Origin of the sequence: endosymbiont of Lamellibrachia barhami (assembly GCF_011947365.2) — a bacterium.
Lineage (GTDB): Bacteria > Pseudomonadota > Gammaproteobacteria > Chromatiales > Chromatiaceae > QGON01.
The window spans coordinates 2,117,596-2,162,106 of sequence record NZ_JAAVSH020000001.1; the positions used below are offsets into that span (position 1 = coordinate 2,117,596).

37 protein-coding genes and 2 pseudogenes are annotated in these 44,511 nt (G+C 55.6%); 17 read left to right on the top strand and 22 right to left on the bottom strand.

Going from position 1 to position 44,511, the window contains the following annotated elements:
* Nucleotides 1-1,059: transglutaminase domain-containing protein (locus G9Q73_RS09490; protein WP_177419572.1), on the bottom strand; the 1,059-nt coding region annotated here is incomplete at its 3' end.
* 546 nt (nucleotides 1,060-1,605) lie between these two features.
* Here G9Q73_RS09490 and G9Q73_RS09495 point away from each other — a divergent pair.
* Both G9Q73_RS09495 and G9Q73_RS09500 read left to right on the top strand, forming a co-directional pair.
* Nucleotides 1,606-2,553: a DUF481 domain-containing protein gene (locus tag G9Q73_RS09495; protein ID WP_177419573.1), complete on the top strand. Its 948-nt coding sequence runs from the start codon at nucleotides 1,606-1,608 to the stop codon at nucleotides 2,551-2,553.
* A gap of 159 nt (nucleotides 2,554-2,712) precedes the next feature.
* Nucleotides 2,713-2,889: a hypothetical protein gene (locus G9Q73_RS09500; protein WP_177419574.1), complete on the top strand. Its 177-nt coding sequence runs from the start codon at nucleotides 2,713-2,715 to the stop codon at nucleotides 2,887-2,889.
* Here the strand turns inward: G9Q73_RS09500 and G9Q73_RS09505 are convergent.
* The 4 genes and pseudogenes from G9Q73_RS09505 to G9Q73_RS09520 all read right to left on the bottom strand — a co-directional run.
* Nucleotides 2,878-3,657: an alpha/beta fold hydrolase gene (locus tag G9Q73_RS09505; protein WP_177419575.1), complete on the bottom strand. Its 780-nt coding sequence runs from the start codon at nucleotides 3,655-3,657 to the stop codon at nucleotides 2,878-2,880. The two genes, G9Q73_RS09500 and G9Q73_RS09505, sit on opposite strands and share 12 nt — an antisense overlap.
* Nucleotides 3,658-3,714: 57 nt before the next feature.
* The gene (locus tag G9Q73_RS09510; RefSeq protein ID WP_177419576.1) at nucleotides 3,715-4,239 is read right to left on the bottom strand and encodes an RES family NAD+ phosphorylase; all 525 of its coding nucleotides are present in this window, start codon (nucleotides 4,237-4,239) and stop codon (nucleotides 3,715-3,717) included.
* Nucleotides 4,239-4,598 carry a helix-turn-helix domain-containing protein gene (locus G9Q73_RS09515; protein ID WP_177419577.1) on the bottom strand — a complete coding sequence of 120 codons (360 nt, stop codon included), beginning with the start codon at nucleotides 4,596-4,598 and terminating at the stop codon, nucleotides 4,239-4,241. Before G9Q73_RS09515 ends, G9Q73_RS09510 begins: the two co-directional genes overlap by 1 nt.
* A gap of 83 nt (nucleotides 4,599-4,681) precedes the next feature.
* A pseudogene (locus G9Q73_RS09520) lies at nucleotides 4,682-5,110 on the bottom strand (oxidoreductase dimerization domain-containing protein); the annotation flags it as partial.
* Between the two features lie 194 nt (nucleotides 5,111-5,304).
* On the opposite strand from G9Q73_RS09520, the gene G9Q73_RS09525 reads away from it, so the two are divergent.
* The 3 genes from G9Q73_RS09525 to G9Q73_RS09535 all read left to right on the top strand — a co-directional run bounded on the left by G9Q73_RS09525 (nucleotide 5,305) and on the right by G9Q73_RS09535 (nucleotide 6,903).
* Complete coding sequence (locus tag G9Q73_RS09525) at nucleotides 5,305-5,799, top strand: hypothetical protein (protein WP_177419578.1); 495 nt, start codon at nucleotides 5,305-5,307, stop codon at nucleotides 5,797-5,799.
* Between the two features lie 244 nt (nucleotides 5,800-6,043).
* Entirely contained in the window at nucleotides 6,044-6,613 is a 570-nt protein-coding gene (locus G9Q73_RS09530) for a sigma-70 family RNA polymerase sigma factor (protein WP_177419579.1), read from the top strand.
* Between the two features lie 17 nt (nucleotides 6,614-6,630).
* On the top strand, nucleotides 6,631-6,903 hold the full coding sequence (locus tag G9Q73_RS09535; protein WP_177419580.1) for a zf-HC2 domain-containing protein: 273 nt from the start codon (nucleotides 6,631-6,633) through the stop codon (nucleotides 6,901-6,903).
* 27 nt (nucleotides 6,904-6,930) lie between these two features.
* Here the strand turns inward: G9Q73_RS09535 and G9Q73_RS09540 are convergent, their stop codons facing one another.
* Nucleotides 6,931-7,620 (bottom strand): TVP38/TMEM64 family protein, encoded by a 690-nt coding sequence (locus G9Q73_RS09540; protein WP_177419581.1) that lies wholly within the window; start codon nucleotides 7,618-7,620, stop codon nucleotides 6,931-6,933.
* A 71-nt stretch (nucleotides 7,621-7,691) separates the two neighbouring features.
* Complete coding sequence (locus G9Q73_RS09545) at nucleotides 7,692-8,327, bottom strand: DUF3047 domain-containing protein (RefSeq protein WP_177419582.1); 636 nt, start codon at nucleotides 8,325-8,327, stop codon at nucleotides 7,692-7,694.
* Nucleotides 8,328-8,623: 296 nt separating this feature from the next.
* Between G9Q73_RS09545 and G9Q73_RS09550 the strand changes: the two genes are divergently transcribed.
* Entirely contained in the window at nucleotides 8,624-10,339 is a 1,716-nt protein-coding gene (locus tag G9Q73_RS09550) for a dihydrolipoyl dehydrogenase family protein (RefSeq protein ID WP_369408869.1), read from the top strand.
* A 282-nt stretch (nucleotides 10,340-10,621) separates the two neighbouring features.
* Nucleotides 10,622-11,767, top strand: a complete 1,146-nt coding sequence (locus G9Q73_RS09555; protein WP_177419583.1) for a coiled-coil domain-containing protein — start codon at nucleotides 10,622-10,624, stop codon at nucleotides 11,765-11,767.
* 96 nt (nucleotides 11,768-11,863) lie between these two features.
* Here the strand turns inward: G9Q73_RS09555 and G9Q73_RS09560 are convergent, their stop codons facing one another.
* The 4 genes from G9Q73_RS09560 to G9Q73_RS09575 all read right to left on the bottom strand — a co-directional run bounded on the left by G9Q73_RS09560 (nucleotide 11,864) and on the right by G9Q73_RS09575 (nucleotide 15,546).
* Entirely contained in the window at nucleotides 11,864-12,694 is an 831-nt protein-coding gene (locus G9Q73_RS09560; RefSeq protein ID WP_177419584.1) for a multiheme c-type cytochrome, read from the bottom strand.
* A complete protein-coding gene (locus tag G9Q73_RS09565) occupies nucleotides 12,691-13,434 on the bottom strand; it encodes a DUF6969 family protein (protein ID WP_177419585.1) in 744 nt (247 codons plus the stop codon). The genes G9Q73_RS09560 and G9Q73_RS09565 overlap by 4 nt, the downstream gene beginning before the upstream one ends.
* 13 nt (nucleotides 13,435-13,447) lie before the next feature.
* Entirely contained in the window at nucleotides 13,448-14,626 is a 1,179-nt protein-coding gene (locus G9Q73_RS09570; RefSeq protein ID WP_177419586.1) for a YeeE/YedE family protein, read from the bottom strand.
* Between the two features lie 122 nt (nucleotides 14,627-14,748).
* The gene (locus tag G9Q73_RS09575) at nucleotides 14,749-15,546 is read right to left on the bottom strand and encodes a c-type cytochrome (protein WP_177419587.1); all 798 of its coding nucleotides are present in this window, start codon (nucleotides 15,544-15,546) and stop codon (nucleotides 14,749-14,751) included.
* Between the two features lie 638 nt (nucleotides 15,547-16,184).
* Between G9Q73_RS09575 and G9Q73_RS09580 the strand changes: the two genes are divergently transcribed.
* Nucleotides 16,185-16,418, top strand: a complete 234-nt coding sequence (locus tag G9Q73_RS09580; protein WP_177419588.1) for a hypothetical protein — start codon at nucleotides 16,185-16,187, stop codon at nucleotides 16,416-16,418.
* Nucleotides 16,419-16,915: 497 nt separating this feature from the next.
* Here the strand turns inward: G9Q73_RS09580 and G9Q73_RS09585 are convergent, their stop codons facing one another.
* Both G9Q73_RS09585 and G9Q73_RS09590 read right to left on the bottom strand, forming a co-directional pair.
* Nucleotides 16,916-18,328, bottom strand: a complete 1,413-nt coding sequence (locus G9Q73_RS09585; protein ID WP_177419589.1) for a sigma-54-dependent transcriptional regulator — start codon at nucleotides 18,326-18,328, stop codon at nucleotides 16,916-16,918.
* Nucleotides 18,329-18,339: 11 nt separating this feature from the next.
* On the bottom strand, nucleotides 18,340-20,964 hold the full coding sequence (locus G9Q73_RS09590; protein ID WP_177419590.1) for a CHASE domain-containing protein: 2,625 nt from the start codon (nucleotides 20,962-20,964) through the stop codon (nucleotides 18,340-18,342).
* A 140-nt stretch (nucleotides 20,965-21,104) separates the two neighbouring features.
* Between G9Q73_RS09590 and rnd the strand changes: the two genes are divergently transcribed.
* From rnd to G9Q73_RS09610, 4 genes are all read left to right on the top strand, one after another.
* Nucleotides 21,105-22,412, top strand: a complete 1,308-nt coding sequence (gene rnd, locus G9Q73_RS09595; protein ID WP_246345163.1) for a ribonuclease D — start codon at nucleotides 21,105-21,107, stop codon at nucleotides 22,410-22,412.
* A gap of 273 nt (nucleotides 22,413-22,685) precedes the next feature.
* Nucleotides 22,686-23,072 carry a bacteriohemerythrin gene (locus G9Q73_RS09600; protein ID WP_177419591.1) on the top strand — a complete coding sequence of 129 codons (387 nt, stop codon included), beginning with the start codon at nucleotides 22,686-22,688 and terminating at the stop codon, nucleotides 23,070-23,072.
* Between the two features lie 32 nt (nucleotides 23,073-23,104).
* Nucleotides 23,105-25,792, top strand: a complete 2,688-nt coding sequence (locus G9Q73_RS09605) for an ATP-binding protein (protein WP_177419592.1) — start codon at nucleotides 23,105-23,107, stop codon at nucleotides 25,790-25,792.
* Nucleotides 25,793-25,846: 54 nt separating this feature from the next.
* On the top strand, nucleotides 25,847-26,875 hold the full coding sequence (locus G9Q73_RS09610) for an HD-GYP domain-containing protein (protein ID WP_177419593.1): 1,029 nt from the start codon (nucleotides 25,847-25,849) through the stop codon (nucleotides 26,873-26,875).
* Between the two features lie 144 nt (nucleotides 26,876-27,019).
* Here the strand turns inward: G9Q73_RS09610 and G9Q73_RS09615 are convergent, their stop codons facing one another.
* From G9Q73_RS09615 to G9Q73_RS09655, 9 genes are all read right to left on the bottom strand, one after another.
* The gene (locus G9Q73_RS09615; protein ID WP_177419594.1) at nucleotides 27,020-28,216 is read right to left on the bottom strand and encodes a hypothetical protein; all 1,197 of its coding nucleotides are present in this window, start codon (nucleotides 28,214-28,216) and stop codon (nucleotides 27,020-27,022) included.
* A gap of 236 nt (nucleotides 28,217-28,452) precedes the next feature.
* Nucleotides 28,453-30,171 (bottom strand): tetratricopeptide repeat protein, encoded by a 1,719-nt coding sequence (locus G9Q73_RS09620; RefSeq protein WP_177419595.1) that lies wholly within the window; start codon nucleotides 30,169-30,171, stop codon nucleotides 28,453-28,455.
* Nucleotides 30,172-30,662: 491 nt separating this feature from the next.
* Complete coding sequence (locus G9Q73_RS09625; protein WP_177419596.1) at nucleotides 30,663-31,064, bottom strand: hypothetical protein; 402 nt, start codon at nucleotides 31,062-31,064, stop codon at nucleotides 30,663-30,665.
* 16 nt (nucleotides 31,065-31,080) lie between these two features.
* Nucleotides 31,081-32,628: a hypothetical protein gene (locus tag G9Q73_RS09630; RefSeq protein WP_177419597.1), complete on the bottom strand. Its 1,548-nt coding sequence runs from the start codon at nucleotides 32,626-32,628 to the stop codon at nucleotides 31,081-31,083.
* Complete coding sequence (locus tag G9Q73_RS09635; protein WP_177419598.1) at nucleotides 32,625-33,674, bottom strand: hypothetical protein; 1,050 nt, start codon at nucleotides 33,672-33,674, stop codon at nucleotides 32,625-32,627. The genes G9Q73_RS09630 and G9Q73_RS09635 overlap by 4 nt, the downstream gene beginning before the upstream one ends.
* A 119-nt stretch (nucleotides 33,675-33,793) precedes the next feature.
* Nucleotides 33,794-36,979: a DEAD/DEAH box helicase gene (locus G9Q73_RS09640; protein WP_177419599.1), complete on the bottom strand. Its 3,186-nt coding sequence runs from the start codon at nucleotides 36,977-36,979 to the stop codon at nucleotides 33,794-33,796.
* A gap of 64 nt (nucleotides 36,980-37,043) precedes the next feature.
* Nucleotides 37,044-38,972, bottom strand: coding sequence for a RecQ family ATP-dependent DNA helicase (locus G9Q73_RS09645; RefSeq protein ID WP_177419600.1), 1,929 nt, complete (start codon nucleotides 38,970-38,972; stop codon nucleotides 37,044-37,046).
* A 175-nt stretch (nucleotides 38,973-39,147) separates the two neighbouring features.
* Nucleotides 39,148-40,551: an ATP-binding protein gene (locus G9Q73_RS09650; protein ID WP_369408870.1), complete on the bottom strand. Its 1,404-nt coding sequence runs from the start codon at nucleotides 40,549-40,551 to the stop codon at nucleotides 39,148-39,150.
* A gap of 13 nt (nucleotides 40,552-40,564) precedes the next feature.
* Nucleotides 40,565-41,290 (bottom strand): response regulator, encoded by a 726-nt coding sequence (locus G9Q73_RS09655; RefSeq protein WP_177419601.1) that lies wholly within the window; start codon nucleotides 41,288-41,290, stop codon nucleotides 40,565-40,567.
* 335 nt (nucleotides 41,291-41,625) lie between these two features.
* Between G9Q73_RS09655 and G9Q73_RS09660 the strand changes: the two genes are divergently transcribed.
* The 5 genes and pseudogenes from G9Q73_RS09660 to G9Q73_RS09680 form a co-directional block, all read left to right on the top strand.
* Nucleotides 41,626-42,132 carry a Spy/CpxP family protein refolding chaperone gene (locus G9Q73_RS09660; protein WP_177419602.1) on the top strand — a complete coding sequence of 169 codons (507 nt, stop codon included), beginning with the start codon at nucleotides 41,626-41,628 and terminating at the stop codon, nucleotides 42,130-42,132.
* Between the two features lie 225 nt (nucleotides 42,133-42,357).
* Entirely contained in the window at nucleotides 42,358-42,651 is a 294-nt protein-coding gene (locus G9Q73_RS09665) for a hypothetical protein (protein ID WP_177419603.1), read from the top strand.
* Between the two features lie 110 nt (nucleotides 42,652-42,761).
* Nucleotides 42,762-44,018 carry a copper resistance system multicopper oxidase gene (locus G9Q73_RS09670; protein ID WP_304956588.1) on the top strand — a complete coding sequence of 419 codons (1,257 nt, stop codon included), beginning with the start codon at nucleotides 42,762-42,764 and terminating at the stop codon, nucleotides 44,016-44,018.
* A gap of 13 nt (nucleotides 44,019-44,031) precedes the next feature.
* A complete protein-coding gene (locus G9Q73_RS20190; RefSeq protein WP_177417911.1) occupies nucleotides 44,032-44,367 on the top strand; it encodes a hypothetical protein in 336 nt (111 codons plus the stop codon).
* A pseudogene (locus G9Q73_RS09680) lies at nucleotides 44,331-44,511 on the top strand (flagellar basal body P-ring protein FlgI); the annotation flags it as partial. The gene G9Q73_RS20190 and the pseudogene G9Q73_RS09680, both read left to right, overlap by 37 nt.

Sequence of the window (44,511 nt, forward strand, 5' to 3'; positions counted from 1 at the left end):
CAGGAGGTCTCGTGATAAGGTCTCCGTTTCCATACTTGGATTCTGTACATCAATTTCCAGTGTCAAACGGGTAAGGGTGGAATTTGCCAACACCGGTGGAAGACTGCTGAAAAATTCTTGGTAATTTTGCCCTCGAATTATAGGATTGCTGTCTAATGTGGCGTTGTTATCCGGTGTGGCGCCGTTGTCATCCACCATCAGAAAGGGTGAATAAGTATATGTCTTAAATCCACCAATCATCGCAGGTGGCTGATAGCTGCTTACAAAATGCGCCAGTGACAGCGCCTTTCCGTAAACTTCAGGTGTTGAAAAAGTGTGTTCCAAGGGAGTCTTATACGTAAAGTTAGAGAGAATATTGTAGAATTCTGCCTTGAGTCGGAGAGTCACTTTATGCCGTTCTGCTTCAGGAACCTCGAAGTAGGATGAATCGGCTATACCACGCACAACTCCATCGGAAAAACTGGGATCAAGTAGTGTTCCATCCTCAAGTTCAACCCACCAGTGATCGGTAGCTTCAGCCATGAATTCAGGATCGTTTACAGGATCGGCCTTAGCGTATTTATCCGGAATATACCCCACGGCCTGAGCCATCAGTTCCGGATCAAACATCGAGGCGATCAATACCTTGGCATCCGCCTCGCCAAGCGTCCCTCGCACATACCGCGCCCCAATCCCCTGTCCCCGTAGCAGGGCGATCAGCAGGCTGGCCTGGTCCAGGCTGTTGCCGGCATCGGACCAGAGGGCACCACGCGCCCCGCGCAGGGAGCCGGTATAGGCCTCAAAGCCGATCTCGTCCCGCACGAAGGCGAAGGCGGCCTCTATGCCGGGGCCGAGTTCGGCGATCTTTTGCTGGATGAAGCGGTCTTCATGATTGGCATCCACCGTGGAGACGAGCCATTCCGGCACCCCCTGAGCCTGAACCGTGCTGATACCCAGCAGGAAGAACGGATCTATATCGGGGAGGGAGTATCGGAACGGTGGTGCACCCTGGAACACCAGGAAGACAGAAAGGAGACGCGCAAGAAACCGAAACCATAGAGTCTGAGTCCAGTGTGACACGGTGCCCTCCCCAAACAATCGCCTGGCAAATGGGGGCTTGCGGATTTCGCCACATCCGAAGGATGTCTCCTTCAGGCTCCCCATCGGCAACCCGCAAAAAAATAAAAGCCGGACTGCCTGAACGTGACCCTGACGGAGGTCACTCCCGGCAGCCCGGCTTGTCTCAGACTCCCCCCACCGCTATCCGAAACTGTCAGCGTTCAACGCCTGAACCTCAGTATGCGGGCGGGAACATCGAGTCCCGTTTGCTTTCCGTCCCCCGTAACAAAGGGGGTTGGCTTTTATCGGTATTTTTACCTTCTATAGATAATCTAGACAGCTTTCCCGTGAACACAAGACCTGAAAAGATATAAGGCTGATCTGCGTCAACCAATCTATTGTTTTATAATGATTTGGTCATTAAACCCCATTTTGTGAGACCCAAAGTTCCTGGCGTTTTCCCTCAGATGCCCTGTTCATTTTACAATTTCATTGCAGGATATTGGTGTAATACATGCTAATCTTCCGCCCAATTTCTTACCCCCCGTGCAAAGGAACCTGACCATCATGCGTCTGACAACCTCACTCTTTACCCTGATCGCTCTTTCGCTCTGCGCCTCCTTTGCGTCCGCCGCCATAATCCATCTTAAAAACGGCGATACCCTGACCGCACCGATCATTGCCGAGACGAATGAGAGCGTGACCCTGCTGCACGACTCCCTCGGCTCAGTCACCATCAGCCGTTCACAGATCTCCGAGATTCTCGCAGAGAAGAAAGCAGCTGAACCACAAGCTGACACGCTGGAGAGCGAAGAATCGGCGAAATCCGAAGATCAGGGGCTGCTCGCCAGCGGTTTCATGAAGGACTGGAGTCGAGAACTCGACCTCGGCCTCAGCGGTGCCGAGGGCAACAGCCAGAAATTCAACCTGCACGCCGGTTTCGGCGCAGACTATTCAGATGATGAGGATATCTGGAAGTTTCGCACCGCTTTCGACTCTGCGCAAAGTGACAACGAGACCTCTCAAAATCAGTTTTTCGCAGATCTGCAAAAAGATTGGCTGCGCCCTGGCTCCCTCTGGTTTACCTATGCGCAGGGCCGCTATGACTGGGATGAGTTCAAGGACTGGGATCACCGGATTTCGGGCTCCGGCGGTGTGGGTTATCAGTTCATCAAAAACGATGACTGGCTGGTAAAAGGCAAGGCCGGTCTCGGCGGCAATCAGACCTTCGGCGGCAACGACGAAAAGTTCTCTCCGGAGGCGATCCTGGGCCTGGATGCGGATTGGAAGATCTCCGACAAAGAGTCCCTGTCGATGGGCACCACCTTCTATCCCAACCTGAGAGACAGTGGCGAGTTCCGTAACATCTCGACCCTCGACTGGAAGATCTCCATGGATAAGGAGGGTGCGCTGGGCATCAAGATCGGTCTCTCCAACGAATACGACTCCGAAGCGATTGGAGACACAAAAGAGAACGACTTCAAATACAACGCATCGCTGGTCTGGGGGCTTTGAACTGGATCACAAAACAGGGCGGGGCTTATAGCTTTGCTTCCCTTGAACTCCTATGATTTCCGGATGTCGTATCAGGACAGGTGGATGGCGGGTTGTAACAAGAACCGTTCAGCTAAAACCCTAATCTGACCACACGATAAACCAACGGAGTGAAGCGAGATGCATCAGGATCAAGAACAGCGGATGCAGCAGGAGAGAAACAGGACATCCAGGATGGCTGAATACCGGAGGCGTCACGCCACTGCCTTTTTTCAGACCCTTTCCCAGATCGCCTACGGTAACCAGCCGTCAGAGCAGGATGAGTTCAAAGCCATTCCGCATCGATCAGCGGTTTGAAAGAAACAGCGTTACCTGGCGGGAAAAGGCATCGGGCTGTTCCGCATAGAGCCAGTGCCCGGCGCCGGCCAGTTGTCGCATCCGTGCATAGGGAAAAAGTGTTTTGATAACAGCACGAGAGTCCGGCGACACATAGTCTGAACTACCGCCGTGGATAAACAGCGCCGCCCCTGGAAACGGGGCGGCGGTCACATCGGGAAATCCCAACAACTCCGGCATCGCGTCCTGCAACCCGGAGAGGTTCAAACGCCACTGCCAGTGATTCCCGATCTTCACAAGATTCTGCAGCAGATATTGGCGCACCTCCAGCGACGGCACCGATCCCGATAAAAGGGCATCCGCCGCTCGCCTGCCTGCGAGTCCCTCCAGGTCCAATCCGCTCATGGCCTGCAGGATCGGCTGAAAGTGGTCTGGGTAGGTCACCGGTGCAATATCCGCCACCACCAGTTTCCCCACCCGTTCCGACCTGTTCAATGCCATCCACATGGCAACCTTGCCACCCATGCTGTGACCCAGCAGATGGGCAGTATCGAGATGCAGACGATCCATCAGCGCCAACAGGTCACCGGCCATAGACGGATAGTCCATCTCAATTGTGTGTGGAGAGCGGCCGTGATTTCTACTGTCTGGAACGATCAGATGAAACTGCTTCTCCAGCCGTTTGACTATACTCATCCAGTTGACCGAAGAACCGAACAGGCCGTGCAACAGGATCAGCGTCGGCAGGGCCGGGGCACCCGCTTCGCGATAGTGGAGCTCAACAGGCATAAATGATCAACGCTTCAAGCTCAGTAGTCCAGGCTTGGCCAATAATCAGCACAGCTTTTATTTGCGCCATGAATCCTCGTTTTTTGGCAGCCGGTGAAAATCATCGATTACGACTACCTTGTGAGGCACCACACTGCCCCACACCCAAAAAACAAGATTCTTCCCATTCTCAGGGGCATTTTTTGCAAAGGACGGGACAATAATGCCAGCAACCCCGTCTTCAATGATTCGTTGTGACAGCGCCCAACTGGGCGGTATCCGGCCAACTCCAGCCAGCATTTCCCAAGGTGATGAGAGATGGTCCAAATCAATCCCCAGCTTGCCTCTCTCTTTTGGATTTGTGAGATCCGTGATGTCCGAGCAATCCACTTCATAGGTACACAGCGTGGTAGGTTGAGGACGGTGAGGAAATCCCTGGTGGTATTCGGCCAGCGCCGCAATTTCAGTCAGGGAAGTATAGAGCGCCTGTACGCCTTTTGGATTGAACCGGCCGCCGTGACGTTTGGCGCCATCACCTGAGAGTGGGTCGAATGACCAATAAGGATTATGTGCGCGATAGACCCATCCCTGGAAATGGATCATTAAGCAAATCCACCTTCCGCAGTGCGGTTTATGTACTGCATGACCAGATCAGCATGCCCTTGCTTGACCAGTGCTTCAGCCGTGAGATCCCCAAAGCTCGGAATACCTTCAGAGCGGTACCAGGCAAAAGCCTGGAAAGGGGTGCCACACCATGGGGTTACCCGGTTGATGATCATGACCAGATCCCGCAGGCGTTTCTGCGATGATTTTGAATGCACCCGATCCTTCTTGCTGACCGCATCGACGGACAGACCCGCAAGTTGCGCCACCTCTTTAATGGTGGTGTGGAATTCGTCAGCCACTGTCCTGGGATTCACAAAACCCTGGGGATCAATCAATTTTTGCGCCAGCACACTCATTTTTGCCGCCAGTATTGCCCATTAATATAGGCAAATTATAGGACATATTGGTTATTTGTACAGAGGGGCAGACAAAACAACACTTACTTTTTCCGCGACTTCGGCGGCAGCAGATCGGTAATCGTCCCCTCGGCCATCTCGGCGGCAAAGCAGATGGTCTCGTTGAGGGTCGGATGGGGATGGATGGTCAAGCCGATATCCTCTGCATCCGCGCCCATCTCCAGCGCCAACACGGTCTCGCCGATCAGTTCCCCGGCGTTGGGACCGGTGATACCGGCGCCAAGAATGCGTTTGGTCTTTGGGTCGAAAAGCAGTTTTGTCAGCCCGTCATCCCGTCCGATGCCCAGGGCACGGCCACTTGCGGCCCAGGGAAAAACCCCCTTTTCATACTCGATACCCTCAGCCTTGGCCGCTGTCTCGGTCAGCCCCATCCAGGCAACTTCCGGATCAGTGTAGGCCACAGAGGGGATGGTCATGGGATCGAAAGAGGCGGGTAGACCGGCGATCACCTCTCATCTGCGAAATTTTCAAGTCCGCAATCACAGAAATACGAGCGCTACCCTCCCGCGCTGGCTGAAAACGCCCATCAGCCCCACAATGGGTGGCAACCACAGGATGCCTTTGAGAGTTCCCGTTTCTGTGCAGCCTGCCACCAGTTCGATACAGACGGTTACGCACTAGCGCGGCAAGCCTGCTTGAAACACCTTTGAGGGAATTGGCAGGCAAGCCTCAGGCGAAAGAGGGGAAAAGTTGTCAGTCCTGTCACATGCCGGACCGCCGTCATCTGTGGCGAGGCATACATGACAAGGCAACTGTGCTGTCGGGTGTTAAGATCTCGCTGGACGGGGTAGAGACAAACAACGATAGGGTCAGCGGCATCCTGTCCCTGACCAGCACGGAGGTGGGACACCGCTTCCCCACCTATGTCACCCCTCGCGTGGTGATGGAGGCGATCCAACTGGACAGTCTCAATCAACAGATTCCCGTGACCCGGCAGGAGCAGATTGTCGCCAGGCAGGTGAGCCTCGACCTGAGCCAGGAGCTATTCGATACCCGCCTCGCACCCGGCGAGACCGCCCGCCTGGATTATCAGGCTCCCCTCCATCCTGATACCCAATCAATCCTGCTTCCGGATCCAGATCGAGCCAGATACTTTCTACCGGGACTTCTATCGGGCCACCCTGAACAACGGGTCGAGTGATAAAGGTGCTGAAACCCTCCGCCTCGCACTACAGAATGCCGAGGCATCGGTCTATACTCTGTTTCGCAGGGAGATACCGCTGGAGTTGAATAGTGGGCCATAATCGTTGACTGGAAGTCTATTGGTCTGACTATGGATTTCGCCCAATCCAATGCATATCTTTCCTCTTATCCTGACTTGAAGATTCATTTGAGAACAGCTAGGTTATTGAGCGTTTATTCAATAAACCATTCAAGGGAAGCGCATGTCCATATCGGAACCCGAACGCTGGCTTGAGGAGCATGGCTCCGCACTCTATTCGTTCGCATTCCTGCATGTACGCGACGGACATCGGGCTGAGGATTTGGTGCAGGAGACCCTGCTGGCCGCCCTCAAAGCCCGCGAACGTTTTCAGGGCAACGCCTCTCTCCGAACCTGGCTCACCGGCATCCTCAAGCACAAGATCATGGACGAGTTCCGGCGACAGTCCCGCGAGGCGCCCACTCCGAATTCTCCCGAGGATGCGTGGGATGCGGCTGAAGCGCGACGGGTGGCGGAAAATTTCACCGATAGTGGCCGCTGGAGTCAGCCACTCACAAATTGGGGAGACTCAGAGCAGGATTTTTTCCGTGATCAGTTCTGGTCACTGATCGAGCAGTGTTTGACCACACTCTCCCCTCGTGCGGCACGACTCTTTGTTTTGCGCGAGTTATGGGAGATGGAGACCGGAGAGGTTTGTAAGGAACTGGCCATCACACCGACCAACCTCTGGACAACACTGCATCGCGCCCGATTGGGTATGCGGCAGTGCCTGGAAAAAAATCTGTATGCCTGATGTGAGGTCTCAGCACAATGCTTACCTGTAAAGACGCGAGCCGCCTGATCTCCGAGGGACAGGATCGAAAACTCAGTCAGAGGGAAAAGATAGGCCTGCGCCTTCATCTGTGGATGTGCGACAGCTGCCGTCTCTTCGAAAAACAGCTGGGCCATCTGCGCCAAGTCGTGCGCCGGGGATGGGCACATGGCGACATACCCACGGACAAGCAGTTGCCCGAAGAGGCCCAGGAACGAATCCGCAAAGTCCTTAAAGAACACTCAGACGACGGCAGCAACTCATCTACTTGAGACAGGCTGTCGTAACCATCTGCAGAATCAATGGTGATGGGTATCTGTATGCTGGAAGTATTTACGCAGAGAAAAGAGATCGCTCTTCTCAATCAGCCTCGGCACAAGAAAAAACAGGAAGACAACTGTGACACCCGCAATCAGGCTGATAACACCCCCTTCCACTACCACGGCGCCAAAGGTAACGTAAAGATAGGTCAGAGGCAGCATGCCAAGATAGGTGGCAATACTGAATTTTGCCAATGACATCTTGGTCAATCCGGCGCCATAACTGACGATATCGAAGGAGATCATAGGCATCAGCCGGGAGAAAAAAACAATTTTCGTCAGCAACCTGTCGGAACAGAGTGTACAGAAATTGATGTGGCCACTTATCAGGTTCTCTATCAAATCACGTCCCAAAAAACGGGCAATAAGAAAACTGATCATCGCCCCCAACAATGCGCCGATCGACGCGTACAGGGTTCCGGCGATTGGGCCGAAAACCGTACCGGCCGCGATATCCAACGGCAAACTGGGAATCGGACTTATCACCACAGCGGACGCCATCACACCAATGAACAATAGTGGCGCCATAGGTCCTGCGTCATTCAGCCACTGACTGATCCTGTCAGGCTGCAGAAAATCGCTGATCTCATAATAGGACTCAACCCAATAGAGCAACACAAAAACAACCAGAACGAGGCCAATCTTCAGTATGAATTCAGGCCTTTTCATTAGTCCGGTTCTGCATAGTAATTCCAAGATTCAAAAACGGAGCTACAGCTGCCTTCCAACTCACAGATGCCTCATTCCGACGAAAAGTAGACATCACCGTACCAGGCTGTCGCTTTTTCACCAGTATTATCCGTATCCGTCATGAGTGCTATCAGGTCGATCTGATGAACATCCTGACCGAACAGTTGTTTAAAATCCTCCTTCAGATTGCGTCGCTCTGACTTCCACAGCAACACATCCGATTCGCCTGAGTGTACAGCAACCATCATTGATTGATCGGTATAGGCGCTGGGCCAGACGCTGCCCTCTGCCTGACTGCTCGACCAGACGTAGTTGATGGAGCGTGTCCGCCAGGGAGTCCAACCACCCTCCTTCACCACATAGATCCTTGCTGGATAGTCATCGCCTTGCCGACTACGTTCATCTGGACTATCCAACACGCCAGCGACTCGCCAACGCCAATAGAGATACGGTGTCTTGTCCAGATTGATAGAGATCTTCTTCACCAGCACGGATGCGGACCCCTTACTTACCGCCTTTACCACCTGCTTGCCGTCCTCTTCGATCAACTGATAACTCGTATGACCTTTAAAACTGTGTCTCTCCCATCCGGCCAGGCCATCAGTAGAGATATGTTCAACAATAGGCGACGCTGCATGAAGGATGGCAGAGCCGCTCAGCAGGCAGACCAGCAAGAAGGTTTTCATATTGATGTCCGCTAATCCTCTCTATCCTGAAACAAGTATTCCAGCAAACTCATCGTAAAATAAATATTAGAGCGCATGCCCGTTACCTAATCCAATGAGATACTCACAGAACAGCACACGACTTGGTCGCACGAGAGTGCTATTTCCTTACTCGACCGATACTACATCCTACACTCACGGCCAAGAAAAACCTTTCTCTACTAACGATGCATGATCTGTCTAGGGTCTGTAAGCTTTTTTCCTAATCGACGACTAAGAGGAGCCGCAACTTACCAGGCACTTACGGAGAGATAATAGTGAAAATCACACCCCGAACATTGTTCGCTTTTGCGATCCTCACCCTCATAGGCGTCTTTTTCGCCATAGGAGCTCTGACTGGCATCTTTTCACCCGTTCTTCTTATCTCCCTATCCTTGCTTGGCACTTCCCTGCTGGCCGCCAATAAGGTCGTGGCGTGGATAAAGGCCAGAAAAGTTTACGCAAAATGGCAGAAGCCTTCCACATTCGATCGTAACCTGGTGGTGATTGGGGCGGGATCAGCAGGATTGGTAACTGCCTATATCGCGGCGACGCTGAAGGCAAAGGTCACGCTGATCGAAAAGCACAAGATGGGTGGCGACTGTCTGAACACTGGATGCGTTCCCTCCAAAGCGTTGATCCGCTCGGCCAAGCTACTCTCCCACATGTCTCGTTCCAAAGAGTTCGGCATCCGTAAGGCTCATGCTGACTTTGACTTTGCCGAGGTAATGGAGCGGGTGCAGCGTGTAGTAAAGACGGTTGAGCCCCACGACTCAGTGGATCGTTATACCGAACTCGGCGTGGATGTGATTCAGGGCGAAGCGAATATTACCTCACCCTGGAGCGTAGAAATCAAAACGACGGAGGGCATACAAACCCTTACAACCCGCAACATCGTCATCGCCACCGGAGCCAAGCCCTTTGTGCCGTCGATCCCAGGGCTTGATGAGGTCGGCTACCTCACCTCCGACAATATCTGGGATCTGCGAGAACGACCACGACGTCTGCTTGTCCTGGGTGGAGGCCCTATTGGATCGGAGATGGCACAGACCTTCTCCCGCCTGGGTTCACAGGTCACCCAGGTGGAAAGACGGCCCCGACTTCTGATCCGCGAAGACCCGGAGGTGTCGGAAATGGTCATCCAACGCTTCCGCTCCGAGGGTATCAATGTGCTGCTGGAACACAAGGCAAATCAGTTCCTGATGGAAAACGGCGAGAAAGTCCTGATCGCAGAAGATCTGCAAAACGGAGGGGTAGAGATACGCATCCCCTTCGATGCGCTGTTAGTGGCGGTAGGCCGTGCAGCCAACCTAAAGGGCTTTGGCTTGGAAGAGTTGGAAATCCCCGCCGGTCGCACCATTGAGACCAATAAGTTCCTGCAGACGATCTACCCGAACATCTACGCCGCAGGCGACGTAGCCGGTCCCTTCCAATTCACCCACACCGCTGCTCACCAGGCGTGGTACGTGGCAGTCAATGCCCTGTTCGATCCCTTCAAAAAGTTTCAGGCAGACTACTCGGTCATCCCCTGGGCCACCTTCGTCGATCCGGAGGTTGCACGGGTGGGTTTAAATGAGCTCGAAGCCAAGGAACGCGACATTCCCCATGAAGTGACATTGTATGGCATCGACGACCTCGACCGTGCCATTGCCGACGGAGAGGCCCACGGCATGATCAAGGTGCTCACTGTGCCGAAGAAGGACAAGATCCTCGGCGTCACCATCGTGGGTGAGCACGCCGGAGACCTGCTTGCAGAGTATGTGGTGGCCATGCGCCATGGTATTGGCCTCAACAAGATCCTGGACACCATCCACATCTACCCGACCCTGGCTGAAGCCAACAAATATGTGGCCGGGAACTGGAAACGTGCCCACGCACCTGCAGGTCTATTACGCTGGAGCAAGCGATTTCATTCATGGCGGCGTGGAAAAAATGCAGAAGGAGCGGCAGTAAACGAGACATTTACTCCGGCTGGAGAGAAACACAGTCGTTAGATTGTGTAGTTGTTCAGACTTAATCTGGCAGAGAGTGTCAGATGCTGAATTACCGCTAACGACGCGGAGCGGACTCTCTCAATTTACCTGAAAACGTGGTGCGTCCCCTGCGGACGATGGTGAGCTTGATACCAATGGAACGGTGGACCAATAGCTCTGAATTTCAGGGAAAAAGACGTTTATTCTTCCTGCCCCCCCATGATCCCATTAAATATCCTCACCAATCCCTTTATTTCTAGTTAGTTAGCAGTCATTATTAAGAAGTCATCTAATATTCAGCTTATGTCCCTGAAAAAAACATCAAAAAAGGATCTACAGACAAGGCTTGACCAGCTCAAGGAGAAGGTCGAGACGATAACCAGTCGTCTCGACCGGCAGTCCTATGCACACAGCAAACTCAAGGGCAAGGTCAAGTACCTTTGGCACGACGCCCACGATCTGTTGGGGGTACGGGCCAGCCTGCAGTCTCAATTCCAGGGGCTTGCCGATGCGAATGAAGGATTGCCGTACACGTGTCGGCTATTGCAAGAGTCGGATGATCGGCTCGAACAACAGCAAACCGACCTTGCCCAAACCCTCTCATCGGTTCAACAACAACTGGATGCGCTACAGTGTGATAACGACCTGGGGGGTGAATTGGCATCCCAGGGGCAACACCAGCAGGAGCTGGTACAGATCACCGAAGGCCTGGCTGCCAAACTACAGGATCTGGAGGAGAGCACCTCACTGGTGGAGCGTGCCGGTGATGAGCTGGAAGCGCGCATCAACACCCTGGAGGGCAGTGCCTCCGAGATCCTCAAGCGACAGCAGGAACTGGACGAACTCACCCATGGGCTGAATGATCATGTGGAGGTTTTGCCCGCTCTACAGGCGCGCCTGGATAAACTGACTTCTGACCTCAATACTCTGTGGGACAATGCAGATGGCATGGGTGTCAGCCTGAAACAACAGACCCACATCACCACACTGCTGGGTCAGTCTCGCGATGATTTGGCCGACCGTACCGGGGCATTGGAAAACGAGCTCCGCACGTTAGCAGAACAGCAGTCACAGCACCTCAGTTCGCTATCAGACAAGATGGCCGGGCTTCAGAAGGCACTGGATCACCTCTCCAACCAACCCCAAGACTTACCGGCCAGCGGTAATGACACCCGGCTGCACGACTTGGAAGAGACCACTTCACGGGTGGAACGTGCCGGGGATGAGATCCAGGCACGTACCGTGACCCTGGAAAGCGGCGCCGCTGAGTTATCCAGCCAGCTGCAGGCCATGGAACGGCAGTTATCAGAACGGGTGGAAGAAACCGGCAGCCCTAAGGTGGAACTGGACGATCTGTGCCGCTCCCTTGAGCAGCAGCTCAACGGATTAAAGTCTGAACAGTCGGCCAACCATTCCCGCCTCGAAGAATTTGTTACGTATTGCTATTAGGGCTGTCCAGTTGGATCGCCTCCATCACCACGCGAGGGGGTGACATAGGTGAAGCGGTGTCCCACCTCGTGCTGGTCAGGGACGGGATGCCATGACCTATCGTTTGACTGTCTCTACCCCGTCCAGCGAGATCTTAACACCCGACAGCACAGTTGCCTTGTCATGTATGCCTCGCCACAGATGACGGCGGTCCGGCATGTGACAGGACTGACAACTTTTCCCCTCTTTCGCCTGAGGGCTTGCCTGCCACTCCTCAAAGGTGTTTTCAAGCAGTTTGCCGTTTAGTGCGTAACCGTCTGTATCGAACTGGTGGCAGGCTGCACAGAAACGGGAACTCTCAAAGGCATCCTGTGGTTGCCACCCATTGTGGGGCTGATGGGCGTTTTCAGCCAGCGGCGGGGAGGGTGGAAGTGCCTTGTTTCTGTGTGGGCCATGGACTTGAAAATTTCGAAGATGGCAGCCGGCGCAGATCAATCCCTGATTGTAGAGCGGGTCAGTGGGAATAGTCTCTTCCTGGGGGTTGCCGGGGCCGGTTTCTCCACCGGAGAGCCACGCAACCACTTCATCGGCCTGCTCCGCCAAGGGCGCATGACAATGCAGACAGGCTTGATGTTCTGCCCTGTTGACGGGGTTCATCTCCATGAGTTGACCCAGCAAGCCGGGGCTCATGGCGTGGGCGTGCAGGCTTCCCTGCCAATCCTGGAGCTGCTGTGGATGGCAGATCCCACAGGCCCTGGGGTCGAGCGAGGCCTCCAACGCCGGGAAGGAGGCCGGCGCTTCGCCCTGATGTTGCAGCGGACGTTGCCAGTGGCGGGAGAGGAAGGCGCTGATGGATGTGTTGGGGTCGTTGTCAGCCATCGCCGTCGAGATCAGCAGCGTAAACACCGACCCGCAGGCAAACAGAAATTTGATCGGGTGATGGTTCACGCTGAAGCCTGCTCCAGCGACGCCATCCACTCATCCACCGAAATGGGCAGATACCCCGTTAGCTCCAGGTTGCGGTCTTCAAACACATCCATCCCGGGATGGGCCTGCTGCCAGGTGGAAATCACAACGTCGCGGTGGGTGAGCAGGGCACGGATATGCGGTTGGAACAGCCTGACCATGGCGCTGATCCAACGGTTCACCGGCCAGGAGGGCCAAGCGTGCCCGATGGCGAAGCGGGGCAACATTTCGATCATGGTTTCAGCAGGATACCAGGTTTCCCCCGTCACCCAGCGATTGGCGGCAAACAGCCCGATAGGCCGACCCCAGGCATCCATGGAGATGCCCACCAGATGGCCGATTGCATCGTCCCCCTGTGGCCAGGGTTCGCTGGTCAGGGGGTAGTCTAGCGGTCTGGCGCTTTCAGGCATGCCCCCAGCCCGCAAAAAGGTATGGAAATGACCATGCTCATCCGCATCGTTGCGATGGGTGTGATAGTAGTACTGGCTGTGGGTCTCGTCGTCAAAGACATCATCTTTTGGATAGTGTTCCAGTTCGATAAAATCACCTTGGTCTTTCAACACCTCACCTACCAGGTTGAGACCGATTCGCTCCAATGCCCGCATACTGGTACGCACCTCAGTGCCTGCTGTCAGCATCACCGCGATTTCTCTGGATGGGAGTTGAGCGGGATCAGGCGGAGTGAGGGTGGGCAATGGGATATCGAAATTTTTTTTGTTCACTCGTTTCTACTCATCAGTTTGAAAGTCCAAAACGGGGTCGCCAGCGTACACCCAGTGCGCTGCCCAGCAGAGCGCAGGCGATCCAGAGCCAGCCGTGCAGGCTAAGGGAAGCGATGCCCGAAAAAAAAGCGCCAATATTGCAACCATAGGCGATGCGGGCGCCATAACCCATCAAAAGACCACCAATGATGGCGGCAGCAAGTGAACGCAGGGGGATGTGGAACCTGGGTGCGAATCGGCCACCCAGTCCGGCGGCGGCCAATGCCCCGAGCAGGATGCCGATATTCATCACGGAGGTGACATCCTGCAGGATGCCGGCCTGTAGCGCCGACTGCTGGAAAGTGCCGCTCCAGAATGGCGCACTGGACGGATCCCAGCCGAGAAGTAGTGCTGCCTTGGCGCCCCACAGGGTAAAGGCCCAGGTGATGGTCCAGGGATGACCCGCAGTCAGCAGGGTTGCGAAATTGAACAGCGCGAGCAGCAGAGCACCGATGACCAAAGGCCAGGGGCCTGATAACAGACGCCGCCAGCCTCTCTGTGGTGGGGTGGCAGCAGGTTTTTTCCGGCTGCGCCAGCGACGCAGTAGCAGGGCAAGCAGAGTGATAAAAACCAACTGGATTGAGACAGCGGTTGTGTATCCCAAGGGTTCGGCGAGCGACTGGGTCTGTAGTGATGGAAGTTGTTGCCACCAGCCCATGTGAAGACTTGCCCAGAAGGATCCTGCACAAAAGGCGAAGAGGGTGATCAGCATTCGCGGTGCACCACCGCCGGCCTTGTAGAGGGTGCCGGAGCCACAGCCGTCGCCAAGCTGCATGCCGATACCAAACAGAAAGGCACCTGCGGCGACCTGTAGACCTGCTGGAGCCACTGCACCTGCTACGCCATGCCCAAAAACAGCGCCACTGCTTAGAATCGGTGCGAACAGCAGTGTGGCAACTGCGAGCATGAGCAGTTGGGCATTTAAAGCGGCGGTATCACGGTAAAGCATAAAACGCCGGTAGGCACTGGTAAAACCGAAGGCCGCATGTTGCAGGGTGATGCCGAGGGCGACGCCAATCAGGAGCAGCAGTGCAAGGCGTGGCTCGTTGGTGAGTAAGAGTGGAATCACGACAACCAGCGACAGTAACAGCACCGGCCACTGGATGATGCCTTGCGGTGCATCGTGAAAGCTGGTTTCAGTTGTGAGCGGCATCTCTGATGATTCCGGTAAGTGCTGCTGGGGTTCGGTCATCACTGGGCCGGATTAAGGGTTTGAGCATTCTCAAAACCACTGCGTGAATGGACGGCGGGCTGGAACGCCCGCCGCATGACACGTTAGTGCATCTTAGCAGAGCAAGGATTTCTCGGCGCGCATGGGTTCTTGGCTGCGCAGGGATTTTTCGCTGCGCAGGGATTCTTGGCGGCACAGGGATTTTTTGCCCCACAGGGATTCTTGGCGGCACAGGGATTTTTTGCCCCACAGGGGTTCTTGGCGGCACAAGGATTCATTGCGCCCATCTTGTGGGTCTTGGCGAAGCCCTTCTGTTGTGCCAAAACATAGCCGGTGAGGGCGGCCAGCTCTCTTGAGTCCCAAGCCAACGCTTTGGCATTCATGGGCCCCATCATACAGAGCTGCACCATCTCATCGGCATATACTGCTTTCAGTTTCTGCTGGTCATCGGCCATGCGTACATAGTGAGGGTAAGGTTCAGCGAAGGTGGCCTGATAAGAGGCGTTATTGTCATGGCAGGTATTACACGACATGCCATTGGTGCTCAGGCGGGTGTCCTTGAACAGCTTGCTGCCCTCGGTGGCAAGGGCAGCACTGTTGCCTCGGTAAGGCCTGTAGTCGGCGGGTCGGGTCACTTTTCCGGCCCCGCATGGATTTTTAGCTGCACAGGGATTTTTTGCGCCGCAGGGATTTTTCGCCGCACAGGGATTCTTGGCCGCACAGGGGTTTTTTGCCGCACAGGGGTTGCAGGGATTGTGCATCTTCATCGCCTGCTTGGCGGCGCAGGGGTTTCTGGCCCCACAGGGATTGGCGGCATAAAGGGGTGCGCTGCTCAGGGCAAATGTGGCCAGGCAACCTGAGAGAATGGCATTTAGCGTCTTTTTTCGTGTGGTGAGTTTCATCGTGTTTCTCCTGGGTAAAAAGCGGTAACGAGTATCTTTTGTATTTTGTTTTCCGTCCGTTAGTCGCTCTGATACGGAGATCCTTACAGTTTGGTTTCGGAAATGGTCTGTTTTTTTGTGTGGATGCCATGGTGAATCAGTAATGTCCCCGCCGACAAGGTGAGTGCGATCAAGATAAGGGTTGTGATGCCGGGTTACGGTTTTACATCTCCATGTTATGCTCGCGGCTTTATCATTCCAGGAGTGCTTCGGCGAGGGGGTGTAACGAAATAAAATGTTACACCCAAGGCATGCGTGTTAGATAGATCTATAACCAACTGATTAATAATGATAAATGTATATTGTACAGCCTTGATCTGCTTATAAATGCTCGTTTTGTTACACCCCGAAAAGATATTTCTGCTCTCTTTCCTATCATTCTATCTGCTTGATTTTAGGTCAGTAATCTTAAATTGCATGTAGTGGTACGTTTTTTGCTTGAGGTTAAGTCAGCGCATTGAAAAAACGGTCAGCAGGGATCAATAGTGAGTTTAAGACCGTAATGGATATGCCATTTACTCCAGGATTGTTTGTTGGTGAGGAAATTAAAATTCTGGGTGCTACAAATACAAATCGTAAGTATAGAAGGGGATAAGTCAATGAAATATCAAAAGCTAGTAAATGAGCTTGACAGCCTTTTGGATTCTGCCACCAAGCAGTGTCATAAGCGCCAAGATGAGTTTAAATTCTTTCTCGGGCAGCTTAAGGCGGAGAAGAAAAAACTGCGCAAGAAACTGGAAAGAAAAAATAACAAAGCTATGCGTAGGAAGCTAAAGAAAGACCTGAGCCTGATAGAAAACGCATACGCTAATCTGGGTGCTTTAACTTATTAAACCTATACAAAATACGTTAATCGTTTCTGAATGAAAGAAGTTTAATTCGACAATAAGGTGCTTCAAATGCAATCTGAAGACAATACGAAAAGCTTAGAATTTCCAGCTGACGTTTTTATCATGCCTGTGCTGTTTATTTTCGCAGTGATTTCCTTGGTAGCGTTATTAAGCATGATCTAATTGGTTTATCTCTTGTTGGAGCGTATATCTGAAGTTGGAGATATCAACAGAGGGCTGGATTCGGGAGTCAATGAAGCGTGGCTATATCAGTCACTCGGAGAATTGACTTCTGTCTGATGCCGGTTAAAGCAAGCGCTAAAACTCTGAGTTGGATGGCACTGAAATATGATGGTTTTCAGTGCCATCAATTCATCCGGTCAGGGCAGCGGAGTAGACTTACAGCCCGACCGGGCAATGTTTTGCCTGGGCGAAGGTACACAAACGCCGAGTACTTTCCCCGTGTCGAAACCAATATTCCAACGATGCCTGTGACAAGCTCAATCATCCCGCATCCTCGCTAACCGCCGGTTGAGGGCTGGTCGCGAGATGCCCAGCAAGGCGGCGGCAGTGCCTTGGTTGCCGGCGGCCCGATGTAATGCCTCCTCAATGTGCAGTTGTTCCGCCTCCTTCAAGGTCTGGAATCTGCCCTGCGAGTCAGTTTTCTCCGCTGCCTTCTTCTTTGATGGCACCGCAGTGACTTGTTGTGTCTTGATTGTCTTGCGGAAACTTTTTACCGCCAGTACCCGCCCGGATTTGTGGCGTGCCACGGCATCGAAGACCATTGATCGCAGTTCTCGCACGTTGCCGGGAAAATGATAGTTGGTGAGTAAAGTCAGTAACTCCGGCGGTGCCTCCGGGAGCTTCTTCCCCAATGAGTCGGCTGCTTCAGCGGCGAAGACGGCCAGCAGAACCGGAATGTCTTCCTTGCGTTCCCGTAATGGGGGAATATCCACCTGATGTACGGACAGACGATAGTAGAGGTCGGAGCGGAAGGACTCCTCGGCCATGCGGGCATTCAGATCGCGGTGAGTGGCGCAAAGGATCCGGGCACTGCTCATCTTCGCCATGTCCGAACCCAATGGATAATAGTGGCGCTCCTGCAGTAGCCGCAGCAGCTTTACTTGGGAAGCGAGCGTCAGATCGCCGATCTCATCCAGAAACAAGGTGCCGCCTTCGGCTTGGGCAATCATTCCCTCGCGTGTTGTATCAGCACCTGAGAAAGCGCCTTTGCGGTGCCCGAATAGAGTGTCGGAGAACAGGGCGTCGTCCAGCCCCGCCACATTTACCGGAACGAACGCTCCCGTCCGACCGCTCAGACGATGTATTGCCTCAGCTAACAGTTCCTTGCCTGAACCGGTCTCACCGTTGATGAGAACGGGTTCTCCAGAGCTGGCAATTGCCTCCAGGTATTGGAACAGGGAGCGCATCTTGCGGCTGACGGTGACGATATTGGAAAATAACTCTCCGTGCTCCAACTCGTCTGTCATCAGACTACGCTTGAGGACGCTCACCTGTCTGCGCAGAGTGCGCATCTCAAGTGCCCGTTTGATGCTTGAGACGAAGCGGCTCTCCTCCACTGGCTTGACCAGATAGTCGAAGGCTCCCTCCTTCATGCAGGCCACCGCCGTTTCCACCTCCTGGGCCGCTGTCATAACGATTACCGGGAGTTCGGGATGCTCCCTGACGATCTCCGGCAGCAGTTGGGTTCCAGATAGGTAGGGCATGAACAGGTCCAGCACCACTGCGGCTACCTCCTGACCTGCCAGCAACGGCATCAGCTCCCGGCTGTCTTTTACGGTCAGCACCTCCTTGATCCCAGCGCTGCCGAGAATCATCTGGGTGCTGAACAGTACGGTAGCCTCATCGTCTACCAGTACCACTGGGAAAGAGGTGTTCGATTCATGCACCATATACTGCGCTCTTATGCCTTGTGAATGGTCGGGACCCGGATGGTCACCGTGGTGCCGCTGCCCAGTACCGACTTGAAGCCTATTCTGCCACCGTGTTTCTCCAAGATGGAGCGGGATATCGACAAGCCCAAACCGGTGCCGCCTGCGTCAGTTCTGGTAGTGAAAAAGGGCTCTGTCAGCTGGCCTAGATCCCGTTCTGAAATGCCTTGGCCTTGATCCTGTATAGCAACCCATAACTCGCTATTATCTGCATCGAAGCCAGCGCTGATATGCACCCCTTTGGTCCGATCCGGCAGAGCCTGCAGTGCGTTCAGCAAGACGTTGATAAACACCTGCTCGAGTTGCTGGGAGTTGCCCGGTACGGCGGGCAGGTCATCCGGTACTTCCAGGGTACAGTCATCGGTGAATTTTTGGATCTGATTGTGCAGGATCATAACTGCTGCTTCCAGCACCTGTTGGATGTCCACTTTCTCGGTCAACTCGCCGGTATCCTGTCGAGACATGTGTTTGAGATTTTGTACGATACGGCGGATGCGGTCCGAGTTCATGGTGATTTCCGACAGCAAGTGCGGAAAGCTGTCACGGACCTCAGAGAAGGGCAGTCCGCTGAGAGCAAAATCGCCGTTTTCCTCGAAGTAGCCATTCAAAATCGGGGTGATGTCATGCCATGCTCGCGAGACCAAAGTAGCGTTGAACTGTATCGCGTTGTTGGGGTTGTTGATCTCATGGGCCACCCCGGCAGCCAGCACACCGATGGAAGCGAGGCGTGCGTTACGTAGCGCCTGGGCTTCCAGGTTACGTTTTTCCGTGACGTCGCCAGCGATTACCATGGCAGCAGTCACCTGCCCTTCATCGCTGCAGATGGGTACGATGCGACCTTCCCAGTATGTTCCGTCGTCTGCCGAATACTGGAATTGCCGGGTGGTGCTTTTGTGGAATGCCGTTTTCAATGCCTTGCGGAACCACTTGCGAAATTCCCGGGGCATCAGGGCCATGGAATTGCGTCCAACGGCCCGCTCTGCCGGCAGTGCAGGAACGGAGCGGTTCATGAGCAGAATCTTGCCTTGGACATCCACTGTCATGATAATGTCCGGCGACTGCTGGAACAGGTCCCGCAGCTTGGCCTCGGACTCACGCAACGCTCTGTCTGCCAGCTTGCGCTCGGTGATGTCCTCCATAAAGCCTACCAAGCGGTATATCCTGCCGTCCGGGTCGCGCACTGCGAATCCCCGGGTCCGCACCCAACGCAGCACCCCGTCCGTACGTCGTATCCGGTGAATTACCTCGGCGTCATTCCCTTCCCGTCCGATGCTCTGCAATGCTTCGGCCAGCATCGGGCGGTCCTCGGGGTAAGCTGCGTCCAGCAGGGGTGGAAGTTTACCGCCATCGACAATCCCCAGAATCTTCTCATAGGCGGGGCTGAGATAGAGTATCTCTATGCCGTTCACCGCAGTGGCCCAGAATGCCTCGTCCACGGTCTCTGTCATTTGTCGGAACAACTCTTCACGCTCCATGAGTCGCTGCTCCATGGCCGAGCGTTGCCGAATGTTCTCCCGAATTCTGGCCAGGTAGAAAGACATGAGTAGAGTGAACAGCAAGCCGGCGATCAGCACCATCCATGGTCCTTCCTGAAAGGCCTCGGCACTGCGGAACAGATTTGTGCGCCCACAGACGATCGCCAATTGCCGGTCAGCCACCTGAACCCGTTCAGCGACCTTGGGCTCCTCCTGATTGTTCCACCAGCCTTCATAATCGTCCGCCCCAACGTCTTTGGGAGAGAGGCGGCTGGTATAAAAATGCAGGAAGCGCTCGTCAATAGGCGCCGACTCATCAAGCATCAAGATCTCCACTCCGCGCGGTTCAAGCAGCGAGATAGCGGCATTGGCCAATTTGCCAAACTGGAAGAATCCCACGACGAATCCTGACAACCCCGCTCTGCGCTGATCGGCCGTCTGTAGGGGGACATTCGTGCTGAAAACTGGGTTGGCTACCATGAATCCGTACTCGATGCCGCCTTGTGGCGTCGGATAGGCGATGCGCCCGCTCGTTGCCACCTGTCCTTGTTCACGGGCACGTGACAGAGCCTCTGCGAACTTGGGGACCGAGCCCAGATCGAAACCGGCTCGAATCCCGTTACCCTGTTCCGGGGCCATATGGAGCACCGGGTAATACTCAGCGCTTTCGCCACGAGGGACCAGCTTGAAGTCGCTGGTGCGGGCGCGCTCGAACAGCTGGTATTCGTTCCGCCTAAGGGCAGTGGATGCCTCGAAGGCTTTCCTTTCCGGTCCTCTAACCAGTGGTACCCATAATAGTGCCTGGATACCCTGGTAACGGTCCAGGAGCGATTCGGCGAACATCCGGAATCCATCACTATCCACCCGGTCCGACGCCAGGATGTGATCCCGGAGAGTCGTAACCGCGAGCATACTGTTATCTATTCCGTGGCTTAAGGCTCGGGTGCGGTTGTGAGCAACCCATTCGAAGTCCAGCATTTTGTGTGCTTCCAGCTGTCTCTGCATCAGTAGCAGAGCGGCAAAGGAAAGACTCAGACCGATGATGGCGACTAGCCAGATCGCACTGTTCTCGGGACCGAACAGAAGACGGGAGGAATCCAGTGGCGGCTTTCGCGTGATCATAGGGCGTTTGTGTAGTTCAGATCCTATTTAAGGACTATGGGTGGGCCTGACCTCGAGGGGAATACGGTAACATTATCGTTACATATTTGGCGAAATTCGTGGTTTTATTTATTGAGTTGAAAAATCAGGAACGTGCGGATTTGTCCACACATTCCGAAGAACTGCTATTTCAACTACCCCGCCGCGATGACTTCGCCAACAAGGTGAGTGCGATCAAGATAAGGGTTGTGATGCCGGGTTACGGTTTTACATCTCCATGTTATGCTCGCGGCTTTATCATTCCAGGAGTGCTGCTGATTATGCAGGAGTTCCACGTCGATTCCGTTACCGGACTGAACGCGCTTTGTGACCAACTGCGGGGCAGTGAGTGGCTGGCAGTGGACACAGAATTCATGCGGGAGAAGAGCTATTTCCCCCAACTCTGCCTCTTGCAGGTGAGCAACGGGCATCTGGCCGCATCTGTAGACCCGCTGGCCATTGACGATCTCGCTCCGTTGCTGGATATCCTCTACGATCCGGCAACAGTGAAGATCTTTCACGCCGGGCACCAGGATCTGGAGATCTTCTATCTGCTGCGGCAGAGCTTGCCGGGGCCTTTGTTCGATACCCAATTGGCGGCAACCCTGCTGGGTCTGGGCGATCAGGTGGGTTACGGCACCCTGGTGCAGCAGGTGCTGGATCATAGCCTGGAGAAGGGCCATACACGGGCCGACTGGTCACGCCGCCCCCTGGAGCAGGAGCAGTTGCGTTATGCGCTCGATGACGTGATCTACCTGGGTGAGGTCTATCTGAAGCTGGTCGCCAGTCTACAGGAGAAAGGGCGGACCCAATGGCTGGATGATGACTTCGCCCGCCTGGCCGATCCCAAGACCTATGCGGTGGATCCAGATGAGTCCTGGCAGCGGGTCAAAGGGCGGCAACGTCTCAAGGGCATTCAGCTTGCCGTATTGAAGGCATTATCAGCTTGGCGTGAAGAGCGGGCGATTACGGCGGATCGGCCCCGTCGCTGGATTATCAAAGACGAGGTGCTGCTGGAATTGGCTCGGCGCATGCCTGATGAGATCCGTCAACTCGAACGGATTCGCGGACTTGAAAGCGGAACAGTTAAGCGTTTTGGCGAGACGCTTCTGGATAGAATTGCAGCTGCCCGTAAACTGCCTAAGGCGCAGTGGCCTGAGGAAAAACGGCGTTCTCCCCGGCTCTCCATCAATCAGGAAGCGGTGGCCGATCTTCTCATGTGCAGCCTGCGTCTGTTGGCGGCGGAGGAGGGCATCATGCCATCGGTCCTGGCGTCTCAAGGTGACATCGAAAGGCTGATTCTTGGAGAGCGGGAATTGGCGGTCCTTGATGGCTGGCGCAAATTGATTGCTGGAGACGCGTTACTGGAGGTATTGGCAGGCAGGCGCGCCCCGCGAGTAGAGGAAGGGAAGATATACCTCCGGCCTTAGTTGGGTCGCGCTCATTGTGGTGAGCCACAGGTTTCTGATTCCATACTTTTCAGTTCAGGAAACACGCGGGCGGGTAGACTGTATCTGCCCGCCGCTCCAGGTGGGCAGCCGTTCTCAAATGTCTCCAGCACAATTTAATGGATGCCTTGATAGTATCTCGGTGCCAGTGGTGGCTATGGTTATGATAAAGCACTGGAGGCGCTAAGGCGTTTGGCCGCCGAGCCGATATCAAGTGGTAATGATTTTGAAAACAGATTAAACGGGTAGATGAGTATGGAATGGCAAAAAAAATTCGAGGTGGGACACAATAAAATCGATATGGAACATCGCGTGTTTTTTGAACTCGTAAAATCAATAGCAGCCGCTGAAGCACAGGGGGCGTCCAGGGACAAGATCAGGCGACTGATTGCAGAAACAACCAAGTATGCGGAATTCCATTTCCTCAGCGAAGAAAACATTATGATAGATGTTGGGTATCCGGAATTCGAGGAACACCGCGAATTGCATAAGTCTCTTCTGAGGAAAATGCAGAAATACGTTGTCAGTTTTGAGTCAGGCGACAGTGACATACATGATCTCGTCGATTTTTTAGTCGATTGGTTTGTCAAGCATACAACCACTAAGGACTTGTTGCTTTCAAAGTATATAAAGCAAGCATAGGAATTCGGCGATGAATGGAAAATGAATTGCCAATGATTGGTTCTTCAATCGAAAACGTGGCAGATATCTTTCTTCTGTTGGACTCTGATACAGGCAGAATTCTGTCCATAAATCAGGCTGCAGTGGATGCCACGGGTTATAGCCGAAACGAACTTGTCGGCAGTTTGGTCTGGGACCTCGGTCAGGTAATCGAAGAATCCTGTTGGGTGGATTTCGTCAAACAGCTTTCCAACGGAAAATCCCTGGTATTCGAAAGTAGCATTAATATCTCCGGCGGCGATGCTTTCCTGGCTGAGATCAGGGCAAGCCATCTCGCGTTTGAAGGCAACACCTATGTAATGGCTGTTATCAGTAACATCACTGATCGGCGTAGAAACGAGGCGTTTTTGCGAAAGAGCGAAGAGCGCTTCCAGTCCAGCCTCGCTTTTGCAAATATCGGGACTTGGGATTGGGAGATCTCAACCGGTAGCTTCTATTGGTCGGATAAGATTGCGCCGTTACTCGGTTACGAAAAAGGCTCTCTTGAAGCTTCCTACGAGAACTTTTTAGCGGCAGTCCACCTCGGCGACCGTAAAAGAGTTCAGCGGGCAATCACCGACTGCATAGAAAGGGGGGTGGCCTATAGCATAGAACATCGTGTCGTCTGGCCTGATGAAACGGTCCACTGGCTGCACGAGCGCGGCGATGTGAAACGGGATACTGAAGGTAATGCGGTGCGCATGCTGTGCGTTGTGCAGGATATATCTGATCAAAAACAAGCTTTGATAGAGCAAAATTATTCGAAAACCATGTTGGAAGATCAGACCAGAAACCTTGCTCACATTGCAGAGGAACTGGAACGATCCCAGGCCAAGGCTGAAGAAGCAAATCGTGCTAAGTCTGTATTTCTGGCGGTCATGAGCCACGAAATTCGCACACCAATGAACGCCATCATCGGTATGACACATCTTGCGCTGCAAACGAAACTCTATGCCAAGCAGCACAATTACATCGAAAAGGTCCAAATCTCCGCCGAAAGTCTGCTCGGCGTAATCAACGATATCCTCGATTTCTCCAAGATTGAGGCCAATAAGCTGGACATGGAGAAAACCGACTTCCGCCTTGAGGATGTGCTGATGAATCTCTCCAACCTGGTGGGACCAAAAGCCCGGGAGAAGGGAGTGGAACTGATGTTCCAGTCGGGATCCGATGTGCCTACAGCGCTTGTCGGAGATCCACTGCGCCTTGGGCAGATTCTGGCCAACTTGGGTAATAACGCGATGAAGTTCACCGAATCGGGGGGTGAACTCCTGGTTAGCGTGGAGCTGAATGAAGAAAACGATGACACGGTCTTGCTGCACTTTTCGGTGCGTGACACCGGCATCGGCATGACAGAGGAACAACAGGCCGGGTTGTTTCAGCCCTTCAGCCAGGCTGACAGCTCCACCACCCGCAAGTATGGCGGGACCGGCCTTGGATTGGCAATCACCAAGAAACTGACCGAGATGATGGATGGCCGGATCTGGGTGGAGAGCGAATACGGCGTTGGAAGCACCTTCCACGTCATCGTCCGTTTTGAGAAACAACAGGACCAACCCTTTCAGCGCCGGCCAATCATCACAGAACTTCAGGCAGGGGTCGGGGATGCTATTGCCAGCCTGCGCGGCGCCAGGGTGCTGTTGGTGGAGGACAACGAGATCAATCGGGAACTGGCAGTGGAACTGCTGGTCAACAATTGTCTCAGTGTGGAGGTGGCATGCAACGGAGTCGAGGCGTTGGAGATGTTGGAGAAGGCGTCTTTCGACGGCGTGCTGATGGACTGCCAGATGCCGGTGATGGACGGTTACACTACCTGTCGCAGGATTCGCGAGCATGACAGTTTCAAAGATCTGCCCGTTATCGCGATGACCGCCAATGCAATGGTTGGGGACCAGGAAAAGGCACTGGATGCGGGCATGAACGACCATATCGCCAAACCGATTGATGTCAACAAAATGCTCAACACCTTGGCGGAGTGGGTCAGGCCTAGTGAGCCAGGTGTTATCGTAAAAAAGGGGGGGACTGGAGAAATCCCGATTGCAGATGACAGGCTCCCCGGCCTGCCTGGACTCGACACTAGGGCCGGTCTTGGAGTCGTTCAGGGAAAAGTCCATCTGTACCGCAAGCTTCTGCTCATGTTTTGGCACAATCATCGGGACTTCGAGCAACATTTTTTTACTGCCCAGGCTGATCAAGACACGGAAACGGTCACACGCCTTGCCCATACACTCAAGGGCGTCGCTGGAAACATCGGGGCCTTGGGCGTTCAGGACGCAGCCCATTCACTGGAGATGGCCTGTAAGGAGGGTGAGGAAAATGTCGCTGGATATCTGGAGAAGGTTATCGCTGAGTTGCGGCCGGTGCTTGCCGGACTCGAAGCCTTCGCGGCTCCATCCCAAAGCGGCAACTCAACTGGGCCAGCTATCACTGACGGGGAGGCCTCTGGAGATGAAGGAATTTCAGGAGAGCGTTGGGAACTTGATCTGCCGGCAGTGGAACGGTTGCTGCGTGAGCTGCACGCCCTTATCGCTAAAGATGATGTTGCCGCGGGCGATACAATAGGAGAGCTTGCCCCCTTGTTGAAAAACACGCCATATATGGATCGTCTGGAAAAGACCGCCAGAGCGGTCGAGGGATATGATTTTGATGAAGCGTTGGAGGCAATAGAGGTATTGGCGGATATGCTCAAGATTAAATGGTGATTTTACGGCCCCGGAAATGGATAAGATCAGTAATTATTTCTCTAGGAAGGGTTCATGACTGAGCATGCAGATAAACAATTGATCCTGGTCGTGGACGATATACCGGACAACATCGACGTGTTAGTCGGCGTGTTGCGAGCAAAATACGACATAAAGGCGGCGCTCAATGGTGAAAAGGCGTTGAAGATAGCCAGTTCTGATCCCAAACCAGATATAATTCTGCTCGACATTATGATGTCCGGCATGGATGGCTACGAGGTCTGCCGTTTACTAAAGGCGGATCCGGCAACTTCCAACATCCCGGTAATCTTTGTGACGGCCAAAGATGACGTGGCCGATGAAAAACGCGGGTTTGAACTGGGAGCAGTGGATTATATTACCAAGCCTATAAGTCCTCACATTGTAGAGGCCCGGGTACGTACACACTTGGCGCTATATGATCAAAATCGCGAACTTGCGCGCCAGATCAACGAACGTACCGAGGAGTTGATCTACACTCGTTTGGAGATTATCCGGCGTTTGGGACGTGCCGGTGAATACAAGGACAATGAAACTGGACTGCACGTCATCCGCATGGGTCACTATTCAAGGCTGATCGCCAAGGCTTACGGTGGCAACGACGCTTGGATCGAACTGCTGTTCAATGCAGCCCCCATGCACGACATCGGTAAGATTGGCATTCCTGATCATATCCTTCTCAAGCCAGGCAAGCTGGATGCCGACGAGTGGGAGCTGATGAAGCGGCATACTGAGTTCGGTGCCGAGATCATCGGCGATGACCCCAATCCCCTGCTGCATATCTCACGCACCATCGTCTTGTCACATCATGAGAAATGGGACGGCTCAGGATATCCGTATGGTTTGGCGGGCGAAGAGATTCCACTGGAAGGCCGCATTGTGGCCATTGCAGACGTGTTTGATGCCCTGACCTCAGAACGGTCCTATAAAAAGGCTTGGCGCGTGGAAGATGCGGTAAAACTGATTGACGACAACCTCGGCAGCCACTTCGATCCCGCGCTGGTGCCTCTGTTCCACGAGGTGATGCCTGAGATACTGGATATCAAAGAACGATATGCTGAATAAACCACAGAGCAATAAAGCCCGTGCGCCCAGTTTGCAAAAACAGTGAAATCGATGGGGTCAGACTCGATGGGTTTTAAGAGGATTGGCTGAGGTGCTTTAGCCGGAGAAACGCCATTAGCGCTGGGCCGGCTCTGCCCTGGTGCTTCAGCGGGTTGTTCTGGCGCGCATGTAATGGATAAACAGTTCCGGATTCAACTGCTTCAGCTCACCGCGTCGCTGTATTTCGGTTGCGTCCGGGGTGGTTTGCGACTGTTGACCCTCTTGCAGCATGTGATAGACCCGCGCATAGGACGGTGGACAGCGTTCGTCGCCTTCGGGGGACGGGAGTTGTCGCGTCAGGCCGGGGCGGATCAGTAACAACCAGGCAGGGAAATTCTCTGCGGTCAGCTCCGGGTCCAGGGCCAGAAAAAGCCGCCACATCTGTTGCAGGTCCGTATCCGCTTCGGTAGCGATCGCTACCGCCTCATGGGGGGAAGACCAGCATAGCCGGATCCAGCTTTGCAGGGACTCCAGCAGGTTGTGCAGGCGTCCACAGGCATGGGCGTGACGGCGCAGCAGCAGGAATTGTTGTGGCCAGTCGGGATCCTCCTGAGTCGTGCGGCGCACCGTTTCCCAGTCAAAGGCCTGGCTTGCCGTGTAGCTGGCATGCAGCTCTGGCTGGGTGGGGTCGAAGGCCTGGTCCTGGAGGGCGTCGGTGAGTCGCCGCCAATGAGGCACCAGCAGGTTGCGGCTTTCACGTCCCAGTTCCCTCTCGGCCAGAGGCAGAAGTTCATCCTTCAGATAGTGGAGTTCCCACTCGCAGTCTGCGACCGGTTCGGCCAGCCGATCACCTGCCTCAACCATTCTTTCCAGCGCTCCCAGCCGGGGATGGCCAGGGTCCACCTCGTACAACTGATCGAGCAGGCGATGGGCTTCGTGGTTGTTGCGATCGATAAGCGCCAGGACTATGCCATTGGCCAGGTTGGTGGCCGTGGCGTCCATGAACAGATCGAACTGTGGCTGATCTTTGGCCTTGCGGAAAACAGTATGGAAGCGCTGCTCCCGGATGTTGTTGTCACTGAAGCTGAGGGGGGATTCACCGGCATCTCCCCATGTGTGGTAGCGCAGGGTTTCCGGTTGCAGGGCCAGGGCAGCTGCATACTCCTGGGCCTCGGCCAGAAGGCCGTCCAACATTTCCGGGTCGCCGAACAACACCTGTTCCAGTCGTGGGATCCCACCGGTGCGCCAAACCTCATAATCGCTGTAATCCAGACGCCCCTCCGACAGTAAAAGTTCGAGGGGGCTGTATTCACCTTGCTCCAGGAGCAGCTGATCAACGGCCTGTTGGATAGGGTGGCTCATGGTGTTATCTCGAACTTGGGGGACTATTCAGCACTTTGTTTGGGAGGCGGCGGAGTTAAAGATTCATGTTATCCGAGAGCCGGTGTAGGCCGGTTCAAGCGTAGCGGAACCGGCAGCCTTACCGTTCTACCAACTCAAACGCCCGATCCGCTACGCTTGATCGTGCCTACGCCTTGAGCAAAAGTGTTGTGAAGTCATGGATCGCAGAAATTAAAGAGGGATGTTCGGTACCTTGCTCAAGCCGCCAATTCCATATCGATTTCAGCATCGAAAATCGCATCCAGCGCCTCCTGATCCGGCGTGCATAGACCGCTTTCACCCATCAGACAAAAGCCCTCTTCAATGCAATCAAGAACTCGCCGGCTATCTGAATCCAAACGTGGCAGATTGGCTTGCAAGTTGGAATGCAGCCGTCTTGCTTCCGCCTCTTCTGCGGCCACAGCGGCGGCATGCAGGCGGAAGAGCTGCAATGAAATCACATTATCCGGCATCGCAGCCAAGCGCTTACGTGCGCTGTGATGGTCGTTCAACCTCAGCTCAAGCATGATCAGGCTACGCTCGAAGCATTTTTGCAGCAAGGGAGCCTGTGCTATAGCGCTGCCCCGCTCCAGCAGGTTATGGGCCTCGTCCACCCTGCCCAGATCGATCAGCAATATGGCCCGGACATGCAGGTCATAAAGATCATGCTGAGTGAGTTGCGTCATATGCGGCTCGGGAAGCAAATGCAAGGCATCGGTCACGCGGCCCTGTTTGCGTAATACATTGGCCAAGCCATTCCGGGTGACACGATTGTTGGGCCAGCGTGCGATATTGTCGCGGTATTGAGCCTCGGCGGCGACCAGCTCCCCTCGTGCCTTGAGCACATCTGCCAGACCGCTGGCGGCGACTTCATTGTTGGGCCAGCGTACGATATTGTCGCGGTATTGAGCCTCGGCAGCGACCAGCTTGCCTCGTGCCTTGAGCACATCTGCCAGACCGTTGGCGGCGACTTCATCGTTGGGACAGCGTACGATATTGTCGCGGTATTGAGCCTCGGCAGCGACCAGCTCGCCTCGTGCCTTGAGCACATCCGCCAGACCGTTGGCGGCGACTTCGTTGTTGGGCCAGCGTGCGATATTGTCGCGGTATTGAGCCTCGGCGGCGACCAGCTCCCCTCGTGCCTTGAGCACATCCGCCAGACCGTTGGCGGCGACTTCGTTGTTGGGCCAGCGTACGATATTGTCGCGATAGTGAGCCTCGGCAGCGACCAGCTCGCCTCGTGCCTTGAGCACATCTGCCAGGCCGCTGGCGGCGACTTCATCGTTGGGCCAGCGTACGATATTGTCGCGGTATTGAGCCTCGGCGGCGACCAGCTCGCCTCGTGCCTTGAGCACATCCGCCAGACCGCTGGCGGCGACTTCATCATTGGGATTGGCCGTCATTGCCTCCCGCAGCAGTTGTTCGGCCCAATCAAGATAGCCATGCCCCTGAACGATACCGGCGGCCTTGCTCAGGGTTTTAGCTAGATGCACCAATTTATCCGGCAATGGTTGTTGGCGCTGTTGTTCGATCAGATCGGCAAGAAATCGGCGCGCCTTGGCTTCATCACCACGCGCCAGACGCTGCTCGATAGCGGCCAATGCATGACTGAGAGCCTCAAGCGTCGCGCCACGATCTACACTGATTCGTGGTGCAAAATCCGCATCACCCCGCTCCCAGTCGGCAGGGTCGGGTTCAAGCGTCTTGGGTTTTACTGTGGCCTCTGGCGACCATAGTCGTTGCTCAAGGTCGAGCAGACGGCGCAGGGTCTCTTGCGGCGGAAGCCCCAGTTCCGGCAGATCAAAAGAGAGTTTTTGCTCTATGTAGCGTTTGCCTCCCTCTGCGTCTGCGGCGGAGACAAACCCCAGCAAAGTGCGTCGTTGTTCCTGCTTCAGTGCTTGCCAGACTTGATTCAGCTCGGGTGGCAGGTCAGGCATTGCCGCCAGGGGCTTTGGCTCCAGACCGGGCCATAGGTTCGAGGCCGTCTCTTTTAATAGTTGTGGCCAGGATTCCCAATAGGGTCGAATAAGCTGAATCAGACCGCGTGAACCGTCACGGCCCGTCGGTGCAATACACGGCTGCCGGTTCCGCGGACACGACGAGTTGGGGCCAGCGCGATATTGTCGCAGAGCTGAGCCCTCGGCGGGCATCAGCTCGCCCGTGCCCTTTGAGCATTTACCCGCCAGACCGCTGGCGGCGACTGCTGGTTAGCCAGCGTGCAGTGGGGATATTGTCGCAGAGCGATTCCCGCGGCGACCAGCCCCTTTGCAAAGTTTTGAGCATCCGCTGTGACCTGGCGGCGCGACTTCGTTGTTGGGCCAGCAAGATATTGTTGGTGGTATTGAGCCTTGGCGGCGACCAGTTCCCCGTGCCTTGAGCATCTGCCAGACCGCTGGCGGCGACTTCGCCAGTTAGCCAGCGTGCGATATTACGTGGTATTATTTCGCGGCGACCAGTCGCCCGTGCCTGAGCACATCCTCGCCAGACCGCTGGCGGCGACTTCTGCGAAAGCGGGCCAGTGTGCGATATTGCTCTGGTATTGAGCCCCGGCATAATCAGCCCTCGTGCCTGGAGCACATCTGGCCAGACCGTTGGCGGCGCGACCGTCATTAGACCAGCGCGATATTGTCGCGGTGACATACCCGGCGGCGACCGCCGCCCGTGCCTGAGGCCCGCCAGGCCGCTGGCGGCGCAGACTTACGCTGGGCCAGCGTACGATATTGTCGCGGTATTGAGCCTCTGCGGCGACCAGCTCCCCTCGTGCCTTGAGCACCCGCCAGACCGTTGGCGGCGACGCATTGTTGGGCCAGCGTACATTATTGTCGTGCATTGTTCCCGCGGCGCACTCACCAGCTCCCTCGTGCCTGGAGCACATCCGCCAGACCGTTGGCGGCGACTTCATTGTTGGGCCAGCGTACGATATTGTCGCGGTATTGAGCCTCGGCAGCGACCAGCTCGCCTCGTGCCTTGAGCACATCCGCCAGACCGCTGGCGGCTACTTTGTCATTGGGATTGGCGACCGTCGCCTCCCGGAGCAACTGTTCGGCCCAATCAAGATAACCGTACTCCTGAACGATACCGGCGGCCTTGCTTAGGGTTTTAGCCAAGTGTAGCGATATATCTGGTTGTGGTTGTAGGCGCTGTTGTTCGATTAGATCGGTAAGAAACCGGCGCGCCTTGGCTTCGTCACCACGCGCCAGGCGTTGCTCGATAGCGACCAATGCATGACTGAGAGCCTCAAGCGCCGCGCCACGATCTACACTGATTCGTGGTGCAAAATCCGCATCACCCCGCTCCCAGTCGGCAGGGTCGGGTTCAAGCGCCTTGGGTTTTTCGGTGGCCTCTGGCGCCCACAGTCGTTGCTCAAGGTCGAACAGACGGCGCATGGTCTCTTGAGGTGAAAGCCCAAGTTTCGGTAGATCGAAAGAGAGTTTTTGCTCTATGTAGCGTTTGCCTCCCGGTGCGTCAGTGGTGGCGACAAACCCCAGCAATATGCGTTGTTGTTCCTGCTTCAGTGCTTGCCAGACCTGATTCAGTTCGGGTGGCAAGGCAGGCATTGCAGCCAGGGGTTTTGGCTCCAGACCGGGCCATAGGTTCGAGGCCGTCTCTTTTAATAGTTGTGGCCAGGATTCCCAATAGGGTCGAATAAGCTGAATCAGACCGCGTGAACCGACGCTGGTGGGAAAGGCCTGTTCCAGGCGGTAGAGCGCGTGTCTGAGTAGTGCGAACCCCTGCGGTTGCTCGGCCACGGTGTGGTGCAAGGCCAGCAGGCCACGGTTTAGAGGATCAAAGCCGTTATCACTACTGGGCTGGGAGAGCCACAAGAGACCACGCCAGGCATCCATCAATTCGGTGCGACGTTCACTATTCCATTTGGCCGTGTGATCATTGAGACGGTCGAGCCAGTAGTCGTGCAGTCGATCGTCGGTCTGTTGGTTGCATAGTGCTCGGCGCAGTTGCAGCGCGGCGCGTCCGCCTTGATCGGCCAGTCCCGTCGCTTTGTGTCCCTGCTCAAAAAAGCTATTCAGCGCATCGAACAGAGACTCTTCCCGGGGCAGGGCGGCGGCGAGCAGAAACAGATTGAACAGGAAGCGCGAGTTCTGCCAGTAGCTGATATCTTCGGATGCGGCTGGTTTTGCCAGTTGCTGTTGCATGGCCTGGCTCTGTTCATCGACCAGAGGTGCCGTCATATGGGCCAGTCGACGCGCCAGATTGGCATTGAACGGGGGGATCTCCAGCGCCTGGATTATCTGCTCGGCTGGCTCGCTATCAGGATCTATCGCCGGCAGACCTTCTCCCCGCAACATGCTGCGCAGGCGATCTGCGTCATGCTGTTGCAGCATGGCCTCCAGATCGAGGCGCACACGCTGATAGGCCAGTTCTACCGGGTTCATCTATTCAGTCCATGGCGGGTGAGCCAATTGCCCACTGCTTTTTGTTCATAGTGTTCGTGCAGATGCGCGGCATGTTTTTCGCGGCGTAACGCAAGCCATTCTGTCTGCCTTTTAGTATGGGTGGTGATGAGGGGTTGTGCAATGCGCCCCAGGCGTCCCATACAGGTTTCAACGCTGATGTCTCCCTTGAGTGGGGCATGCACCACCTCTTTGACTGCAGGCAGCGTGGCTTCCAATGGCATGGTTATACCCAGGTTCTCGCCCGGAGGAGAGGGGAAGTGGTGGCCGTTGAGTCCCACTTCGGCGACGGTTGGCCGATAGAGTGGTCCGGCCAGTTCGGGAGAGTAGTGCCAGCCGATCAGCCATTGTCCCTGCCTGAGATGGCCAAGCCCAAGTACTTGGGCGGCTTCGGTCCAGTCGTCGTCCAGCAGGTAGTCATCAAGTTCAAATGCAAAGGCCGCCCACCAATGCGGTTCGGTTGGCCCAAGTTGATCCGACAGCAGACCGGCAAATTCGCGAATAGCATCTTCACCCCGTGCCTGCAGTGTGCCGGCGATGGTCTCTACGTGGGCAATAGTGAGATCTTCAGGTTCTGGGGGATATTCGCCGGTTAATCGATGGAGTGCATCCTGGGTATCAAAATCGTGCAGAATCCTGGGCAGGACCGCATTCAATGACACCATATGCACCAATGGCTGATTCGGGGATATCTGTTCCCTGGCGATTCGGTTGTGTCTATTGGCCTCTATCGTATAAGTCGGTGCGGTTGAACCATCTGTTCCAGCGGGTATGCACAAACGGGTTTGGAAATAGTCGCGTATAGCCCTGCTGAAATCGGTAGTTGGGTTCTCGGGACTCGGAAAAACGTCTGAAATTGATAGCTCATCTTCCCGATGCTCAGAGACCCGATGGTCCATACGCCAGTTCTGAGCCAAGGCGGTATTTTCAGGATGGTGATCGCTCTGTAATTTGCGCAAGCTGGATTCCCAAGGGTGGGAGTGGCGCCGACGATCAAAAATGTAGGGGTGCTTGTTGATCTGTTCCATGTTGTGTATGGGGCTCTCTTGACTGCGCCATCGATTCCGTGATTTTACCATAGGGATAATAATTCCCGCGTAGGCGTTTATGTATCACAGATTGTCTGTTTACGGCCACTTTTCACGGTTCAGGTCAACGGCCCGAACAGCTCTTTCAGGTCTTCCTCTGTCCATTGGGGATCGGCGGCGCCGGTGCTGTCATAGAGCCCGTCGGCCAGGGCCTGTTTGCGTTCCTGCATGGATTGAATCCGCTCCTCCACAGTGCCCTCACTGATCAGTTTGTAGACAAATACCGGATTCTCCTGGCCGATGCGGTGCGCCCGGTCGGTAGCCTGGCGTTCCACGGCCGGGTTCCACCAGGGATCATAGTGGATGACCGTATCGGCCGCTGTAAGATTGAGTCCCACTCCGCCGGCCTTGAGGCTGATGAGGAACAGGGGTACTTCGCCGGCCTGAAAGCGGTCAATGGGGGTGGCCCGATCGCGGGTGCGGCCGGTGAGCAGGACGTAATCGATGCCGACCGTCTGCAGTGCCTGCTCGATCAGTCCCAGCATGGAGGTGAATTGGGAGAATAGCAGGATGCGGCGACCCTCTTCGATCATCTCCGGCAGCAGATCCATGAGCAGTTCCAGTTTGGCTGATTCTCCGGTCGTGATTTTCCCCCGATCTTCCGGGTTGATCAGGCGTGGATCACAGCATACTTGACGCAGCTTGAGCAGGGCGCTGAGGATCAGGATGCCGCAGCGGGAGATGCCTTTTTCGTCCACCGCCTCGCGTACTCGCCGGTAGATATTCAGGCGGATATCCTCATAGAGTTCCCGTTGCACCCCTTCCAGTTCCACCGTGCGCAGGATCTCGATCTTGGGCGGCAGTTCCGGTGCCACTGCCTGTTTGGTACGCCGTAACAGGAAAGGTCGGATGCGGCGGCGCAGCCGGTCGGCTTGATACTCGTCGCCCCATTTTTCAATCGGCTTACGGCAACGCCGGCGGAATTGATGCTCCTCGCCCAGCAGACCGGGCAACAGGAAATCGAACAGAGACCAGAGTTCCCCCAGATGGTTTTCCACCGGCGTGCCGGTCAGGCACACCCGGTGTCTGGCATTGAGCTGGCGTGCGATTGCGCCGATCTTGGCCTTGGGGTTCTTGATGGCCTGGGCCTCGTCCAGGATCAGCAGGTGATACTCCTGGGACAGTAGCCTGTCCTGGTCCCGTAGCAGCAGGGGATAGGTGGTGATCAACAGATCCTGTTTTCCCATCCCCTTGAACAGTTCATGCCGCTGGGAACCGTGCAGGACCCGCGTCCGCAGATCGGGAGCGAAGCGTTGTGCCTCCCGCTGCCAGTTGGTCATCAGGCTGGTGGGGGCGATCACCAGGCTGGGCCTGTCCAGTCGCCCCTGTTCTTTTTCGTACAGCAGATGAGCCAGGGTCTGCACAGTCTTACCGAGCCCCATGTCATCCGCCAGTATGCCGCCCAGTCGATGAGTCCGCAGAAATTGCAGCCAGTCCAGACCCCGCTGCTGGTAGGGACGCAGTTCCGCCCGCAGGCCCGCCGGTGGCGTTATGGCAGGGATGGCTCCGATGTTGCGCAGGGTCTCAGCCAGGCTGTGTAACGCTTCCGCACCCAGCCATTGCAGGGGTTCGCCGTCCGGTGACTCGTCGAGTTCCGCTAAACGGGCCAACTGGAAGCGGTTGAGCCGCAGACGTTGCATCTCGTCGAGCTTGCTGTCGTGCAGCTCAAACAGGGTCTCCATGATCTGGCGAACGCGGTTTCGGGAGAGGAGCAGGTAACGGCCATCTTCCAGGGGTACGATCATCCCGTGCTCATGGATCAGCTCATCGAGATTGCCCCCGCGCCGATCCGGTGGCAGTTCATGCAGCCACTGCACCAGGACTGGCAACAGGTTGATGCGCTGGCCCTCCAGAACGACGCCGACGCTGATACCGTAGCCGTCCGCCTCCGTTCCCAGGGGTTCGAGTTCCGTGTACCAGTGGTCCGGGCGGGCCAGGCGGTGGGGGAAATCCTTGTCACAGGTCACCCGCCAACCCTGCGTTTCCCATTCCGGCAGTTGACGGGATTGAAAATCGAGCCAGGGGAGAGGCTCATCTGCCAGTGAAAAACAATCGGTTGCTCTCTCCCTGCTCTGACCCTCGTGGATGTAAAAACCCAATGAGATGAGCCGCTCTATACAGTGCTGCTCGGTGGGTTCATCCCGGATCAGATGTACCTGTGTGCCGTCTTTGAACTGTAAAGGAGCTCCCCGAGTGCCGATGCGGATGTCGTGATACTTGAATAAGAGGCAGGCCAGGGGCATCTCCTGTCCGCTGAGGTGCAGGCAGGGCTGAGGCGCCACAGGTGGACGCTGTTCAATCCTGATCTGTCGCAAGGGGGGCAGTGTGATGTCAGGAAAGCGTTTTTGCAGGTCGGCCGTTACCTTGGGAACCTGTTCCGGGGTCACGGGTGGCATAGCGGCCAGCTCCTCTACCAAGGCTCCGGGCAGGTCACTTGCCAAGGGGGTGCATCGATCAGATTCCAGACACCAGAGAGAGGCGAGGAAAAAGGTGGCGCGTTCATGCCATCTGATGCGTTGATTGCCGATGGAATCCACTTCCCAGCAGGGGGTTGCAGAGTGTGGATTGCCCAGACGCAGGGTCTTCCCTGAAATTTGTCCCAGATGGCAACGACCCGTCTCCAGCATGGCGCGCAGCAGCCGTTCACCTGACTTACCCTTGAGTGAGGGTTTTATCTCTCCCCCCTGATCCAGGCCAGGCAGAATATCGAGATCGGTCTTCAGCAGAAAACGTGGAGGTGTTCCCCGCTGAGCCCAGGCGGGTTCATAGGTACGATCCTCCGCGTAACTGCCGTTTTTCAGTGCCCGGGCGCAACGGGTCTCAACTTCTATCCGGGTAGGATCAGCCGGGTCGAGGCGGAGGAGGTAGATCAGGCGCTGATGCACTCCAGGCGGATAGTCCAGCAACCCCGCCATGGGTCGTTCCAAGGGGTGTTTTGCCTTCCTGGTATCCAGCATCTCATGCTCATTCTGCAATACCTTGATCAGTACAGCGGCCACATGTGAACAATTCTTTCCTGCCGAACAGCTGCACTCCCCGTTGATCTGGATCTCCTTGCCCGGATCCATATGTACGCGGACATAGACCCGTAACCGCTGCTGATCGGTGTTGATCAGCGCCGTGATCAACGCCCCCCCTCGCTGAACCTGGGGTATGAGGGTGGCATGATTCTTCAGGAAGCGTGAGCCTTGCTCAACCCAGGCTGGGCCAAATCGTTCGCGTAAGTCTTTCAGGGTGTGGATCATGGTTGGGGGGTGAGAATATATCTTTAACAATATCAATGGGCCGGTTGTTACTGGAGTGACATAATTAATCGGGATGGTTTGTACGCTTTTCTGCCCAGACGAGTACTTTGTCAAAGGGCATCTGGTCCAACTTGCCGAACAGTGGATGCCCGGTCAGTTTCTCCCGGCTCAACCGGGGGGAAGTGATTCCACAGAGAAAACGGGTCAGCAGGCGTGCGTCGGCAAGACTCTCTCCCTGTTCCTGTTTCAGGTTGCTAACCTCCTGCCAGATCCCATCGCTGATGGAAACGATCAGGCGCGGCGCTATCTTTTGTTTCCCCCGCCTGCACCAGCTGCAGTGCCCACAGGGCTGCTCCCGCTGTTCGCCGAAGTGGGCTGACAGGGTATTGGTCTGGCAGCCGTCCAGGTCCACCAGGTCGAGTACCTGTTGCAGGCGATGGATCTCCGCCTTCTCCCGTTTGAGCATGCGCTGGTGTAGTTCGTGGGCCAACCCCTGGGTGGAATCGGGTTGGCGAAGACGCCGGTAGCGGTGGCGGATGCCGGCCACCTTAACCTCCAGTAACTGCTGTTCCCCCAGCCAGTCGAGGGCGCTGATGATACGTTCCCTGGTGGTTTCCAGGTTAACGGCGGCCTGAGCCGGATCGAGGCTGAACCAGATTCGGCCCTTGACCGCCTGGCGAAACAGGGCGGCGAGAAAAGCCCTCCGTTCGCCATCGAAACGGGAGAGGATTTCTGCTGAACTCAGCAGGGGTTTGAACCTGTAATCGGCGTAGAAGGGGGTTCCACCCTCCAGATAGTCCGCCAGTTCCAGGTAGGTGAGCAGGGTGCGCAGCACCAGGGGGCGGATGTCGTGTTGCGCCGAGAGGGTGTAGAGGCTGACATCGAAGTCGTCACCCTGGTCGAAGAGGTCGCTGATCAGGCTGTGAAGCGCCGCTTCATCCGGGGTGTCACCGTAGATGAAATTCTCCAGCACGTTCAGGTCGTCGGCGCAGGCGAGCATCTTGCAGAGGGCAGGTTGTCCGTCACGCCCTGCGCGGCCGATCTCCTGGGAGTAGTTCTCCAGGCTCTTGGGCAGGTTGTAGTGGTAGATGGCACGAATATCGGCCTTGTCCACCCCCATGCCGAAGGCGATGGTGGCCACCACGATGCCGTCGTCGGCGGCCATGAACCACTCCTGTACCTGGTTTCGAAGATCGTCCTTCAGACCGGCATGATAGGCCCGCGCCGGAAGTCCGGCATCAGCCAGCAGGGCAGCCACTGCCTCCGCTGTCTTTTGCAGGGTGACATAGACAATGGCGGATCCGGTTGGCGCCTGTCTGATGGCATCAAGCAGTATCCGGTCGCGTTCCGTGGCATCCACCGGCGTGGTCTCGATGGTGAGGTTGGGGCGGTAGAATCCGGTGCGGATGGCGCACTCCGGGCCGATTGCAAAGAGCCGGCAGATATCCTCCAGCACCGGTGTCGTGGCGGTGGCGGTCAGGGCCAGGATGCGTTCGGCGCCGAACTCCCGGGCGAATCCCGCCAGCTTGAGATAGTCGGGGCGGAAATTGTGGCCCCATTCGGAGATGCAGTGGGCCTCGTCCACGGCGAACAGGGAGATGTCGATCCGGCGCAGGGCCTCGCGGAAGCGTTCGTTATTGAAGCGCTCGGGGGCCACGTAGAGCAGACGCAGGGTGCCGCTTCTGAGTTGCGTCATCACCTCCCGGTACTCGTCGGCACTGAGAGTGGAATCGAGCCGGCGTGCGCTGATGCCCCTTGCGGTGAGGGCATCGATCTGATCCTTCATCAGGGCGATCAGAGGCGAGACCACCAGGGTCACGCCGGGCAGCAGCAGCGCGGGCAGTTGGTAACAGAGCGATTTGCCGCCACCCGTAGGGAAGACGGCGGCGGCCGAATGGCCTTCCAGCAGGAGCTGCATCACTTCCTGTTGACCGGGGCGTGGTTCGGTGAAACCGAAATGTTTTCGCAGTGTTGTCTGAATCCTTGACGGCATCTGGACCTCCTGTCCATTTGGGCTTGATGGGTTCTCTTGCATCCTGATCTCATCTGCCGGTCGATTTGAAAGTTCCTTAACCGGCAGAGGCCAGATGTTACGGGCCTCAAGATGTGACGGCAAGCACGCGGGCGGGGTTACCGTATCTGCCAGCTGTTCTCAAATTAATGTGAGGTCACCTTGGTAGTGACAGCTTGACGCATAATCCGCCCTCGGACCGGTTGTACAGCACCAGATCCCCCCCATGGGCGCGGGCGATGTTCCGCGCAATGCCAAGACCGAGACCGGTCCCCCCCGTATGTTGTGCACGAGAGTTTTCCAAACGAAAGAAGGGGTCAAATACCTTTTTCAGGGCATCCTCTGGGATGCCGGGGCCTCGGTCACAGATCGAAATATCCACCGCTTCCTCAGCATCTTCAACCCTTATGTCGGTCTGACCACCATAGCGCACGGCATTCACCACCAGGTTGACGATACAGCGTTTCAGCGCCAGAGGTTTGCCATTGTAGAGGCGGGTTATCTGTCCCAGGAGCTGGACGTTTCCCCCGGCTTCCAGTGCATCCTCCTGGATGCTCTCCAGCAGTGCCATCAGATCCAAGCGCTGGCTGGATTCGCTGGTCTCTGTGCCGCGCATGAAGTCAAGCGTCGCACTCACCATGGACTCCATATCATCGAGATCCTTTTGGGTCTTTACCCGCAGTTCCTCGTCCTCCATCAGATCCGTGCGCAGACGCATCCGGGTCAGCGGTGTCTTGAGATCATGTGAGACTGCCGCGAGTATACCCGCCCGGTCTTCGATATAGTTCTTCAGCCGGGTCTGCATGGTGTTGAAGGCTTTTGCCGTCTCCCCGACCTCGGTGGGGCCGGTCTCATCGAGCGGGGGTTGCCGAATATCCCTGCCGAGTCCTTCCGCTGCCTGCCTCAGCTCCCGCAAAGGGCGAATAAGTGAACGCACGCCGATGAGAGAGAGCAGGATCACGCTGATCAATAGAACCGCCAAAACAATGAGGAGGCGGGTGGGCCAATCGAAGAGGCGCTCGGAAAGGCCATGTTTGAAGTGTACCCAGGAGCCATCCTGTAACTGCACCTGAACGTGGGAAAAAAGTGCCATGGTGTGCAGTCCGTGCATATAGGCCCAGGGACCCGACATTGGACCGCCGCCCATCATATGCCGGCGGTGCATGGGAGGCATCTGCGGCTGTGTGAGTGAGCCTTCGATGGAGATCCTGACCTCGGTATCCTGCGGCAGCCGGTTCAACAGTTCACGCCGGATCATTTTCGAAGCAATCGCAGAATTTCGTTCCAGTGGCGGGACAGGTAGCGGTTGACTTGAGAGGGTGATCTGCAGCTCCGGGCTGGCCAATAGCGGTATCAGCTGTTGACGATCCTGGGCGGGCAGGGTGTCCAACAGACGGACGACCCCTGCTGTGCGAATGATCAGGTTTTCCCGAATCGACTTGTAGAGTACCTGTCCCCGGTCGCGTAACAGGATGAACGTCGACAGCAACTGGGCCAGAACCAGGCCCGTCAGCAACAACAGTACCAATCTACCGAAAAGCGATCTTGGCAACAGGCGCACTGGAATATCCTCTTCAGTGGGTTGATGAGACCTTGCTTGCGAGCAGGTACCCACGGCCGCGCAGGGTCTTGATCAGTTCCGGCTGCTTGGCATTGTCACCGAGGCGTCTGCGCAGACGGCCGATCAGTACATCGATGCTGCGGTCGAAGGGGCCGCTATCCCGTCCCTGCGTCAGGTCGAGTAACTGGTCGCGGGTGAGCGCCCGATTGGGGTGGGTCAGCAGTACGTGCAACAGCCGGTACTCGGCGTTGCTCAGAGGGACCACTACACCGTCTGGAGAGGTGAGATGCTGGGTCCGGCTATCCAATGCCCAGTCGGAGAAAATGAGTTTCGCTGGGGCGTCAGCCAGCGGATCGATGGGCAGATCCCGTACCCGCCGCAGCACCACCTTGATTCTGGCCAGCAGCTCCCTGGCGCTGAAAGGCTTGGCTAGATAGTCGTCCGCCCCCATCTCCAGGCCCAGGATGCGATCCATTTCGTCACCTCTTGCGGTCAGCATGATCACCGGAATCCTGGAGCGTGTCCGTAGCGTGCGGCACAGCTCCATTCCGTCAACGCCGGGCAGCATCAGGTCGAGGGTGATGAGATCGATGCGGGCCTGGTCCAGTGTCATCCACATGCCGTTGCCCTCTGCCGCCGTGGTGACCTGATAACCATTCTTCTCCAGATAGGTCTTGAGGAGATGACGGATTTCGGGGTCGTCATCGACGACCAATATGTGATCTTGATGGGTGTTCATGTCTGCAAATCTAACGTGTGTCCGGTCAGAAACGCGAATATTTCTCTCGCAAAAGCGCCAAGAAAGCATTTTGTATTCTTTCGGAAACAAAAAGTTAGAACTTTGCGTTCTTTGCGTCTTGGCGAGAGTTTTTCTTTCTGAACGGACACTAACGTGTTTTTTCTATCTGTGCGGTAGTGAATTGTAACGCCCGGTAATTTTCCAGACCCTTGTTACATAAGATTACAAAAAGCCTGTTTTTCGACACAGACGGCTTACACAAGTGCAGTTTAATAATAATCAAGCCAAGAGGCTGAACTGAATTCGATTTACTGTAACGCAAAAAGGAGAGAGTCATGAAAAAGACGACTAAACAATTTCTGGGTATCGCAGCCGCTTCCGCACTCGTTATCAGCGTGGCGTCCGGTGTATTCGCCCACGGAGGATTTGGCCCTGGATTTGGTCCTGGTTGGGGTGGTCACCACGGGATGATGGGTGGTCCGGGTGGAATGCACGGGCCAGGTGGTGGTCCAGGTTGGATGATGGGTGGTGATCCGGTTGCCTATGCAGATCAACAGCTGACAGGGCTTAAAAGCACGCTGGATATTTCGGCCGACCAGGAAGATGCCTGGAACACCTATGAAGGGGCGGTGAAAGGCAAACTCGGCGTGATGTTATCTCATCGGCAGACCATGTTTGGATCGGGTACGATAGCGCCTGAACAGCGCTTCACCTTCCACCAGCAGGGGTTGGAACAGATGCAAAAGGTCACCGTCGCCAGTCGTGGCCTGTATGCTGTGTTGACTCCCGAGCAACAGGGGAGAGCCGGGAACCTGATTGGCCTGCATCACGGCCTGCGGTGAGGGGTCACTTCCAGAGGGCCGAAGTCAATCCTGTTATTGCATTTGGTTTGATTTCGGCCTCTGACCGACAAAAGAGATGGAACTTTTTTAAAAATTGACTGCCAGAAAAATTAATTGAAATAAGAATGAATCTCAGTATTATCTAGCTGTATGCCTCGACTATCTGACAAATTGCTGGCTCTGCTCCTGACACTTTTGCTGGGGTTATCTCCGTTGCAGGGTGCAATGGCTGGTTTTGCCGCTTCTCCTGACCAGGAGGGGAGCGTGCATCAGATGTCGAATATGCATGATGAAGGCATGGTTATGGACCAGGCGGCACACGATTGTGAACAGTGTAATGCTGACGATGGCTGTGTCGGTCATAGCTGCTCATCCGGTCAGTGTGCATCCTGTGTACTTGCGCTACTGCCGTTTTTTTTACTTCCTACCCATCTTGCCGTAACGCCCGTTTTGCCCATGGCGGACAAGGGTTTTGTAAGCCAACTCTCCTCTTCTCTCTTCCGCCCACCCAGGGCCTGACTTCCTTGCTGCTGATCTCTGATTTATCAGTGATCGCCTGACAACTGTTTGTTGACTAGATAGTCAGCGGTTCTGTGTTTGCCGCTGATTTGCAGAGGAAGATTAACTCCATGAGTAGTATTAACGACCCGATCAAAGGGGCGTGCCTGACGCGCCGCCGATTTGTACAAGGCGTGGCGATGGGTGGTGCCTTCGCTGGGCTGGGGCTGGGATCCAGCGCGCTGGCCGCCGTCATGAAACAGCAGGGGCCTGAAACCCTGCGCGGCACCGATTTCAATCTGACTATTGGTGAGCAGGTGGTCAACTTCACCGGTGCGCCGCGGATTGGCACCACCGTCAATGGTTCACTGCCGGCGCCGATCCTGCGCTGGCGCGAGGGTGATACCGTGACACTCAAGGTGACCAATCTGTTGCGCGAGACAAGTTCCATTCACTGGCACGGCATCATCCTGCCGAGTGCCATGGATGGCGTACCGGACATTGCAACAGGGTTTAAAGGCATCAAACCCGGTGAAACCTTCACCTATCGGTTTCCCGTGACCCAGAGCGGCACCTACTGGTACCACAGTCACTCCGGGTTTCAGGAGCAGACCGGTCTCTACGGCTCCATCATCATCGATCCCAGGGAGCCTGAACCCTTCACCTACGATCGTGACTACGTGGTGATGCTCTCCGACTGGACCGATGAAGATCCCACCAATGTCTATGCCAAACTGAAAAAGCTCAGCCACTACTACAACTTCAATGAGCGCACCCACGCGGACCTGATGAAAGACATCAAGGAGAAGGGGCTGACCGCCACCTGGAACGACCGCAAGATGTGGAATCAGATGCGCATGAGCCAGCGCGATCTGTCGGATGTGACTGGTTATACCTACACCTTCCTGACCAATGGCCAGACCCCGGCGGAGGGTTGGACCGGGCTGTTCAGAAAAGGTGAAAAGATTCGTCTGCGTTTCATCAACGGTTCTGCCATGACCTTCTTTGATGTGCGCATTCCCGGCCTGAAGATGACCGTGGTGGCGGCGGATGGCCAGCACATCGAGCCGGTTTCCGTGGATGAGTTCCGCATGGGTGTGGCGGAGACCTATGATGTCATCGTCGAGCCCAAGGATGACACGGCCTACACCATCTTCGCCCAGGATATCGCACGCTCTGGTTATGCCAGAGGAACCCTGACACCCGATCTCTCATTGACGGCCACGATCCCCGAGATGGACCCGGTACCGAATCTGGGGCATGACGACATGGGTATGAACATGATGAACCATGCCGGGCATGACATGTCGGGTATGGATCACAGCCAGCACCAGATGCCGGATGGGAAGATGATGCCGGTATGCAGACGGCCGGAGATATGGATATGAGTGGTATGCAGATATGGCGGCTGACATGGATATGGGTGGAATGCAGATGGCGCCGACACCAGCAGCGAAACCGGCCATGAAGCCCAATCCTTCTGATTTCACCGCCAATCCTGTACATCATGCCAACGGAATACACCATGTGGATATGCGGGCGGACGCTCCCCAGTACCGGCTGGATGATCCCGGTGTCGGCCTGCGTAACAACGGTCGCCGTGTACTGACCTATGCTGATCTGAAGAACCTGCGCACGACCCATGATCATCGTGATCCGACCGAGATCGAACTCCACCTCACGGGAAACATACGTTATAAAAGGTCATCATTAACTCCCGTACCGGCACCGTGGTGATCAACAGTCAGGTACGGGTCTATCCCGCAGCCGTCTCCCACGGCAACCTGGTGGTCAGTATCAGTGAGAATGCCGAGGTCTCCCAACCCGGTGCCTTCTCTGGGGGACAGGCTGCGGTAGTCCCCCAAAGCGATGTGGGGGTGA

Bases quoted from the DNA above. Each gene is read 5' to 3' on its own strand.
- G9Q73_RS09625 (WP_177419596.1), bottom strand. From the start codon at position 31,064: ATGCACGACAATAATGTACGCTGGCCCAACAATGCGTCGCCGCCAACG.
- G9Q73_RS09620 (WP_177419595.1), bottom strand. From the start codon at position 30,171: ATGCCTGACCTGCCACCCGAGCTGAATCAAGTCTGGCAAGCACTGAAG.
- G9Q73_RS20190 (WP_177417911.1), top strand. From the start codon at position 44,032: ATGGCGGCTGACATGGATATGGGTGGAATGCAGATGGCGCCGACACCA.
- G9Q73_RS09635 (WP_177419598.1), bottom strand. From the start codon at position 33,674: ATGGAACAGATCAACAAGCACCCCTACATTTTTGATCGTCGGCGCCAC.
- G9Q73_RS09510 (WP_177419576.1), bottom strand. From the start codon at position 4,239: ATGATCCATTTCCAGGGATGGGTCTATCGCGCACATAATCCTTATTGG.
- G9Q73_RS09545 (WP_177419582.1), bottom strand. From the start codon at position 8,327: ATGAAAACCTTCTTGCTGGTCTGCCTGCTGAGCGGCTCTGCCATCCTT.
- G9Q73_RS09530 (WP_177419579.1), top strand. From the start codon at position 6,044: ATGTCCATATCGGAACCCGAACGCTGGCTTGAGGAGCATGGCTCCGCA.
- G9Q73_RS09660 (WP_177419602.1), top strand. From the start codon at position 41,626: ATGAAAAAGACGACTAAACAATTTCTGGGTATCGCAGCCGCTTCCGCA.
- G9Q73_RS09575 (WP_177419587.1), bottom strand. From the start codon at position 15,546: ATGAAACTCACCACACGAAAAAAGACGCTAAATGCCATTCTCTCAGGT.
- G9Q73_RS09610 (WP_177419593.1), top strand. From the start codon at position 25,847: ATGACTGAGCATGCAGATAAACAATTGATCCTGGTCGTGGACGATATA.
- G9Q73_RS09535 (WP_177419580.1), top strand. From the start codon at position 6,631: ATGCTTACCTGTAAAGACGCGAGCCGCCTGATCTCCGAGGGACAGGAT.
- G9Q73_RS09500 (WP_177419574.1), top strand. From the start codon at position 2,713: ATGCATCAGGATCAAGAACAGCGGATGCAGCAGGAGAGAAACAGGACA.
- G9Q73_RS09665 (WP_177419603.1), top strand. From the start codon at position 42,358: ATGGCTGGTTTTGCCGCTTCTCCTGACCAGGAGGGGAGCGTGCATCAG.
- G9Q73_RS09585 (WP_177419589.1), bottom strand. From the start codon at position 18,328: ATGGTGCATGAATCGAACACCTCTTTCCCAGTGGTACTGGTAGACGAT.
- G9Q73_RS09570 (WP_177419586.1), bottom strand. From the start codon at position 14,626: ATGCCGCTCACAACTGAAACCAGCTTTCACGATGCACCGCAAGGCATC.
- G9Q73_RS09495 (WP_177419573.1), top strand. From the start codon at position 1,606: ATGCGTCTGACAACCTCACTCTTTACCCTGATCGCTCTTTCGCTCTGC.
- G9Q73_RS09645 (WP_177419600.1), bottom strand. From the start codon at position 38,972: ATGCCGTCAAGGATTCAGACAACACTGCGAAAACATTTCGGTTTCACC.
- G9Q73_RS09605 (WP_177419592.1), top strand. From the start codon at position 23,105: ATGATTGGTTCTTCAATCGAAAACGTGGCAGATATCTTTCTTCTGTTG.
- G9Q73_RS09555 (WP_177419583.1), top strand. From the start codon at position 10,622: ATGTCCCTGAAAAAAACATCAAAAAAGGATCTACAGACAAGGCTTGAC.
- G9Q73_RS09640 (WP_177419599.1), bottom strand. From the start codon at position 36,979: ATGATCCACACCCTGAAAGACTTACGCGAACGATTTGGCCCAGCCTGG.
- G9Q73_RS09615 (WP_177419594.1), bottom strand. From the start codon at position 28,216: ATGAGCCACCCTATCCAACAGGCCGTTGATCAGCTGCTCCTGGAGCAA.
- G9Q73_RS09655 (WP_177419601.1), bottom strand. From the start codon at position 41,290: ATGAACACCCATCAAGATCACATATTGGTCGTCGATGACGACCCCGAA.
- G9Q73_RS09670 (WP_304956588.1), top strand. From the start codon at position 42,762: ATGAGTAGTATTAACGACCCGATCAAAGGGGCGTGCCTGACGCGCCGC.
- G9Q73_RS09515 (WP_177419577.1), bottom strand. From the start codon at position 4,598: ATGAGTGTGCTGGCGCAAAAATTGATTGATCCCCAGGGTTTTGTGAAT.
- G9Q73_RS09600 (WP_177419591.1), top strand. From the start codon at position 22,686: ATGGAATGGCAAAAAAAATTCGAGGTGGGACACAATAAAATCGATATG.
- G9Q73_RS09540 (WP_177419581.1), bottom strand. From the start codon at position 7,620: ATGAAAAGGCCTGAATTCATACTGAAGATTGGCCTCGTTCTGGTTGTT.
- G9Q73_RS09630 (WP_177419597.1), bottom strand. From the start codon at position 32,628: ATGAACCCGGTAGAACTGGCCTATCAGCGTGTGCGCCTCGATCTGGAG.
- G9Q73_RS09505 (WP_177419575.1), bottom strand. From the start codon at position 3,657: ATGCCTGTTGAGCTCCACTATCGCGAAGCGGGTGCCCCGGCCCTGCCG.
- G9Q73_RS09580 (WP_177419588.1), top strand. From the start codon at position 16,185: ATGAAATATCAAAAGCTAGTAAATGAGCTTGACAGCCTTTTGGATTCT.
- G9Q73_RS09590 (WP_177419590.1), bottom strand. From the start codon at position 20,964: ATGATCACGCGAAAGCCGCCACTGGATTCCTCCCGTCTTCTGTTCGGT.